The organism is Corynebacterium sp. HMSC077D03 (assembly GCF_001808545.1).
GTDB lineage: Bacteria > Actinomycetota > Actinomycetes > Mycobacteriales > Mycobacteriaceae > Corynebacterium > Corynebacterium simulans.
Window position 1 is genome coordinate 1 of sequence record NZ_KV793671.1, and the last position, 52,673, is coordinate 52,673.

The 52,673-nt window shown below is 59.9% G+C and carries 45 protein-coding genes and 1 pseudogene; 34 read left to right on the plus strand and 12 right to left on the minus strand.

Annotated features, from left to right (window positions below; translation table 11 throughout):
• Positions 1-51: 51 nt before the first annotated feature.
• Together HMPREF2888_RS02800 and HMPREF2888_RS02805 are read left to right on the plus strand one after the other, a co-directional pair.
• A complete protein-coding gene (locus tag HMPREF2888_RS02800; RefSeq protein ID WP_061923531.1) occupies positions 52-561 on the plus strand; it encodes a polyadenylate-specific 3'-exoribonuclease AS in 510 nt (169 codons plus the stop codon).
• Between the two features lie 44 nt (positions 562-605).
• Entirely contained in the window at positions 606-1,994 is a 1,389-nt protein-coding gene (locus tag HMPREF2888_RS02805) for a class II 3-deoxy-7-phosphoheptulonate synthase (RefSeq protein ID WP_061923528.1), read from the plus strand.
• A gap of 17 nt (positions 1,995-2,011) precedes the next feature.
• Here HMPREF2888_RS02805 and HMPREF2888_RS02810 read toward each other — a convergent pair whose 3' ends face one another.
• Entirely contained in the window at positions 2,012-3,376 is a 1,365-nt protein-coding gene (locus HMPREF2888_RS02810) for a protein kinase domain-containing protein (RefSeq protein ID WP_061923525.1), read from the minus strand.
• A 71-nt stretch (positions 3,377-3,447) separates the two neighbouring features.
• Between HMPREF2888_RS02810 and HMPREF2888_RS02815 the strand changes: the two genes are divergently transcribed.
• The gene (locus HMPREF2888_RS02815; RefSeq protein ID WP_235591065.1) at positions 3,448-3,828 is read left to right on the plus strand and encodes an Rv2175c family DNA-binding protein; all 381 of its coding nucleotides are present in this window, start codon (positions 3,448-3,450) and stop codon (positions 3,826-3,828) included.
• On the opposite strand, the gene HMPREF2888_RS02820 is transcribed toward HMPREF2888_RS02815, so the two are convergent.
• The 3 genes from HMPREF2888_RS02820 to HMPREF2888_RS02830 are packed head-to-tail and all read right to left on the minus strand — an operon-like array spanning position 3,825 to position 7,081.
• Positions 3,825-5,384 (minus strand): alpha-(1->6)-mannopyranosyltransferase A, encoded by a 1,560-nt coding sequence (locus HMPREF2888_RS02820; RefSeq protein WP_070518213.1) that lies wholly within the window; start codon positions 5,382-5,384, stop codon positions 3,825-3,827. The genes HMPREF2888_RS02815 and HMPREF2888_RS02820 overlap by 4 nt on opposite strands.
• A 5-nt stretch (positions 5,385-5,389) precedes the next feature.
• Entirely contained in the window at positions 5,390-6,481 is a 1,092-nt protein-coding gene (locus tag HMPREF2888_RS02825) for a polyprenyl synthetase family protein (protein WP_246815027.1), read from the minus strand.
• Between the two features lie 36 nt (positions 6,482-6,517).
• Positions 6,518-7,081, minus strand: a complete 564-nt coding sequence (locus HMPREF2888_RS02830; protein WP_062043934.1) for a GNAT family N-acetyltransferase — start codon at positions 7,079-7,081, stop codon at positions 6,518-6,520.
• A gap of 217 nt (positions 7,082-7,298) precedes the next feature.
• Here HMPREF2888_RS02830 and HMPREF2888_RS02835 point away from each other — a divergent pair, with 217 nt between their 5' ends.
• The 21 genes from HMPREF2888_RS02835 to HMPREF2888_RS02935 all read left to right on the plus strand — a co-directional run bounded on the left by HMPREF2888_RS02835 (position 7,299) and on the right by HMPREF2888_RS02935 (position 29,929).
• Positions 7,299-7,739, plus strand: coding sequence for an SAV_6107 family HEPN domain-containing protein (locus HMPREF2888_RS02835; protein WP_062043937.1), 441 nt, complete (start codon positions 7,299-7,301; stop codon positions 7,737-7,739).
• A gap of 216 nt (positions 7,740-7,955) precedes the next feature.
• The gene (locus tag HMPREF2888_RS02840) at positions 7,956-8,327 is read left to right on the plus strand and encodes a DUF3040 domain-containing protein (protein WP_062043940.1); all 372 of its coding nucleotides are present in this window, start codon (positions 7,956-7,958) and stop codon (positions 8,325-8,327) included.
• Between the two features lie 735 nt (positions 8,328-9,062).
• Positions 9,063-9,497, plus strand: coding sequence for a division/cell wall cluster transcriptional repressor MraZ (gene mraZ, locus HMPREF2888_RS02845; RefSeq protein WP_061923504.1), 435 nt, complete (start codon positions 9,063-9,065; stop codon positions 9,495-9,497).
• Between the two features lie 155 nt (positions 9,498-9,652).
• Positions 9,653-10,699 carry a 16S rRNA (cytosine(1402)-N(4))-methyltransferase RsmH gene (rsmH, locus tag HMPREF2888_RS02850; protein WP_061923501.1) on the plus strand — a complete coding sequence of 349 codons (1,047 nt, stop codon included), beginning with the start codon at positions 9,653-9,655 and terminating at the stop codon, positions 10,697-10,699.
• Positions 10,696-11,505, plus strand: a complete 810-nt coding sequence (locus tag HMPREF2888_RS12825; protein WP_235591058.1) for a cell division protein FtsL — start codon at positions 10,696-10,698, stop codon at positions 11,503-11,505. Before rsmH ends, HMPREF2888_RS12825 begins: the two co-directional genes overlap by 4 nt.
• Positions 11,506-11,971: 466 nt before the next feature.
• Positions 11,972-13,804 (plus strand): peptidoglycan D,D-transpeptidase FtsI family protein, encoded by a 1,833-nt coding sequence (locus HMPREF2888_RS02860; protein WP_061923698.1) that lies wholly within the window; start codon positions 11,972-11,974, stop codon positions 13,802-13,804.
• Positions 13,805-13,853: 49 nt separating this feature from the next.
• Positions 13,854-15,434: a UDP-N-acetylmuramoyl-L-alanyl-D-glutamate--2,6-diaminopimelate ligase gene (locus HMPREF2888_RS02865; protein WP_061923499.1), complete on the plus strand. Its 1,581-nt coding sequence runs from the start codon at positions 13,854-13,856 to the stop codon at positions 15,432-15,434.
• Entirely contained in the window at positions 15,431-16,960 is a 1,530-nt protein-coding gene (gene murF / locus HMPREF2888_RS02870) for a UDP-N-acetylmuramoyl-tripeptide--D-alanyl-D-alanine ligase (RefSeq protein WP_061923497.1), read from the plus strand. The genes HMPREF2888_RS02865 and murF overlap by 4 nt, the downstream gene beginning before the upstream one ends.
• Positions 16,961-16,989: 29 nt before the next feature.
• A complete protein-coding gene (mraY, locus tag HMPREF2888_RS02875) occupies positions 16,990-18,102 on the plus strand; it encodes a phospho-N-acetylmuramoyl-pentapeptide-transferase (RefSeq protein ID WP_061923494.1) in 1,113 nt (370 codons plus the stop codon).
• Positions 18,103-18,104: 2 nt separating this feature from the next.
• Positions 18,105-19,562 carry a UDP-N-acetylmuramoyl-L-alanine--D-glutamate ligase gene (gene murD, locus HMPREF2888_RS02880; RefSeq protein ID WP_061923491.1) on the plus strand — a complete coding sequence of 486 codons (1,458 nt, stop codon included), beginning with the start codon at positions 18,105-18,107 and terminating at the stop codon, positions 19,560-19,562.
• A gap of 21 nt (positions 19,563-19,583) precedes the next feature.
• Entirely contained in the window at positions 19,584-21,005 is a 1,422-nt protein-coding gene (locus HMPREF2888_RS02885; RefSeq protein ID WP_061923488.1) for an FtsW/RodA/SpoVE family cell cycle protein, read from the plus strand.
• Positions 21,006-21,034: 29 nt separating this feature from the next.
• Positions 21,035-22,117, plus strand: coding sequence for an undecaprenyldiphospho-muramoylpentapeptide beta-N-acetylglucosaminyltransferase (murG, locus tag HMPREF2888_RS02890; protein WP_061923485.1), 1,083 nt, complete (start codon positions 21,035-21,037; stop codon positions 22,115-22,117).
• A gap of 43 nt (positions 22,118-22,160) precedes the next feature.
• Positions 22,161-23,615 (plus strand): UDP-N-acetylmuramate--L-alanine ligase, encoded by a 1,455-nt coding sequence (murC, locus tag HMPREF2888_RS02895; RefSeq protein WP_061923482.1) that lies wholly within the window; start codon positions 22,161-22,163, stop codon positions 23,613-23,615.
• Positions 23,608-24,258: a cell division protein FtsQ/DivIB gene (locus HMPREF2888_RS02900; RefSeq protein ID WP_070518216.1), complete on the plus strand. Its 651-nt coding sequence runs from the start codon at positions 23,608-23,610 to the stop codon at positions 24,256-24,258. The genes murC and HMPREF2888_RS02900 overlap by 8 nt, the downstream gene beginning before the upstream one ends.
• A 249-nt stretch (positions 24,259-24,507) precedes the next feature.
• A complete protein-coding gene (ftsZ, locus tag HMPREF2888_RS02905; protein WP_061923474.1) occupies positions 24,508-25,860 on the plus strand; it encodes a cell division protein FtsZ in 1,353 nt (450 codons plus the stop codon).
• 31 nt (positions 25,861-25,891) lie between these two features.
• Positions 25,892-26,620: a peptidoglycan editing factor PgeF gene (gene pgeF / locus HMPREF2888_RS02910; protein ID WP_061923470.1), complete on the plus strand. Its 729-nt coding sequence runs from the start codon at positions 25,892-25,894 to the stop codon at positions 26,618-26,620.
• Complete coding sequence (locus HMPREF2888_RS02915; RefSeq protein WP_061923468.1) at positions 26,621-27,316, plus strand: YggS family pyridoxal phosphate-dependent enzyme; 696 nt, start codon at positions 26,621-26,623, stop codon at positions 27,314-27,316.
• 106 nt (positions 27,317-27,422) lie between these two features.
• Complete coding sequence (locus HMPREF2888_RS02920; RefSeq protein ID WP_061923465.1) at positions 27,423-27,860, plus strand: cell division protein SepF; 438 nt, start codon at positions 27,423-27,425, stop codon at positions 27,858-27,860.
• A gap of 126 nt (positions 27,861-27,986) precedes the next feature.
• On the plus strand, positions 27,987-28,277 hold the full coding sequence (locus HMPREF2888_RS02925; RefSeq protein WP_061923462.1) for a YggT family protein: 291 nt from the start codon (positions 27,987-27,989) through the stop codon (positions 28,275-28,277).
• A 235-nt stretch (positions 28,278-28,512) separates the two neighbouring features.
• Positions 28,513-29,670 carry a DivIVA domain-containing protein gene (locus HMPREF2888_RS02930; RefSeq protein ID WP_061923458.1) on the plus strand — a complete coding sequence of 386 codons (1,158 nt, stop codon included), beginning with the start codon at positions 28,513-28,515 and terminating at the stop codon, positions 29,668-29,670.
• 58 nt (positions 29,671-29,728) lie between these two features.
• On the plus strand, positions 29,729-29,929 hold the full coding sequence (locus HMPREF2888_RS02935) for a hypothetical protein (protein WP_061923455.1): 201 nt from the start codon (positions 29,729-29,731) through the stop codon (positions 29,927-29,929).
• A gap of 57 nt (positions 29,930-29,986) precedes the next feature.
• Here HMPREF2888_RS02935 and HMPREF2888_RS02940 read toward each other — a convergent pair whose 3' ends face one another.
• Complete coding sequence (locus HMPREF2888_RS02940) at positions 29,987-31,012, minus strand: HNH endonuclease signature motif containing protein (RefSeq protein ID WP_061923452.1); 1,026 nt, start codon at positions 31,010-31,012, stop codon at positions 29,987-29,989.
• Between the two features lie 344 nt (positions 31,013-31,356).
• On the opposite strand from HMPREF2888_RS02940, the gene ileS reads away from it, so the two are divergent.
• Complete coding sequence (gene ileS, locus HMPREF2888_RS02945; RefSeq protein WP_061923448.1) at positions 31,357-34,533, plus strand: isoleucine--tRNA ligase; 3,177 nt, start codon at positions 31,357-31,359, stop codon at positions 34,531-34,533.
• Between the two features lie 360 nt (positions 34,534-34,893).
• Here ileS and HMPREF2888_RS02950 read toward each other — a convergent pair whose 3' ends face one another.
• The gene (locus HMPREF2888_RS02950) at positions 34,894-36,078 is read right to left on the minus strand and encodes an MFS transporter (RefSeq protein ID WP_061923445.1); all 1,185 of its coding nucleotides are present in this window, start codon (positions 36,076-36,078) and stop codon (positions 34,894-34,896) included.
• A gap of 131 nt (positions 36,079-36,209) precedes the next feature.
• Positions 36,210-36,851 carry a GntR family transcriptional regulator gene (locus HMPREF2888_RS02955; RefSeq protein WP_061923442.1) on the minus strand — a complete coding sequence of 214 codons (642 nt, stop codon included), beginning with the start codon at positions 36,849-36,851 and terminating at the stop codon, positions 36,210-36,212.
• Between the two features lie 168 nt (positions 36,852-37,019).
• On the opposite strand from HMPREF2888_RS02955, the gene HMPREF2888_RS02960 reads away from it, so the two are divergent.
• Positions 37,020-38,447 (plus strand): DNA polymerase IV, encoded by a 1,428-nt coding sequence (locus HMPREF2888_RS02960; RefSeq protein WP_061923695.1) that lies wholly within the window; start codon positions 37,020-37,022, stop codon positions 38,445-38,447.
• 2 nt (positions 38,448-38,449) lie between these two features.
• Here HMPREF2888_RS02960 and HMPREF2888_RS02965 read toward each other — a convergent pair whose 3' ends face one another.
• Positions 38,450-39,367 carry an asparaginase gene (locus tag HMPREF2888_RS02965; protein WP_061923439.1) on the minus strand — a complete coding sequence of 306 codons (918 nt, stop codon included), beginning with the start codon at positions 39,365-39,367 and terminating at the stop codon, positions 38,450-38,452.
• Between the two features lie 168 nt (positions 39,368-39,535).
• On the opposite strand from HMPREF2888_RS02965, the gene HMPREF2888_RS02970 reads away from it, so the two are divergent.
• Complete coding sequence (locus HMPREF2888_RS02970) at positions 39,536-40,180, plus strand: WKL family lipoprotein (RefSeq protein WP_070456004.1); 645 nt, start codon at positions 39,536-39,538, stop codon at positions 40,178-40,180.
• 40 nt (positions 40,181-40,220) lie between these two features.
• Here HMPREF2888_RS02970 and HMPREF2888_RS02975 read toward each other — a convergent pair whose 3' ends face one another.
• Complete coding sequence (locus tag HMPREF2888_RS02975; protein WP_061923433.1) at positions 40,221-41,180, minus strand: hypothetical protein; 960 nt, start codon at positions 41,178-41,180, stop codon at positions 40,221-40,223.
• Between the two features lie 33 nt (positions 41,181-41,213).
• Here HMPREF2888_RS02975 and lspA point away from each other — a divergent pair, with 33 nt between their 5' ends.
• From lspA to HMPREF2888_RS02995, 4 genes are all read left to right on the plus strand, one after another.
• Positions 41,214-41,741, plus strand: coding sequence for a signal peptidase II (gene lspA / locus HMPREF2888_RS02980; protein WP_061923430.1), 528 nt, complete (start codon positions 41,214-41,216; stop codon positions 41,739-41,741).
• Positions 41,725-42,648 (plus strand): RluA family pseudouridine synthase, encoded by a 924-nt coding sequence (locus HMPREF2888_RS02985; RefSeq protein ID WP_062038263.1) that lies wholly within the window; start codon positions 41,725-41,727, stop codon positions 42,646-42,648. The genes lspA and HMPREF2888_RS02985 overlap by 17 nt, the downstream gene beginning before the upstream one ends.
• 56 nt (positions 42,649-42,704) lie before the next feature.
• Positions 42,705-43,220 (plus strand): hypothetical protein, encoded by a 516-nt coding sequence (locus HMPREF2888_RS02990; protein WP_246815028.1) that lies wholly within the window; start codon positions 42,705-42,707, stop codon positions 43,218-43,220.
• Positions 43,221-43,294: 74 nt separating this feature from the next.
• A complete protein-coding gene (locus HMPREF2888_RS02995; protein WP_070433288.1) occupies positions 43,295-43,558 on the plus strand; it encodes a permease in 264 nt (87 codons plus the stop codon).
• On the opposite strand, the gene rarD is transcribed toward HMPREF2888_RS02995, so the two are convergent.
• Entirely contained in the window at positions 43,555-44,421 is an 867-nt protein-coding gene (rarD, locus tag HMPREF2888_RS03000; protein ID WP_062038271.1) for an EamA family transporter RarD, read from the minus strand. The two genes, HMPREF2888_RS02995 and rarD, sit on opposite strands and share 4 nt — an antisense overlap.
• 100 nt (positions 44,422-44,521) lie before the next feature.
• Between rarD and dnaE the strand changes: the two genes are divergently transcribed.
• Both dnaE and HMPREF2888_RS03010 read left to right on the plus strand, forming a co-directional pair.
• Entirely contained in the window at positions 44,522-48,094 is a 3,573-nt protein-coding gene (gene dnaE / locus HMPREF2888_RS03005; RefSeq protein ID WP_061923413.1) for a DNA polymerase III subunit alpha, read from the plus strand.
• 130 nt (positions 48,095-48,224) lie between these two features.
• A pseudogene (locus HMPREF2888_RS03010) lies at positions 48,225-49,261 on the plus strand (cobalamin-independent methionine synthase II family protein).
• An 86-nt stretch (positions 49,262-49,347) separates the two neighbouring features.
• Here the strand turns inward: HMPREF2888_RS03010 and HMPREF2888_RS03015 are convergent.
• Complete coding sequence (locus tag HMPREF2888_RS03015; RefSeq protein ID WP_061923410.1) at positions 49,348-49,848, minus strand: hypothetical protein; 501 nt, start codon at positions 49,846-49,848, stop codon at positions 49,348-49,350.
• A 101-nt stretch (positions 49,849-49,949) separates the two neighbouring features.
• Positions 49,950-51,869 (minus strand): choice-of-anchor I family protein, encoded by a 1,920-nt coding sequence (locus HMPREF2888_RS03020; protein WP_061923407.1) that lies wholly within the window; start codon positions 51,867-51,869, stop codon positions 49,950-49,952.
• 219 nt (positions 51,870-52,088) lie between these two features.
• Between HMPREF2888_RS03020 and HMPREF2888_RS03025 the strand changes: the two genes are divergently transcribed.
• On the plus strand, positions 52,089-52,673 hold a 585-nt coding region (locus HMPREF2888_RS03025; RefSeq protein ID WP_141744811.1), incomplete at its 3' end, for a pyridoxal-phosphate dependent enzyme.

The window sequence follows — 52,673 nt, forward strand, 5'->3', positions numbered from 1 at the left end:
TGGGGTGGAACTGCTAACAACGTAATGGGAAGCCAAGTAAGATTAGGCCCCGTGCGCTACTTCTATGACACCGAGTTTATTGAGAATGGAAAGACCATCGAGCTGGTCTCCATTGGCATCGTCGGCGAAGATGGCAGCGAATTTTATGCGGTATCTACCGACTTCAACCCCGCGCATGCCAACGCGTGGGTGCGCGAGAACGTTCTCGATAAGCTGCCTTCCCCGAGCGATCCCGTCTGGAAGTCGCGCGATCGCATTCGCGAGGAGCTCATAGAGTTTCTCACCAAGCATTCCACTCCGGTCGAGCTCTGGGCTTGGGTGGGTGCCTATGACCACGTGGTTTTGGCCCAGTTGTGGGGCGATATGGCGGGCTTGCCCAAGCGCATCCCGCGCTATACCCGCGAGCTCAAGCAGTACTGGGAATTCGCCGGCTGCCCAAAGTTGCCGCCGGTGCCGCAGGGCAATCACGACGCGCTTGTCGACGCCCGTCATAACCTAGCCAAGTTTCGCGCCTGCATGGAGGCACTACCGCTGACAAGGGCCAACCAAGTAACTATCTAGTCCCAAACTATCCTGCGGCAGGGGGCTAATGGTTAAATAGCCATGTGAGTTGGACAGTAGATATCCCTAAAGAAGCACTTCCGGATCTTCCGCCTTTGCCTGCCGGCATCGAGGAGCGATTCCGGGATGCCATCGCACGCAATGCCAAGCAGCAGCCGAGCTGGGATCGCGCGCAGGCAGATAACGTGCGCAAGATTCTGGAATCCGTGCCGCCCATTGTCGTGGCACCGGAGATTGAGGAGCTTAAGCGCAAGCTTGCCGACGTCGCGCTCGGCAAGGCATTCCTGCTGCAAGGCGGGGACTGCGCTGAGACCTTTGAATCCAATACCGAGCCGCACATCCGCGGCAACGTGAAAACCTTGCTGCAGATGGCAGTGGTGCTCACCTATGGCGCTTCGACCCCAGTTGTGAAGTTGGGTCGCATCGCCGGTCAGTACGCGAAGCCGCGTTCGGCGGACATGGACTCAAAAGGTTTGCTCAACTACCGCGGCGACATCGTCAACGGTGTTGAGCCCACCGAAGAGGCCCGGCGTCACGACCCAGCCCGCATGATTCGGGCCTACGCTAATTCTTCGGCTGCCATGAACCTGGTGCGTTCGTTGACTTCGTCTGGCACCGCCGACCTGTACCGCCTGCACGAGTGGAACCGCGAATTCGTGGCAAACTCCTCGGCTGGTGCGCGCTACCAGGCGCTGGCCGATGAAATCGAAAACGGCCTGGCTTTCATGAACGCCTGCGGAGTTTCTGACGAGACCCTACGTTCTGCTGAGATCTACTGCTCCCACGAGGCCCTGTTGAAGGACTACGAGCGTTCCATGCTGCGCCTTGGCGTGGACACCAACGGCGAGACCAAGCTTTATGATCTTTCCGCCCACCAACTGTGGATTGGTGAGCGTACCCGCGGCCTCGAGGACTTCCACGTCAACTTCGCCGCGCTCATCGGTAACCCCGTGGGCATCAAGCTTGGCCCTGGAGTTACCCCGGAGCAGGCGGTGGAGTACGCAGAAAAGCTCGACCCGAACCGCGAACCAGGACGCCTGACCATGATCACCCGCATGGGCCACGACAAGGTGCGTACCGTCTTGCCAGCAGTGGTCAAGGCAGTAGAAGACTCCGGCCACAAGGTGGTCTGGCAGTGCGATCCAATGCATGGCAACACCTTCACGGCGTCGAATGGTTACAAGACCCGTCACTTCGACAAGATCGTCGACGAGGTCCAAGGCTTCTTCGAGGTCCACCGCGAGCTGGGCACCCACCCAGGCGGCGTGCACCTTGAGTTCACCGGCGAGGACGTCACCGAGTGCTTGGGCGGCGCTGAGGACATCACCGACCTAGACCTGCCGGGTCGTTACGAGTCCGCAGTGGACCCGCGTCTCAACACCCAGCAGTCCCTGGAGTTGTCCTTCCTCATAGCGGAGATGCTGCGCAACTAGCGGGCAAAGACCGCTACTTAGGCTAGGAACTGCGGCAAGAAGCCGTAGTTGCCTGAGCCAAACCACCAGCCGCCGATCGCCACGGCGACGGTAGCTAGTGCCACGAGCGCCAGGAAAAGCAGCAGTGAGAAGACACTGCGGTTAGTTTCCCGGCGCTCTTCTGGTTCCTCCTCCGCGATGCGGGAGAGCTGATTGTGTTGTTGCGGGGCAGGAGCCGGCGCCCGCTGCGGCATCGGAGCCGGGGGAGTTTGCGGAGTCGGGGGCACCTGCCCGGCGTAGGGATCGATGCGTGTCTGCGATGGATAGGCCGCCGGCCGCGGGGCGGCTGGCGTATCGGCGCGCGTTTCGAAGCTAAGAGGCGCGCGCTGCGGCTGCTGCGGAACGTATTCGGTTACCGGTTCTTCTTCGGCAGGCCGCGGCTGGGGCGCCGGGCTTTCCAACGCCGTGGTGGCATCGAAGACGTGGGTAGCACCTGTGCCGGAGAAATCCGTGGGCTGCTCGGCAGTGCGGGCGGCGGCAGCGTTGCGGGGGACAGGGACAGTGAAGTCGGGGAGTGCGAGCTCCCGCGTGATGTCGTCAAGCGCGTCCAAGAACTCGCCTGCGTCGGCAAAGCGCTCGGCCTTCTCTCGCGCCGTGGCGGTGGCGACGAGGGCGTCGAAAAGCTTCGGCACTCCCGCAATGCGGGACGAAGGTGCCGGCACGTCTGCCTGCAGGCGTGCCTGCGCGTGCTCCAATGGGGTAGCGCCACGGAAAGGAACGCTGCCTGTTAGAAGCTCGAAGAGGACGATGCCGGCGGAATAAACATCGGAGGCCGCCGTAATCGGCTCACCGGTGACCTGCTCTGGTGAAAGATACGACACCGTACCGATGATCTGGCTCGAGCCCCGCTCCGCTGCGGCCGACCGCACTAGACCAAAATCCCCCAACTTCACGCGGCTCTGTGCGGTAATCAGCACGTTGTCTGGCTTGATATCGCGATGGACTAAACCCGCGCGATGGACTTCATCCAAGCCCATGAGCATCGGGCGCATGACCGCCGCCGCGGCGTGTGCCGGCATGGGGCCGCGCTCGGCGAGCAGCTCGCGCAAGGTGCCGCCGGTGATAAGTTCCATGATGAGAAAAATCGGCACGCCATCGGAAGAGAAGTCATGCACTCCCACGAGGTTTGGATGCTGCAGCTGTGCCATCGCGCGGGCCTCGCGCTCGAAACGCTTCACAAAGGCCGGATCGTCTTGATAGTGCTCATGCATTACCTTCGCCGCCACCGCACGGCCTAAGCGCATGTCGACGCAGCGATAAACCGTGGACATGCCGCCCCGCGCGATCGGCCGATCGACGCGATAGCGGTCCTCGAGAATGTCGCCTACTTCCAGCCTTGTCATGTAATCCAGTATGGCTGATAGACGCAGCGATGTGGTATCCGGCTAAGGTTGTGTCTGTGACTAATCCACAGATGAATTCCGAACAGGCCAAGAACGAAGAAATCGCTGCCCTCCTGGAAGGCGAGGAGCTGTTGACGCTGCAAGAGGTGGCGGACAAGCTCGACCTGCAGATTACCCGCGTGTTTGATCTGCTGGGCGCCCGCAAGTTCATCGCGTGGCGCAACGCAGAAGGTACCCGCTTGGTGCCGGCTGCCTTCTTTAATCAGAAGGGCGTTATCTCCAAGTATGTTTCAGGCGTTATCACCGTGCTTAGCGACGGCGGTTTTAGTGACCAGGAGATCTTCATCCATCTTTTCACCGAAGATGAAACTCTCCCGGGCCGCCCGATCGACGCCTTGCACGGCCACCTGGCACGCGAAGTTATCCGCCGCGCGCAGGCTTCTGCTTTCTAGGCAGTAGCTTTTTCTGCAGACTCTGCTTTTATGGGTTCCTGGGCTGCGTTCCTACGCAGCCCATCGCCGATCTTGGGGCTGACGCCAGCGAAGATCCACTGCGTTAAAGCCCACGCGGCAACGACCATGGCGATATCCCACCACCAGTTATAGAGCTGGTGGTTGCCATCGCCGGAGAAAGCGACGCCGATAAACAGCGAAACGCCGGTGGTTATCTTCAGCAGCAACAGCGGTGGGCGGAAGGTGCCCATCAGCGTCAGCACCGAGGCGTAGTACCAAGGCAGCGTCACCGAATTGAAGAGGAACGCCACCTGGTAGGCGCCCGCAGTGCCGGCGATGGCACGGCGCACGCTGCCGCGGCCCAGCCACCACATGGCCACCAAGCCGATGAGCATCAAAACCATCGAAATGGTGCGCAGTACGTTCAGCACGCCGTTGTAGGTGGTATCCGGGCTGAAGATCTGAATCAACGGAATCATGACATCGGCGGCAAAGGTAGGGCCAGCTAGGGGATTGACCACCTTAGAGTTGCCGCTGATCTGCGAAAGCCAGCCCCAGGAGCTGCCCGAAGCCCAGGTAATCGCAGCCACTGCAAGGCCTACCTCAGCCAAAGCCACGATGCCGGAGAGCACAAAAGCACCAAGCTGGCGCCCGCGCGAGGCCGAGCCCGGCGCATAGTGCAGCACCATCATCCACACCACGAAGGGAGCTGCGAAGATAGCTGTGGCTTTAAGCGCCACCGCGACGCCAATGAGCAGCAAGCCAATGTGGAAGCGTTTCTTCACTGCAGCCAGCAGGCCGAGTGATACCAAAGCCACCATAACGGACTCGTTGTGCATGCCCGCTACCAAGTGCAAAACCACCACTGGGTTGGCCACGCCAAGCCACAGCGCTAGGGCAGGATCGCCGCCAAGGGCACGGGTGAGATGCACAATCGCCCACGCGATGACCGCAAAGCCAAGCAGGGAAATCGCCTTGTAGATGATGATACCGGCGGCCACATTGTCCCCGACTACGCGCGTGACTGCCTCGGCCATCCACAAGTGCAGCGGGCCATATGGGGTAGTGGTGTTGCGCCAGTCATGGGAGACCTCCAGCAGGAACGGGCCTGGATTGACCGCCGCGCCTTCCGTATAAGGATCGAAGCCATCGCGCACCATGGCGCCCTGCATCAGATAGGAATAGACATCGCGGGAGGCCAGGGGAGCGGCGAAGAGCAAAGGCGCAATCCAAGCGCTCAACATGATGCGGATAGAGCGTAGGCCACCTTTGTGCTGAGGGTTCTTCAGCTGCGGATTAATAACCTGGCGGCCTGCCAAAATCCAGGCCGCAACCAGACCAAACAAGCCGACCCAGTAGAGCACCATGCCCACGTTGCGGCCGTGGCCATAAGCCAAGAAGCCGACGTTTAGCGCTTCGAGGAAACCGCCGCGATTGCGCGTGGCGCCGCCCGAAAACGAGGCAAAGGCCAAGATGATGCTGGCGATGATTCCCACCGGCAGCGCATTGGGCAGGCGCACGGTATAAGTCTTGTGACCTTTCTCAGGTGCGGTCATAGTGCCTACATTCGACGGGCAGTGGACTTAATAGCCAGTGCCTCGAGGGTCTCAGTGACTGCAGGATCAACATGGGCCTTGCGCAAGTGGCCCAAGCCGGACTCGGTTAGGGCCGAAATCTGCTCCTCCAGCATTTGCGGGGCGCCGGAGTCAGCGATGATTTGAGCCATCTGCGCGATTTCGGCTGGGTCTTCCGTGTTGCCAATGAGCGAGCGCAGCACCTTCGCGGATGCTGGGTCCTTTTCATCAGCGCGCTGCAAAGCCAGCGAGAGCAGCACGGTGCGCTTGCCTTCGCGCAGGTCATCACCGGCGGGCTTGCCGGTGATTTCTGGGTCACCAAAGACGCCCAGCTGATCATCGCGGAGCTGGAAGGCAATGCCGATGTCGCGGCCGTAGCCACGGAAAGCGCTGATAAGCGCGGCGTCAGCACCTGCCACCGCGGCGCCCAAATGCAGAGGACGCTCGATGGTGTAGGCGGCCGTCTTATAACGGTTCACAGAATTGGCCAAAGTGGGGTCCTCAGAGCCCGCTGCCTCTAGCGAGATATCGAGCAGCTGGCCGCCGATGACTTCGGTGCGCATGCCCGCCCATGGGCCGCGCGCACGCTGCAAAGCCGCGCTGCTTAGACCTGAACCTTGCAGCATGTCTTCGGCCCAAGCTAGTGCGAGGTCACCGACGAGGATGGCAACCGACTGACCAAAGAAGTCTGCGTCACCGTGGAAGTCTTGTGCGCGATGCTGCGCTGCGACGGCGCGATGCACCGTGGGGTTGCCGCGGCGGGTATCAGAGGAATCGATGATGTCATCATGGATAAGCGCGCAGGCCTGAATGAATTCCAGCGACGATGCGGCGGTGGCCATGGCCTGCGGATCTTCCTCGCCGTCCAAGCCACGTGCGCCCAAGAAACCCGCCCACGCGTAGGTGGGGCGGATACGCTTGCCGCCGTCGAGGACAAAGTTTTCCAGGTAAGACGTGGCGCCAACGACGGGGCCGCCGATTTCGGCGACCTCGGGGCGGCGCTGGTCTAAAAACTCTAGGAGCTTTTCGCGGGCGGTATCCGGGAACTGCTCTAGGGAAGGAATGCTGTTGTCTTTCACTCCCCACACGTTACCTGTTGAACCGGACATTCCCTGTTACGTGGTGGAAAGCGGCAGGCGTGCCGCGAGAATTGCAAAGGCACGGGAATCAGCGGGGTATTCCAACTCGCGCAGCACATCGAAGAATCCCACCTTACGGTAGAGCCGAAATGCCGCGTTGGCCTCGTCGGGGACCTCCGGCGTCGACAGTAAAAGGTAACTGGCAGGAGCGTTCCACGCCAGCTCCTTTATTAGCGCCAATCCCAGCCCATGCCCTTGCAGGTTCGGCGCGACATGAATCTCGGCGAGCTCAAAGTAGTTGTGAAGAATCTCCAGCTGCTCCTGAGTGGCTCCGCCGGCCTCGGCGAATCCCCTCCGTAGCTGCCGGTCCCACCAGGTGTCGGGCGAACCGATGAAGCCATAAGCGACGCCGCCTATTCCATACTCATCTTCCGCGATTACCGCCGTAAATCCCGGCCGCATGACGTCGTCTTTCCACGCCTTGATGCGGTTTGCACGCATGGCGGGGCTATAGCCCATCGCGGCGATGTAAATATCGACCAATGGGGGCGCCAGCATGGCGAACTCTTGCGGGCTCAAGCGACGAATACGAAAACTCACGTCTTTAATATCAGCAGATCTTGGCAGAGTTCGACAAGGAATTCCGGCAAAAGTTCCTGCCCTGCTTGGCGATGCCCCGAAGAGGGGAGGGCATGTTCGAAAATATTTGGCTGTAGTGGGAAAACCATTGCCTTATTCGAACATTTGAACTAATCTGGAAGTAGATGTCCAGCGCACGCTCTAGATTTATGGTTAACAACAGCAAAGGAGGAGCATCATGGCACAGGTTATTTCTGCAACAGCACAGTTCAAGGGGTCGCGCGCTGCCGCAGGCGCGTTCAAGCGCGACCGTTTTCTAACGCAAGCCGGAGACCTTCTGTCGCAGGCCCGCGCCATGGCTGCCGCTGAGCGTTGGGACCAAGCCCTCGAGTTTGCATACCAGACAGGTCTGCGCACTGCCGGTGCGCGTATTGCAGATTCCGCAGTGTCAAAGCGGCGCCGGTTGCCCTCGAGTGCGTGGGAGCAGCTGGCCATGGTGGGCGCTTCCGAAAAGGATTGGGCGGAGCGTTTCCGTGGATATTCCCGCCTTCGTTCTCGTGTAGCCTCCGGGCTGGATGATGCGCCGGATGAAGAAGTCGTTGTAAGGCTAATGGCCTTGGCTGCGGAATTTTTGGCAGAGGTTGAAGAGGGGATTGTCTTCGGTTCTCTTGCTGCCTAGCCGCGTGGTGTCGGGGTCAGTTATTTGCTCCGGGTGTGACGTTGCCCAATAGCGGTGGGGGCAGACTGTGCTTGCGGGAACTTACTGATTACTCTGGGCGTTAGATAGTTAGTAGTTCACGCATCAGGGTGTAACCCAAAACCTGCGCGGTGGCGCGTAGGTGCACCGCAGCGTGGATTTTTGGCCCGATGCCCATTGAGATCAATTGGAGGAAAAGTGTCGCTTTCCGAGCACGAGCAGCAGGCACTGCGTGAAATTGAACGATCCTTGATGCAGGATGATCCCAAGTTTGGTTCCTCCGTTACGGGTGACTCTGGCTTCGGTAGCGGCGGCGCCATTACCTTGCGCGGGGTTGCCCTCATCGTTGTTGGCCTTTTGCTGATGGTTGGCGGCGTAGCTTTGGCGCAGCAGTCACTGTGGTTTGTGGCCTTGTCTGTGCTGGGCTTCCTCGTGATGTTCGGTGCTGGCGTGTGGATGCTGCGCGGCCGTAAAGAGGCCGTTAGCTATAGCGCGCCGCGCCGCCCGGCTGGCAACCGTCAAGGCGTGAGCTCCCGCCTTGAGGAGAACTTCCGCCGCCGTTTCGAATAAGCTGCCAGCTTCTTTGGTGCTAGGGTCCGCATCCTTCTGGATGCGGGCTTTTAGTTTTCTCTGAGCTCTATCTCCCACTTCGCCCCACATCCCCCACTTCGCCCCACATTCCCCACTTTGCCCCACCGCGGGGAGGGGGTGTGGCCTTTTGTGTGTGTTGGGCGGTGCGTATCCCGGCGGCGTGCGAGGCGGCTGTGGGGTGTTCAAGAGGATTACCAGCCCTGGAAAACCAGACTTCCTGTTCGTGGTTTAGTTCGCTATGGGGTGATTGAAAACCGTCCTTGAACTCTGGGTTTCCGGCCCTGGGTATTTGTCGAAACGGATATAAAGACGGGCCGCCAAACGTCGATACCCGGGCCAGCAGCTGCAATTGGGGTAGCCGTAAACGCGCATCGCGGGCTGAGCGGGGACTGCGCTAATCGCAATATGCGGGGTTCAAGGTAGCGGTGGGACGCAATATGTTGGTGTGATTGGTGGGGTAATTGGGGTGTTTGTAGGGCGTTGTCAAGGGGGTGGCTGGGGAATTCTTCCCACCATCAAAACGGTCTTCTACCTTGGCTGATTTGTCGGAAAACTTTTAAACACGCAGTCGAGGGTGACAGAAGTGGGGGAAAGTGGGGTAGAGTGGGGCACAGTGTAGAACCGAGGGCCTGTGGATGTGTGTTGAACATCTGCCGGCGCGAGGGGCTGCACAGAGGAATCCGGAGTTTCGAGTAACAGGAAGGTGGACCCGGGATGTTTCTCGGTACCTACACTCCCAAGCTCGATGACAAAGGGCGGCTAACGCTTCCAGCGAAGTTCCGTGAAGAGCTGGCGGGTGGCCTCATGGTCACCAAAGGTCAGGACCATTCCTTAGCGGTGTACCCGCGTGAGGAGTTTGCGGCGCGAGCGCGAAAAGCGGCGGCGGTATCTCGTACGAACCCAGATGCGCGTGCGTTTATCCGTAACTTGGCAGCAAGTGCGGACGAGCAAAGGCCAGATGGGCACGGGCGAATCACGCTTTCAGCAGCCCACCGCGAGTACGCAAGCCTCAAGAAGGAGTGCGTGGTTGTCGGTTCGGTGGACTTCCTTGAAATCTGGGACGCAGCCGCGTGGGCTGAGTACCAGGCGCAAACTGAAGATGCTTACTCGGCGGCAGACGCCGATGACGTACTCGCTGGCTTGCTTTAGACATGCAGCTAGCGATGAGTGCGTGTACGGACTCTGCCCGAGGTGGATGCTCTGGTGTACTTCCCCGATATCAGAAACCTGCCTCGGACAGGGCCCTATACGCACTCTTTTGCACTGTAAGACAATTTTTCATAAGTGGGGGGTGACTAGCAGCGATGACGGCTCAGGACAATAACTCGGCAGTAAATTACGACGTAGCGGATAATCACGGCCACGTGCCGGTTATGCGTGAGCGCATGGCACAGCTGCTAGAACCTGCTGTTGCGGGCGATAACGCAGTGCTTATCGACGGCACCTTGGGGGCCGGCGGGCACACCGAGTACTTCTTGAACAAGTTCCCCAACGTCCGCGTAATTGGTGTCGACCGCGATGGCGCCTCCTTGGCGGCAGCCACCGAACGCCTTGCGCCCTTCGGAGATCGCTTCGTCGGCGTGAATGCCCGCTTTGATGATGTGTGTGCGGAAATCGAGCGCGCAGAGGGCGCGATTTTCGACGTCGCGCGTGAGCACGGAATCGCCGGAGCGCTCTTCGATTTGGGCGTTTCCTCGATGCAGCTTGACCAGGTCGAGCGCGGTTTTGCTTATAAGACCGACGCGCCTTTGGATATGCGCATGGACCCTTCGCATGGGATTACCGCTGCGGACATCCTCAATACTTATAGCCACGGCGATTTGGCGCGTATCTTGAAGACCTACGGCGACGAACGCTTCGCCGGAAAGATTGCCTCCGCCGTCCTCAAGGAGCGCGAGAAGGAGCCCTTTAGCAACTCTGAGCGCCTCGTTGAACTGCTTTATGCCACCATCCCGGCTGCCACCCGCCGCACTGGCGGGCACCCTGCAAAGCGCACTTTCCAGGCGCTGCGCGTGGAGGTTAACCGCGAGTTGGAGGCAATCGAGCAGGTTATTCCTGTCATCACTGACGCGCTCACCGTGGGCGGGCGTGCGGTGTTCATGAGCTATCAGTCGTTGGAAGATCGCATCGTCAAACAGGCTTTTGCCGAGCTGACGAAGTCGAAAACTCCCGCCGGTTTGCCGATGGACCTGCCGGGTACCGCTCCGAAGTTCAAGACCGTCACCCGCGGTGCGGAAAAGGCGAGCGCCGAAGAGATCGAGGAAAACTCCCGCGCTGCTTCGGTTCGCGTCCGCGCTATCGAGCGTCTTGAGGGTGAGCCTTCGCTGCACCCACCGGGAGGCACGTCATGAGTCTCAACGAACGCATCCCTGAACGTAACTACTCCGCACAGACTTTTCAGAACCCAGCACTAGGAAGGACCCGCACCATGGGGGCGAGCCGCGACTTTACTACCGGAACTGATACCGGAGCCGCCACGACTCTTCTCGAGCCAGGCCGCCGTGCGGTCCCACAGCGTACTCCGCGCCGCGTCCCGCATCGCACACAAGTGCCGACGCGCCGCGGCAACCGCTTGGGTTCGAAGCAAGTCGTGTCTTTCCGTGGCCGCCGGCTTCCGCAGCAAACCACCAAGAAGAACTCGCTGTTTACCCGGCTATCTTTCATCGCAATCGGCTTGCTGATTTTCGGCGTGGTCGTCTCCATGTGGCTGTCCGGTATCTCCACCGCGCAGACCTTCGTGGTCAAGGATCTCACTGCCCAGGAGTCTGAGCTGGATAACCAGCTTGAGACTTTGAACCGCGACCTCGAAAACGTGCGTTCGGCATCCGACGTAGCGCGCCGTGCCAACGAGGCCAAGATGGGCGTTCCGACGCAGCCGGGCATCGTTGAGGTTGACCCAGAAGGTAACCCGCAAGAGAAGCGCCCAGCGGATCCGGCAACCGAAGCAATCGTTGACGTCAACGGCGCACCGGTTCGACCGGGACAGGCTTCCAGTGACCCGGATGCAACCAAGGATGTTTCCGGTAGCTTGAACGAGGTGCCGCAAGGCCGCCAACGCACGGACCGACAGCCAGGTGAAGAGAACGCCTCATCGCCGGCACCAGGCGCGCAGGTGGAATTGCCAAACATTCCGGCGCAAGCGCCGTATGCCAACTAGCTGTGAATGTGGTTTCTTCGGATGTGCTCGCGCGTGCCTGCGCGAGCACATCGCATTTATAGGGCAAAATCTTGATCCAAGACTGTCTGCAGCGCGATGAGCTGTAAAAAGATAATCGGCAAAAGGAAAAGGTGACTTTGTGACTCGACCCAATTCAGGTGACCGCTATGGCGGTTCCCGGAGGGACCAGGGGCGCGCCGGCAGGGGCACCCCTGCGGATCGCAATAACCAAAGCCGCCTGGGACGCAACGAAGGCTACCGTCAGGGCCGTCCCACTAACCGCACCCATCGAGGAGCCAACACTGGCTCTGCCATGCCGCGTGCCAATGCGCTGCGTCCGAGTGAGCGCGTCACTGCCGCCAGCCGTGATAAGCAAACCCGCGGTCCTGCGGCACCCGGCCGCTTCAAGTTCTTGCCGCAGAAGGAAATCCTTAGCAAGCGCGTTAAAACCGTCGTTTCTGCGCTGATGGTCGTCCTCGTTATCCTGGGCGGGCGCCTAGCCTGGGTACAGCTCGTGTGGGGCCCGGATCTTGCCGCGAAGGCGGTGGCACAGCGTTCCCGTGTCTACATCGACTCCGCCCGCCGCGGTGAGATTGTTGACCGCAACGGCCAGCGCCTTGCCTACACCATGAAGTCCCGCTCGCTGACCGTTTCCCCGACCCGCTTGCGCGAAGAGCTACGGGAGCAGGAAGAGATTGAGGCAACTGGCGAGGATTCTTTCGACAGCATGGACGAAGCCTCCCGCAACAAGTTCCTAGATGACAAGGTCGAGTCCCGCCTGAAGGAGATGGCTGAGGGCATCCCAGACAAGATCAAGGCCGCGGGCCTTAGCACTGGCGACGTCAATTCCAAGCACATTCTCGATAAGCTCCACGCTGATACGCAGTATGAGGTCTTGGTCCGCAACGTCGATCCTGACGTCGCCGTAAAGATCGCCGAGGAGTACCACGGCTTGGCTGCCGACGAGCAGCAGATCCGCCAGTACCCCAACGGCGCAATTGCCGAAAACGTCATCGGTAAGGTTTCCATGGACGGCCAAGGCCAGTTCGGTTTCGAGGCCTCCGGCGATTCCACACTGACCGGTATCGACGGCAGCTCCACCGAGGACGTTTCCACCAGTGGCCAAGCCATCCCGGGCACCCTGCGCGATCAGGTTCCAGCTACAGACGGCAAGAACGTCACCTTGACCCTCGACCTAGACCTGCAGACCTATGTCCAGCAAAAGCTCGAAAAGGCCCGCGTGAACTCCAAGGCGAAGAACGCCCAAGCAGTCGTTCTCGACGTTGCTACCGGCGAGGTTCTTGCCATGGCTAACACAGGCACCATCGACCCAAACAAGGACATCGAAAAGCAGCTCAAAGAAGACAAGGCCTTCGACAACCGGAGCGTGTCCCACCCTTATGAGCCAGGTTCCGTTGCCAAGGTGATCACCGCCGCTGCCGCATTGCAGGAAGGCGTCACCACTCCGGACGAGGTCCACCAAGTCCCGGGCTCCATCGACATGTCCGGTGTGACCGTCAACGATGCGTGGCAGCACGGCGTCGAGCCGTACACCACTACGGGTATCTTCGGTAAGTCTTCCAACGTCGGTACCCTGATGCTCGCCCAGAAGCTGGGCCAGGAACGCTACGCCAAGTATCTCGAGGCCTTCGGCCTTGGCGAGACCACCGGCATTGAACTGCCAAATGAATCCGCAGGCCTCGTACCGGCTCAGGAACAGTGGTCCGGCGGCACCTTCGCCAACCTGCCCATCGGCCAGGGCCAGTCCTGGACCACCCTGCAATTGGCCAGCGTCTACCAAGCGCTTGCCAACGGCGGCGAGCGCATCGAACCGCGCATTATTTCCTCTATCACCGGCCCAGACGGCGAGAAGGAAAAACTCGACGAGCCGCGCAAGACCCGCGTGGTTAGCGAGGAAACCGCGAAGACCACCGTCGATATGTTCCGCGCCGTGTTCCAGAAGGATCCAAATGGCGTCCAGAACGGCACCGCGGGTGGCAATAACATCGAGGGCTATCAGCTTTCCGGTAAGACGGGCACCGCCCAGAAGGTCGATGAGAAGACCGGCGCCTACTCCAACTCCGCGTACTGGATCACTTTCGCGGGCATCGCGCCTGCCGACGACCCTCGTTTCGTCGTCGCCATCATGCTCGACGAACCGCAGTCGGGCGTCAACGACAACGGTTCCGGCGGCCAGTCTGCTGCGCCGGTGTTCAAGGACATCGCTAGCTGGCTGCTCAACCGCGACAACATTCCACCGTCCAAGCCCGCGCCGGAGCTGACCCTGCGCGCTCAATAAAAACTTCAACGAATACCACACCTTCGCACTACAAAAAGGGGAGAAAGCAATGAGCGTAGACCTAGAAAGCCTCGCTACTATCGGCGGCGGGCGCGTTATCGGTGACGAGACCGTCACTGTTTCCTCCTGCAGTCTCGACTCCAAGGCGATTGCTGCGGGCGGCCTCTTTGCAGCGTTGCCCGGAACCCGCGTGCATGGCGCCCAGTTCGCCGGCGGCACCGAAGCAGCGGCGATCCTCACCGACGAAGCCGGCCTGCAGCACTTGCAGGAAGCAGGGGAGCGCCGCCCGATCATCGTGGTCGAAGACATCCGCGCCGTGCTGGGGCTCATCGCCGCAGAAATCTATGAGCACCCGACGAAGTCGCTGACCGTCATTGCGGTCACCGGCACCTCCGGCAAGACGACCACCAGCTACCTGCTTGAGGCGGGCTTGCTCCACGCTGGCTACAAGGTCGGTCTCATCGGCACCACCGGCACTCGTATCAACCGCACGCCGGTTCCCACCAAGTTGACTACCCCGGAAGCACCGACGCTGCAGGAGCTGTTCGCACGCATGCTCGCGGAGGGGGTTACCCACGTGGTCATGGAGGTTTCCTCCCACGCTCTCGAGCTGGGCCGCGTGCGGGGCACACACTTCAAGGTCGGCGGTTTCAGCAACCTCAGCCAAGATCACCTTGACTTCCACCCGACGATGGAGGATTACTTCGGGGCCAAGGCCGCGCTTTTCGACGGCCCGCAATCCGCCGCCTCCGCCGTTATCTGCGTCGACGATGAGTGGGGCAAGCGCATGCTGGAGCGCGCCGCCGGTAAGCCGCGCACCGTGGTTGCCACCACCGCAGCAGAGCAGGCACAGCAACTGGCCGACGCCGTCGATGCAACTCTGGTCACCGCGACCCAGACCGGCACCGAGGTCACTGGCGAGCAGCATGTGGATATGAACTTCGCAGGCCAGCAGCATTCCTTCGAGCTGCCGATGCCAGGAAGATTTAATATTGCCAACGCCGCCCTGGCCACGGGCATGGCGGCCGCCGTTGGCGTTGACGTCGAGCAGTTCCTGGCCGGCATCGAGCGCGTGGCCGTTCCAGGCCGCATGGAGCGTATCGACCGCGGCCAGGAATTCGTCGCCGTGGTTGACTATGCCCATAAGCCGGCCGCAGTCGCCGCCGTTCTCGATACCCTGCGTGGCCAGCTCGAGGGAACCGATGGGCGCCTCGCGGTGGTCGTCGGCGCCGGAGGCGACCGCGACTCCTCCAAGCGCCCACTGATGGGTGCTGCCGCCGCAGAGCGCGCAGACCTTGTTGTGGTCACCGACGATAATCCGCGCAGCGAGGATCCAGCCACCATCCGCGCGGCCGTCATTGAGGGCGCGCGCGAGGCATCCTCGACCACCGATATCCGCGAGGTCGGCTCCCGTGCCGCCGCCATCGACGAAGCAGTCCGCTGGGCCGCACCTGGCGACGCCGTCATCGTCGTAGGCAAGGGCCACGAGGTCGGCCAAATCATCGGCGATGAGACTGTTCACTTCGACGACCGCGAAGAGCTCGCACGCGCTCTCGACGAAAAGCTAGCCGGCAACGCGCCACAGGAAAATGCGCGGTACGGTGACACTGTGGAAAAGGAACAAGCATGATTGCATTGACCCTTCAAGAAATCGCTGACATCACTGGCGGTCGCCTCGATTGCGTGGAAGATCCTTCCGTGCAGGTGACTGGATTCGTCGAATTCGATTCCCGCAAAGTCACCCCGGGCGGGCTTTTTCTCGCACTGCCGGGTGCTCGTGTAGACGGCCACGATTTTGCAGAAAAAGCAGTCGCATCAGGGGCAGTTGCTGTGCTGGCGGCACGTCCTGTTGGCGTGTCGGCTATTGTCGTTGAGCCGAAGGGCAAGGTCGAAGGCGACGGCGCCAACGCTGACATTTATGCCAACGATGAAGACGGCTCAGCCGCCGCAGTCATCGAGGCTTTGTCCGCACTGGCACGCGCGGTCACGCAGCGCCTAGCTACCGATTCCGCCCTCAACATCGTGGGCGTGACAGGCTCGGCCGGCAAGACCTCCACCAAGGATCTCATCGCCACTATCTTCCGCGCAGCGGGGGAGACCGTCGCGCCTCCGGGCTCTTTTAACAACGAGGTCGGCCTGCCCTATACCGCTCTGCGTTGCGACGAGCACACCGAATACTTGGTGGCTGAGATGTCCGCCCGCGGTATCGGCCACATTCGCCACCTCACTAACATCACCGCACCCAAGGTCGGTGTGGTCTTGAACGTCGGCTCCGCCCATTTGGGTGAGTTCGGCTCCCGCGAGAACATTGCCCAAGCCAAAGGCGAACTCGTCGAGGCCCTACCGAGCGCGAAAGACGGCGGCGTCGCAGTGCTCAACGCGGACGATCCTTTCGTCGCCGGCATGGCGCCGCGCACGGATGCGAAGGTGGTCTACTACTCGGCCGTGGATAAGCAAGGCTCTAATGTGCAGTACTACGCTACGCAGGTCCAGCTTGACGATGTCGCTCGTGCCTCGTTCATGATGCATACCCCAGACGCGCATCCGCTGCCGGTGAAACTGCAGGTTTTCGGCGCGCATCAGGTCTCCAACGCCTTGGCTGCCGCTGCAGCTGCCATCGAGCTGGGACTAAGCGCCGAGCTGGTAGCCAACGCTCTGTCTGGCCACCGCATTGCGTCGGAGCACCGCATGGACGTGCGCAACCGTCGCGATGGTGTCACACTCATCGATGACTCCTACAACGCAAACCCAGACTCCATGCGTGCGGCCATCGCCGCGCTGGCTTATACCGCGGCGGCGCGTCCCGACGCCCGTTCCATCGCCGTGCTCGGCGAGATGGGCGAGCTCGGCGAGGACGCACTCGACTCGCACCGCCAGTTGGGCAGTGAGCTGGCGAAGTACCACGTAGACCATCTGGTGGCCGTGGGCACTAGCGTCAACACGCGGGCGATGGCGGAAGCGGCACAAGCAAAGGGTATAAATACTAGTATCTGTGCCGATGTTGATGAGGCCGCAAAAATTGTTGACGGCCTTCTGCGTACCGCGCCAGTAGGCGTGGACGATTGGCCAAATAGGGACGCCAAAGATGTCGTCCTCGTCAAAGCTTCGAATGCCCAACGCCTGTGGCTCGTTGCAGAAAAGCTCAACCAGAGCTAGCTCACGAATATTAGAAGGAACCCAAGCAAGTGACACAGATCATCATCGCTGGTGTGGTCAGCTTTCTCGTAGCGATTTTCATCACCCCGCTGCTCATCCGTTATTTCTCGGATGTTGGCAAGGGTCAGGAGATCCGTGAGGACGGCCCGAAGTCGCACCTGCGCAAGCGCGGCACCCCGACCATGGGCGGCCTGGCCATTCTGGCAGGTATCACGGTGGGCTACCTGACGGTGGGAATCTACGGGCAGGTGACCGGCCACGGTGGCTTTACCTTCTCCGGAATCTTGGTGTTGGGCTTGACTCTGGGCCTCGGCGGCTTGGGTTTTGCCGATGACTTCATCAAGCTTTTCAAGCAGCGCAACTTGGGCCTAAACAAGACCGCCAAGTTGGTGGGGCAGCTCGCCCTCGCATTGGCTTTTGGCCTGCTCTGCCTGCAGCGCCCGGATGACACTGGCCTGACACCTGGTACCACGAAGCTGTCCTTCGTTCGAGATATTGAGACTTTCGACTTCGCGGTTGGCCCGACCATCGTGGGAACCATCGTGTTCTTGATCTTCATGTACATCTTGATCGCGGCGTGGTCGAACGCCGTGAACCTTACCGATGGTCTGGATGGTCTCGCAGCCGGCACCACCGCGATTGTCATGGGTGCGTATACCATCATGACCTTCTGGCAGTTCCGCAACTCTTGTGCCACCGAGTTCACAGCCGGCTGCTACCAGGTCCGCGACCCGCTGGATCTCGCGGTTCTCACCGCCGCTGGCCTAGGCGGCTGTCTGGGCTTCCTGTGGTGGAACGCGGCACCGGCGAAGATCTTCATGGGCGATACCGGCTCCCTCGCACTCGGTGGCCTCGTCGCAGGCATTTCCGTGACCAGCCGCACCGAGCTGCTGATGATCATCATCGGTGCGCTCTTTGTCATCGAGACCGTCTCCGTTGTTATCCAGATCGTGGTCTTCCGCACCAGCGGTAAGCGTTTCTTCCGTATGGCTCCAATCCACCACCACTTCGAAAACGGTGGCTGGGCAGAGACCGCAGTGGTCGTGCGCTTCTGGTTGATTGCCGCCATGGCGGCTATGGCCGGCGTTGCTATCTTCTACGGCGACTGGCTCGCTGATTCCGGTATCGGGCTGGTGGGCTAGTCATGTCGTCCGCTGCCTTCGATTTTGCTGCCTCCAATTCCGAGGTCTCGCCCGCGGCTCTGCCTGATTCCTTGCGCGGGCGCATCTTGGTCGCCGGCGCGGGCGTGTCCGGCCGCGGCTGTGCGAGCGTACTGCTGCGCCTCGGCGCCGACGTCGTGGTGGCTGATGGCAACGCGGATTCCCGCGCACGCCTGGAGGCCGACCTTTCTGTCACCACAATCGACGCCGCCACTGCCAACCCCGCCGATTACTCCCTCGTTGTTACCTCTCCGGGCTGGGCGCCGTCCTCGCCGCTTTTGCTCGCCGCAGCTGCGGCCGGGGTAGAGGTCATCGGGGATGTCGAGCTGGCCTATCGTCTTGATGCCGCCAGCGTCTTCGGCGCACCGCGCACCTGGCTTGCCGTCACGGGCACCAATGGCAAGACCACAACCACCGGCATGCTGGCCGCAATCATGGCCGCCGATGAGCAGCGCTCCGGAAAGCGCTCCCAAGCCGTCGGAAACATCGGCACCTCGCCATTCGACGCCCTAGCCGCCAGCCCACGCGTGGACGTCCTCGTCGCTGAGCTTTCCTCCTTCCAGCTGCATTGGTCCTCCCAGCTGCGCGCGGAGGTCGGAGTACTTCTCAACCTTGCCGACGACCACCTCGATTGGCACGGTTCCTTCGGTGCCTACGCTGAGGCCAAGGCAAAGGTGCTTGCCGGCGCCCACGCGGTCATCGGCCGCGACGACTCCCAGGTCCGCGAATACGCCGATGCCGCCGCAGAACGCGGCGCGCTTTCTCCAGACACCCACGCTTTTACCCACACCATTCCGAATGATGGGGAAGTAGGCGTCATCGACGGTCAGCTCGTTATTAACAACGTGGCAGGCGTTAGCGCCACCGTCATCGACGATGTCACCGCCCTTCAGCCCTCTGGTATGGCGGGCATTCTCGACGCCGCAGCAGCCGCCTGCGCTGCTTTGCTCGCCGGTGCCGAGCCGGCCTCAATCACCGAAGGCCTCGAAAGCTACACCGTCGCCGGTCACCGCGGCGAGCTAGTGCACCGCCATAACGGCATCGCTTTCATCGACAACTCCAAAGCCACCAATCCCCACGCAGCCGAAGCCGCGATGCGCGGGTTGGACAATGTGGTGTGGGTCGCTGGCGGCCAGCTCAAAGGCGCCGACGTCAGCGATCTTCTCGACGCCCACGCGGAAAGGCTAAAAGCAGCGGTTGTAATGGGCGTCGACAAGCAAGTGCTCTACGACGCCCTCCAGCAGCGTGGAGTTGCCACCACCGTCATCGAATCCACCGATCCCCTAAGGGCAATGGAGGAGGCGGTTACCGTCGCCGTGCAACACGCCGAACCCGGCGATACCGTCCTTTTGGCGCCGGCTGGGGCATCGTTGGATATGTACCAAGGCATGGCACAGCGCGGTGACTTCTTCGCCGCAGCCGCCCAGCGCATCGCACGTTAACCACGCAATTCAGGAGACTCCATGACCGCAACTAGGCCGCAACAACCAGCGTCGAAGACGCTCGGCCAACGCGTGGGCGAAATCCGCCAACACTACCGCGCGCAACCGGGGCTGGATTACCAGCTGCTGCGGATTATCATCTTTTCGCTGATTGGCATTGGCGTGCTCATGGCGTTCTCCGCATCCATGGCGATCTCCTTCACAGAAAACTCCAACGTGTGGACAGATGCCATCCGCCAGTGCCTGCTCGTGGCAGGCGGCCTGATTTTGTTCTGGATTGCGCTGCGGGTTTCTCCTTATACGCTGCGTAAGTTCGTGCCGTGGCTGCTGCTTTTGTCCATCATCTTGCTCATCGCAGTGTTGATTCCTGGCGTGGGTACCGGTCGTGAGACGGTGGGTTCGCAGTCCTGGATTCCGCTGGGCCCTGTGGCTTTCCAGCCTTCTGAGTTCGCACGTGTCACCGTAGCGATGTACGGCGCTTCGGCGCTGGCGGGCAAGCCGCACCGTTCGATGCGTCTTTCTGACCCATTCATGATGTACTCGCTCATCGCGTCTGTGATGTTCGTGCTCATCGTGTTGCAGGGCGATATCGGCATGGCGGCGTCGTTTGCCTTGGTGGTTATCTTCACCTTGCTTTTTGCGGGCGTGAATTGGCGCGTCGCTGCCACCATCATTGGCCTCGGCGCGTTGGGCTTAACCGCAGTCTTTCTGGGCGGCGGCTTCCGTACGCACCGTTTCCACACCTACTTTGATGCTTTCCGCGGCAACATCGAGGACACGCAGGGCACCGGTTTCCAGGCTTACCAGGGCTTCCTTTCGCTTGCCGACGGCGGGTTCTGGGGCGTTGGCCTCGGCCAATCCCGTGCGAAGTGGTTCTACCTGCCGGAGGCGAAGAATGACTTCGTCTTCGCCATCATCGGCGAGGAACTCGGGCTGTGGGGCGGCTTGCTGGTTATCGGCTTGTTTGCCGCACTGGGTTACATCGGGCTGCGTACGGCAAAGAATGCGCAGGATTCTTTCCAGGCGCTGCTGGCCGCCACATTGACGGTCGGCGTTGTTATCCAGGCGTTCATTAACATCGGCTATGTGGTGGGTCTTCTTCCTGTGACGGGCATTCAGCTGCCGATGATTTCCGCAGGCGGCTCCGCAGCGCTTATCACCATCGGTTCGATGGGCGTGCTGTGTAACGTCGCGCGCCATGAGCCGCTGCAGATTTCTGCGATGCAGAACTTCGGCCGTCCGCTGTTCGACCGTCTGTTTTTCATCCCCGAGCCGCAGCTTTTCGACGCCGCCCCGAAGCGTAAGGGAGGCCGCCATGCCTCGCAGCCGCAGAAGAATCGGGGCGGGCGTCGGCCAGCGGAGCGCGAGGAGCGCTTTGGCCGAACGGTGACGAGCCGTGGGCCTAGTGATTACCGCCTGCCGCGGCGCGGCGAGAAGCGGTAGGCCTGGGTGGCGCTGGTAGCCTGTAGGTCATGAATTCCACCCCCATTTCTGTCGTCCTTGCAGGTGGCGGCACCGCAGGCCATATCGAACCAGCGCTCGCAGTGGGTGAAGCGCTCCGGCAGCGTCACGGCGCGAAGTTAACCGCGTTGGGCACCGAGAAGGGACTGGAGCGCGATATCGTTCCCGCCCGCGGGGTGGATCTGCGCATGGTGACCCCTGTTCCGGTTCCGCGCAAGGTGAATGTCGATCTGTTTAAGCTTCCTTTGAACGTTGCAAAGTCGGTAATGCAAACCCGCAAGGTTTTAAAAGACGTTGAGGCTGACGTGGTCTTTGGTACGGGCGGATACGTTTCCGCTTCGGCCTACCTTGCTGCAAAGACTCTAGGCATGCCTTTTTATGTGCTAGAAACCAACGCGCTTTCGGGCATTGCAAATAAGCTTGGAGTGCGTTTGGGCGGAATCGGCTTCAACGCGCACCCGAACTCCGGCATGCCTGGCGAGGTCGTGGGTATCCCAGTGCGCCCAGGAATGGGTCAAGACCCTGACGGTTCTGTGGCTGCGGAGGCCCGTAAGCGCTGGGGGCTGCGCGAGGATATGCCCACCATCGTCATTACCGGTGGCTCGCAGGGCGCAGCCAGCATCAATAAGGCAGTGGCGGGCGCGTTGCCGGAGCTGACCAAGAAGTACCAGGTCCTGCATGCCTACGGCAAGAAGAATGAGGCGCCGGCGCCTGCTCCGAATTACACGCCTCTGCCGTACATCGACGATATGGCCGGCGCCCTTGCCGTAGCTGACTTGATGATTTGCCGCTCAGGCGCGATGACGGTCGCTGAGGTAACCGCTGCCGGCGTTCCTGCCATTTACGTGCCACTGCCAATCGGCAATGGTGAGCAGGCACTGAACTCCCGCGAGCTAGTAGAAGCCGGTGCTGCCGTGCAGATCGCCGACGCCGAACTCAACCCCCAGCGCTTGGTCTCCGAGGTCCGCGGCATTATGGAAGATGACGCTCGCTTAAAGGAAATGCGCGCGGCCGCGGCGACGAACTCTGCTGGCGACGTTGCCAACACCATTGCTGACCGAATCGCAACCACCATCGAGCAAGCGCGCGCCTAAAACCCTCGCGCAAGATCTTTGAAGCTGAAGGAATTTAAAGAAGATGACTGACTCTTATGACCTCACTCGCGTCCACATGGTGGGCATCGGCGGCTCTGGCATGTCTGGCCTGGCGCGCATCCTCGCTTCGCGCGGTGGCGTCGTTACCGGTTCCGACGTTAAGGAGTCCACGCCGGTGGAAATCCTGCGCACGATGGGCGTAAAGATTGCGGTAGGCCACGCGGCAGAAAATGTCGAGCTGGCGGGGGAGAAGCCGACTGTCGTGGTCACTTCCTTCGCAGCCATCCCGCAGGATAACCCGGAGTTGGTCGGCGCCCGCGAGGCCGGTATTCCGGTGATTCGCCGCTCTGACCTTCTCGCCGAGCTGATGGAGGGCCACCAGCAGGTGCTCCTCGCCGGTACGCATGGCAAGACTTCCACCACCTCGATGACTGTTTCTGCAATGCAGCAGGCAGGTCTTGATCCTTCCTTTGCCATTGGCGGCCAGCTCAACCGCGCGGGCACCAACGCCCATGGCGGAACTGGCAACGCCTTTGTTGCCGAGGCCGATGAATCCGATGCTTCCTTGCTGCGCTATAGCCCTGAAGTCGCGGTGATTACCAACATCGAGCCGGACCACCTGGATTTCTTCCACAATGCTGAGGCCTATTACCAAGTCTTCGACGACTTCGCCGATCGTATCGTGCCCGGCGGACATCTCGTCGTCTGCTTGGAGGATGAGCATGCAGCGCAGGCCGGTAAACGCGCCCTTGACCGCGGAATCAACGTTCTTGGCTACGGCAGCGCTCAAGCAGCCGCACAGTATCCGGAGATTCCCTTGGCCGCTGAGGTAGTAGAAGAGCAGGTCTCTGTCATTGGCATGCAAGTCCGTGCACGCGTCACGCTGCCCGGCGGAAAGTCGAAAGAGCTCTCCTATGAGCTGCAGATTCCGGGGCATCACATGGTGCTTAACTCTTTGGCCTCGCTTATCGCGGGCGGCTTGGCCGGCGGCGACCTGGACGATCTCGCGGTGGGCCTTAGTGATTTCACCGGTGTGCGCCGTCGCTTTGAGTATCGCGGCACCGAGCACGAGGTGCGCGTCTTCGATGACTATGCCCACCACCCAACCGAGGTCACCGCAGTCCTCGGTGCTGCCCGCCAAAAGGTAGAGGCAGAAGGCAAGGGGGCGCGCGTTATCGCATGCTTCCAGCCGCACCTGTACTCCCGCACGATGGAATTCGACAAGGAGTTCGCTGCAGCACTCGCGCTTGCCGACGCCGCCGTTGTCCTTGACATCTACGGCGCTCGGGAGCAACCGGTGGAGGGCATTACCTCCCGCATCATCACCGACAAAATGCCGGAAGAGATGAAGGTCATTTTCGAACCGGATTTCTCGGAGGCGGCTCAAGATGTTGTGTCCCTGGTGCGCCCTGGCGATGTCGTACTCACCATCGGCGCGGGTTCAGTCACGATGCTGGCCGCGGAGATCCTCGATGAGCTGAAGGCGCTTAATGACTAAGAAGACAATTGCGGTTTCTGTCACGGGGCTCGTGGCGGTCGTTGTGCTGGCGGCAGTTGCCGTGTGGATGTTTCCTGTGTTCAAGGTTTCTTCCTTCGAGGTACAAGGCATAAGCCACGTCGATGCAGCGCAGGTGGAAGAAGCCAGTGGCGTCGCTAAAGGCGAGAACCTAGTGCGGGTGGATGCCCGTGCAGCGGCGTCGGGAGTCGCACGCTTGCCGTGGGTAAAGTCCGCAACCGTATCGCGCGCATTTCCGTCCACCTTGAGCGTGGAGGTTACAGAACACGAGGCGGTGGCTTTCCGTGATAAGAACAAGCTTATCGACGCCGAGGGTGAAGAATTCGCCGAGGACACCCCTCCGGAGGGCGCAGTGGAAATTACCGGCAGCGCCGAGCCCGGCTCGGAGGAGATGAGTGATGCCGTGGGGGTAGTCGCCGCTTTGCCACAGCCGTTGCGTGCACAGGTGAAGTCTCTCGAGGCTAAAAACGCTTATTCGATGATCTTCCACCTGAAGGATGACCGCAGCGTCTTCTGGGGCGCCTCGGAGGATAACGCCAATAAGGCTTTGGCTTTCGAGACGGTTTTGAAGATGGAAGGCGGGCAGTGGAATATTTCAAACCCCGAATTGGTAACCACGAAATAGCCGTCTGAATTTAACGCCCTGCGCAGAGCCCATCTTGGTCATACAGGTGGGGTGCGTGGGGCGTTTGTGATTTGAAAACCCGCACGTCAGCAACCCTAAACTACAACTTGAGGGTACCGACACGCGGCAAAATGTACGTGAAAAACTACGGCACTTCCATAAAGATGGAAATAACCGCGCGTGAGAAAAAGTCGCGTGCAATAAAAATCCTCGTTTACGCACCAACAGTGAAAGGTGAGCACCCCTCACATGATCTCAACTAGCAATAACCTCGCGGAAATCAAGGTCGTCGGTGTCGGCGGCGGCGGCGTTAACGCCGTGAACCGCATGATCGAAGAAGGCCTGAAGGGCGTTCAGTTCGTCGCGATTAACACTGACTCCCAGGCGCTGATTTTCTCGGATGCTGACACCAAGCTCGATATCGGCCGCGAAGCCACCCGCGGTCTCGGCGCGGGCGCTAACCCGGAGGTTGGCAAGACCTCCGCAGAAGACCACAAGACTGAGATTGAGGATGCCCTGGAAGGCTCGGACATGGTCTTCGTCACCGCCGGCGAGGGTGGCGGCACTGGTACCGGCGCCGCTCCGGTCGTTGCTTCCATCGCGAAAAAGATGGGGGCGCTGACCGTCGGCGTTGTTACCCGTCCATTCAAGTTCGAGGGCGCACGCCGTACCCGCCAGGCAATGTCTGGCATCGAGGAGCTGCGCGACGTCTGCGACACGCTCATTGTTATTCCGAACGACCGCCTGATGCAGCTGGGCGGCGAGGAGCTGTCCATCGTCGAGGCATTCCGCGCAGCCGATGAGGTCCTCCACAACGGTGTCCAGGGTATTACGAACCTGATTACCATCCCGGGCATGATTAACGTCGACTTTGCCGACGTCCGCTCCGTCATGGCCGATGCCGGCTCCGCTCTCATGGGCATCGGCTCTGCACGCGGTGACAACCGTGCGCTCAATGCCGCTGAGCAGGCAATCAACTCCCCGCTGCTCGAGTCCACCATGGAAGGCGCAAAGGGCGTTCTGCTCTCCATCGCCGGCGGCTCTGATCTTGGTCTGCATGAGGTTAACGCCGCTGCATCCATGGTCGAGGAGCGCGCTGACGAAGACGCCAATATCATCTTCGGTACCATCATCGATGACAACCTGGGCGACGAAGTCCGCGTCACCATCATCGCCACCGGCTTTGATGCACAGGCCAACATGACCACCGCAGCTCAGCCGGCACCGTCCCAGCCGCAGCAGCAGCGTCCGGGCTCCCTTTTCGATAACCGCCAGGAAGCTTCGGCACAGCAGTCGGTGCAGCAGTCGGCACAACAGCAGCCAATGCACCAGCAGCAACCGCTGCAGCCGGAGCCAGTACAGCAGCAGCCGGTACAGCAGCAACCGCGCTACGAGGAACCTGCGCAGCCGCGTTACGAGGAGCAGCCGGCTGAGACCTACCGTCCACGCCATTCCTCCAACGGTCTGTTCACCAGCTCCGATCGCTTTGCTCGTGAAGATCGCCGTGACGACTACCGCCTGTCCCGCCCGGCAGATCGTCGTGACGACCGTCGCCACGATGACGGCGATGATGATCTCGACGTGCCGTCCTTCATGCGCTAAAGCAGCAAAATACTGCGCTAACCTGGAGTGCATGCCAGTAAACGAGGAAGCACCTAAACGCCCCGTTCGCATGGTCTTTACGACTCGTGCGGGCGGGGTTTCGTCATCGCCTTACGACTCTTTCAACCTAGGCGACCACGTCGGCGATGACCCGGCAAACGTCGCCCATAACCGCGCCCGTCTCGCCAGGGTTCTCGGGCTCGATGAGATTGTGTGGATGGAACAGCTCCACACCAACACCGTTACGCGCGTCGACCGTAGCCATGTTGGCACCCCGGTGGCGGCGACCGATGCAATCGTCACTACCGAAAAGCGCTTAGGACTCGGGGTTTTGGTTGCTGATTGCACCCCCGTATTGCTCAGCGACATCTCCGCCGGCGTTATCGCCGCTGCCCATGCTGGTCGGCTCGGTGCCCGCAACGGGATCATTCGCAACACGGTTACTACGATGTGCGAGCTGGGCGCGAGCCCCTCCAATATTCAAGTTCTTCTCGGCCCCGCCGCATCGGGACTGAACTATGAGGTGCCTGAGGCTATGGCAAACGACGTCGAGAAGCATTTGCCCGGGGCGAAGACCCGCACAAAGAAGGGCACCTGGGGCGTCGACGTGCGCAAGGGCCTTGTCCGTCAGCTGATGGGGATGGGAATTACCAACATTGAAGCGGACCCTCGCTGCACCATCGAAGACAGCGACTTCTTTTCTTACCGCCGCGAAGGCACTACCGGACGCCAAGCCGGTGTTATTTGGTTGGAGGCATAAATGACACGCAAGCAGCAATTACAGGAAAACCTCGAGCGCACCCGCGCTGATATCGCAGAAATCGCCAAGAATGCCGGCCGTCCTGCGCCCGAACTGCTGCCGGTGACCAAGTTCCACCCGGCTGCCGACGTCGCGCTACTCGCCGAGCTTGGTATCACTGACGTCGCCGAGAACCGCGAACAAGAAGCCCGTGCCAAGGCGGCGGAGTTGCCGCAGATGTGTTTCCATATGATTGGCCAGATTCAGACGAAGAAGGCCAATCACGTCGCGCGGTGGGCACAAAGCGTGCATTCGTTGGATACGGAAAAGCTTGCGCGTGCGTTGGACCGGGGCGTCGGCAATGCTCTGCAAGCGGGCGAGCGCGAAGGAAAACTGCCGGTGTTCATCCAGCTCTCCCACGACGGAGATACTGCGCGCGGGGGAGTAGCCTATGCGGATGTCGATGAGCTTGTGGGCCTCGTGGAGGATCTCGACAACCTCGAACTGCGCGGTTTCATGGTCGTTCCGCCCCTAGATGCGGACCCCGTCGAAGTTTTTGCCCGAGTTCGCAAGCTCTGTGACGAGGTGAGCGGCCGCCTTGGACGGAAGCTTTTGATGTCGGCGGGAATGAGCGCAGATATGGCTGTGGCGATTGCCGCGGGAAGCGATATCGTGCGTGTCGGAACCGGCATCATGGGACCCCGCCCATTAGGTTAAGTGGCAACGCAAAAGCGCATTTCACGGGTGCAATTCACTGCTTTCACATGAGTAACATTCGCACCAAATAACATGCTCAACAATTAGGGTCAGAGGGAGACCAGAAATGTCATTGATTGATAGGACGAAAGAGTTCTTCGGACTGGGTCCGGTGGACATCGAAGCGGACGACGCATACTACGCAGACGAGCGCAGCTATGAGTCCAACGGCTCTGCTGCTTACGCGCCGCGCTCTTTCGAGCCGGCAGCGCAGGAGGAGTTCGTTCCGACTATCGTCGCGCTTTCCCTCGTTTCCTTCAACGATGCCGCCAAGGTCGGCGCACCGTTCCGTGATGGCGACGCCGTTGTCTTTGAGCTGACCGATGCGGACAAGGCGTCGGCAAAGCGTTTCATTGACTTTGCTGCTGGCCTGTGCTTCGGTCTCGAGGGTCGCATGCTCAACCTGACCAAGGGTATGGACACCGACCGTCGCGTTTTCGCCATCGTGCCGAAGGATGCAGGCATCTCCACTCTGGAGCTTGAGCGCGCAGCGCACCTGCGTTAAGCAGAAGCTTTTAAAGTAGCGCCGTCTTATCTTTCCTCTAAGTGTTGGTGGGGGAAGGGTAGGGCGGCGTTCGCCATTAGCGAGCCGAGTGCCGAACACGGGGGTAATTCATATAGGCTCGAGCGGGTGAGCATTATCGGATATAGTTTGTTGCTGCTTCTACGCATCTTCTCGTGGATTTTGGCCCTGCGAATCATCATCGAGATGATTCAGTCTTTCTCGCGCCAATTTAACCCACCGCGGTGGTTCATGGTGGTGGCAGAGCCGCTGTTTGTAGTTACTGACCCGCCAGTAAAGGAACTCCGCCGCGTGGTCCCGCCGCTGCGTCTGGGCGGTGTGGCACTGGACATGTCCATCCTTGTTTTGTTCCTGATTTTGATGCTCTTGCAACTGATTGTTGTTGGAGTGTTCTTGTAGTGCGGGTGTATTAAAACCTCCCGTTAACGTTGAGACTGCGTGCAACGTTAGATAATGTGGGCTTTTGGATATAGTCTTTACTGATATTCCGTAAAATTAAACGCACAAGTTCTTTGTTAGCGCGTCCTGTGTAGACACCTGAGTTCAGAATTTAGGTACTCTCGGGATACGTTTACATCTCCCAAAAACTCCGGACCCACCGGAGTTGCACCGACTCGAAGGGGAAGAGAAGTCAATGCCACTGTCACCAGCTGATGTTCACAACGTCGCTTTTAGCAAGCCGCCAATTGGCAAGCGTGGCTACAACGAGGATGAGGTCGACCAGTTCCTGGACCTCGTCGAGGACACCCTTGCCCAGCTGCAGGACGAGAATGATGACCTGCAGTCTCAGGTAGAGCAGCTGCAGTCCAAGGGCGGCGCTGGTGCTGTAGCGGGTGCCGCTGCAGGGTCCGCAGCTACTACGGGTGCAGACGAAGGTACCCTCCGTAAGGAGATCGAGTCCAAGCTGCGCGCTGAGTACGAGACCAAGCTTGCTGATTCCAAGAATGAAGTTGCCAAGGCTAAGGAAGAAGCAAAGCGTGCGCAGGAACAGGCAAAGAACGCTGAGTCCGCTAAGGCTTCGGCTGCTGCTTCCTCGAACAACGATGCTGAGCTGAAGGCTGCACGGGAGGACGCTGCAAAGGCAAAGCAAGAGCTCGAGGCAGCTCGGGCAGAGGCTACTCAGGCTAAGAAGGACCTCGAGGCTTCCAAGAAGGAGAACGAGGACCTGAAGAAGAACGCTGGCTCTGCAAAGACCGCAGCGGCTTCTGGTCTGGCTGGTGCAGGTGTTGGCGCTGCCGCAACCAAGGCTGCCGACGGCCTGGCTACCCCAGAGACCCACATGCAGGCAGCTCGCGTTCTGGGCTTGGCGCAGGAGATGGCAGACCGCCTGACCTCCGAGGCAAAGGCAGAGTCCGAGTCCATGCTCTCCGAGGCACGCACTGCCGCCGAGAAGCAGCTGACCGATGCTGATTCCCGCTCCAAGGCACAGCTCGTAGACGCTCAGCAGAAGTTCGACGCACAGCTCGCAGACGCTGATACTCTCTCCAAGAAGCTGGTTTCCGAGGCTGAGGCTAAGGCAAAGCAGACCGAGTCCGAGGCTAACTCCCGCGCTGAGGCACAGATTCGCCAGGCAGAGGAGAAGGCTGCTGCCCTGCAGGCTGACGCTGAGAAGAAGCACACCGAGGTCATGAATACCGTCAAGCAGCAGCAGACGGCTCTTGAGGCTCGTATCGCTGAGCTGCGCACCTTCGAGCGCGAGTACCGCACCCGTCTGAAGACCCTGCTGGAGTCCCAGCTGGAGGAGCTTGAGACTCGCGGCACCGCTGCTCCTAACGGCGAGGCTGGCAAGTAAAAGCTATTTATAAAGCGCCCTTCCGAGTATCCGGGAGGGCGCTTTTCTGGAGGTTTAAATGCTTGTTGCAGCACTCGTCTTGGCGTTCGTGGCTTTCCTAGCTCTCGTCAACTTCATTCTGACTGCAGCTGATTGGTCGCTGTATCTTCTCTTCGCTTCTGCCGGCCTAGGCATGGTGCTGTTCGTGATAGACGGTCTACGCAAGCGCAAACCTGATCTTGCGCAGGACGAGGAGGCAGGGGAGTACCCTGCCTCCTAGATTGTGGCGCATTGCCCTGACATTGCATTGCATATAGTCGTGGTTGTTGCCTTTTTGCTAGCCGCGCTGCCAGCGCACCTTTCCATCGACCCTGGCTAACCTACCGCGTAACGGCGGGGCGTTAGGGTCGTCCTCGTTCACGCCGTTGTGGTAATGACACAAAGTCGCAAGATTTGCCATGTTCGTTGGGCCTCCCTGCGACCAGGCGTTTAAGTGATGCACCTGACTAGTATCTGCCGGGTGATTACAACCTGGCCAAGCACAGGTGGGATTTTCCGCTCCCGCCATCAGTCTTTGCTTGTGGTTGGCAAAGCGCTTCGTGCGATAGAGATTCACTGGCCCCTCATGTGGATGCACGAGTGTGGCGAAGTCAAGGCACGAGTCCAGTGCTCTTCTCACGAATTCCGCGCCGGACATGACGGCGCCGTTTGTCATTTGCAGGCTTATCTCCTCGCCGTCGCCCTGCAAGATCTTTGCCAGCGCGGGCAGTTGTACGATGACGTTGGTATGTACCCGCGGCCTTTCTCCGGTTGCGCTAGACACCCTTGTTGAGTCCTTAGCAGCGGGGAAGAAGAGGTTCTCCAAAGACTCCAGGGGAGAAGCAGGGTCGATAGCCGCATGCATATCCGCGATTAAAGTCGATGGGCCGGTGATCGCTAAAGTCCATGGCTTATCCTTGCGGCGATAAAGCTTTACTCCTTGCTCTGGCTCGCGCTCGCTATTGAGCGCCTTCAGCTTTTTCTTCGCTAGCTGCTCCATCGCGAGGGTATCGGCCTTGGTATTGCACAGTTCCTCGCGCATCTGCCACGCCGCACGTTGGGTCTTCGCGCGCATTGCGTAGCGTTCGATAACTTCGATTGTGGGCAGGGAATGGCCAAGCCTTTGCGCCGCGGCCACGGAATCGCGTTGCTGGCGGGTGAAAGCGGTGCGGCCAAAGTAGACGTCGTAAAGCGCGAGCAATTGCTGTGCCGTTTTATCCGGCGCGCCAGCCGAAATCAAAGCCTTTTCAGACAGCCCTGCGCACCCAGCCACGATGTCCATGCCTGGGCGTATTGCCGCTAAGAATGTCTGAAGTGAAGTCATAAACCCACCCTAAAAAGCCCTATCGACAAGGCACAAGGGGCAATTTTCAACCTGTGGATAACTTTGTCTCAACCGACTCATTGATATCCATTTGCACCACTCGGGAACCTCAGCCTGTGAAAAGTTGACGCCGTGGGTATAATTTCCTCACGTATGCAATGATCCGGCCATCACCGGGGAGCATCTCGGAAGAACCTAAGCCACAGAGCTTAAAAGTAGAACCGAGCGGGTGGGACCGAAATCTCCTTCACCGAAATGAAGCGGGCGCATTTTCGCGCCAAGCAGGGTGGTACCGCGAGCCGCAAGGCGCGTCCCTGCACCAGCACTCGAGTGAAGGAAGATTAATGAGCGAAAACGTAGGCGGTGTCTACCCCAAGGTAGACATGACCGGTGGTTCCACCCGTTTCCCCGACATGGAGGAAATCGTCCAGAAGTTCTGGAAGGAAGACGATACCTTCAAAGCCAGCTTGGACCAGACCAAGGATTGTCCTGAGTACATCTTCTATGATGGCCCTCCCTTCGCGAATGGCCTGCCACACTACGGTCACCTCCTGACCGGCTACGTCAAGGACATCGTCCCTCGTTACCGCACGATGGCAGGCAATTATGTGCCACGTATCTTCGGTTGGGATACCCACGGCTTGCCGGCTGAGTTGGAGGCGGAAAAGCAGCTGGGCATCACGGACAAGGCTCAGATTCAGGACATGGGTCTAGCCAAGTTCAATGAGTACTGCGAGAAGTCCGTTATGCAGTATGCAGATGAGTGGGAAGACTACGTCAACCGCCAGGCACGCTGGGTTGATTTCGAGAATGGCTACAAGACGCTCGATATCAACTACATGGAATCTGTTATGTGGGCTTTCAAGGAGCTCTACGATAAGGGCCTTATCTACCAAGGATTCCGCGTGCTGCCTTATTCCTGGGCGGAGCATACTTCGCTGTCTAACCAGGAAACTCGCCTGGATGATTCTTATAAGATGCGCCAAGACCCGACGCTGACGGTGACTTTCCCGGTTACTGGTGCGAAGGCTGATTCGGCGGCTGCGGAGACGCTTTCCGCACATCCTGCGCTTGCCGACGCCTCCTTCCTCGCCTGGACCACGACACCTTGGACTTTGCCGTCGAATGCTGCATTGGCGGTCCACCCTGAGGTTAACTATGTCCTGTTCAAAGCTACGGATGGCGACTTCGCGGGCCACACGTTCATCATGGCCGAGGCTTTGACGGCGACGTTGGCCAAGGAACTCGGCGAGGTAGAAGTCCTCGAAACTTTCCAGGGCAATCAGTTGGAAGGCTTTACCTACGAGCCGATCTTCGGATTCTTCCCAGAGCTGGAGAACGCCTACCAGGTCATCCTTGCAGATTACGTCACCACTGAAGACGGCACCGGCGTGGTTCACCAGGCTCCAGCCTTTGGTGAGGACGATATGTTGACCTGCCAGAAGTACGGCATCGAACTTGCCATCCCAGTAGATGAGGACGGCGAATTTACCTCGCAGGTTCCGCCGTATGAGGGCCAGTTGGTCTTCGATGCGAACAAGGACATCATCAAGGATCTTAAAGCTGCTGGCCGCGTGGTTCGCCACGTGACGATTGAGCACTCCTACCCGCACTCTTGGCGTTCGGGCGAGCCTCTTATTTACAAGGCAATGCCGGCGTGGTTTGTGAAGGTGACCGAGTTCCGTGACCGCATGGTGGAGCTAAACCACAACGAAATCGAGTGGTTGCCGGAGCATATCCGCGATGGCCAGTTCGGTAAGTGGCTGGAAGGCGCACGAGATTGGAACATCTCTCGTACTCGCTACTGGGGTGCACCGATTCCGGCGTGGGTTTCCGATAACCCGGAGTACCCGCGCGTTGATGTCTACGGTTCTTTGGATGAGCTGGAGGCAGACTTCGGCGTGCGTCCTACCTCCTTGCACCGCCCATACATCGATGAGCTGACCCGCCCGAACCCGGATGACCCGACGGGCAAGTCCATGATGGTTCGTGTGCCGGACGTGCTGGATTGCTGGTTCGAGTCTGGTTCGATGCCGTTTGCGCAAAAGCACTACCCGTTTGAGAACAAAGAGTGGTTCGAGACGCATTCGCCGTCTGACTTCATCGTGGAGTACTCGGGCCAGACGCGTGGTTGGTTCTACGTGATGCACGTACTGTCTACGGCGCTGTTTGACCGTCCGGCGTATAACAAGGTCGTCGCTCACGGCATCGTCTTGGGCAATGATGGTCTGAAGATGTCGAAGTCTAAGGGCAACTACCCGAACGTCAACGAGGTCTTTGACCGCGATGGCTCGGATGCGATGCGCTGGTTCTTGATGTCCAGCCCGATTCTGCGCGGCGGCAATCTGATCGTCACGGAGCAGGGCATCCGCGAGGGCGTGCGCCAGGCCATCTTGCCGATCTGGAATGCGTATACCTTCCTGCAGCTCTACGCGAGCCGCGAGGCGAAGTTTGATGTCACTTCGGGCAATGTTCTTGACCGCTACATCCTGGCTAAGACCCATGACTTGGTGGAGCATACCGATGCGGCGTTGGCGAATACTGACATCGCTGCGGCGACGGAGGAGGTGCGTCACTTCGCGGACGTGCTGACCAACTGGTACGTGCGTCGCTCGCGTGACCGCTTCTGGTCGGGAGAGGAAGAGCACGCAGAGGCCTTTAACACCCTCTACACCGTGCTGGAGACTGTCACCCGCGTGGTGGCTCCGCTGCTGCCACACGTGGCTGAGGTCATCTACCGCGGCCTGACCGGCGAGCGCTCCGTGCACTTGGCTAGCTACCCGAAGGCTGAGGATTACCCGGCTGATGCGGAGCTGGTTTCCGCGATGGATGCAGTGCGCGCGGTAGCTTCCGCAGCCTCGAGCGTGCGTAAGTCCAACAAGCTACGTAACCGCCTGCCGCTGCCGAAGCTGACCGTGGCCATGGCTGATTCCGCGCAGCTCGCTGACTTTGCGGACATCATCCGCGATGAGGTCAACGTGAAGGATGTCATTCTGACCGACGACGTCGATTCCGTGGGCACCTTCGAGGTTGTCTGTAATGCAAAGATCGCGGGTCCGCGCTTGGGCAAGGACGTCCAGCGCGCAATCAAGAACCTGAAGGCGGGTAATTACGAGCGCCGTGGTGACGAGGTTGTCGTTGACGGCGATATCGTTCTGGGCGCTGATGAGTACACCGAGCGTCTGCAGGCGGCGAACCCGGCATCGACGGCGCGTATCGACGGCATCGATGGCCTCGTGGTCTTGGACACCGAGGTGACCGAGGAGCTCGAGGCAGAAGGCTGGGCCGCCGACGTCATCCGCGGCCTGCAGGATGCCCGTAAAGCCGAGGACTTTGAAGTCTATGACCGCATCAGCGTTGTCCTGTCCGTTCCGGCCGAGAAGGAAGAATGGGCACAGCGTCACGCGGAGCACATTGCGGCTGAGGTTCTGGCCACCGAGTTCAATGTGGTTACCGAGCCTCTCGAAGGCCACAAGGTGGTCAAGGACGTCACCGCGACCGTCGCGCGCACGAACGTATAGACACCTGGATGTCAGAGCTTAAGTGAATAATGCCCGGAAGGAGGTAGTCTCTCCTTCCGGGCACGTTTCTTTTTGGCCAGTTACCTGGGTATTTTTCTGTGTAGATTTGCAGGTATGCGAATCGAACACATGGCCATGTACGTACAGGGCTAAAGACCTATTTTCTGAGTTTCGAAGACGGTGCCCGTTTCGAAATCATGGCGCGACCAGGCCATGAAAAGCGGCTAGCTTCGGCTGGGTGGAATCATTTGGCATTGTCTGTGGGCAGCCGCGAGAAGGTAAATCGTCTCGCGGCGCATGGGTACTATGAATTCGCCTTTCTTGATGCGGAGGTGACTATTTAGGCCACAGTGCGCAAAGTCAGCGCTGTGCGCCGGGCAGGTGCGCACGCCAGGCAATAGTGACGTTGATTAGACACAAAATGGCCAAAATGCTGCCGATGATGAAAAGCTTCGTAAATCCGATGTAGGCCGATAGCGCGCTAAACGCCATAGGGATGAAGAAGCCGGTATAGGAGATGGAGTAGTACACGGCGGTGAGGCCTGCCAGCTCCTCTTCACCGGCGATCCGCTGGACCTCGGAGAGTCCTGCGACAAGGGCGAGGCCGTAGCCAGCGCCCATCGTGGCGGCAGCGGCGATGCCCAAAGGCAGCGACAACGTCTGCGCTGCGAAGGCCGCGACGAAAGCCCCGAGCGTAATAACCGCCATGGCGATCGCGGATGCTCGGGCGGACTTATGGGTATCGATGAGGCGTCCGAGCATTTGCACGCCAACGCCGCAGCCTAAAGTAATGACGGTCATGAGGCCGGAGAACGCAATGGGCGTTTGCCCCGCAGACGTGGCGAGCAACTGCGGGAGCAAGGCATAGGCGGCACCGGCACATCCGAATACCCACGGGGCAACGGGAACGACCACGCGCAGGAAGCGCTTGTGAGCGGCGGCCGGGATATGCAGCATTTCGAGCATCTCGCGAACCTTCAGCTCCAAGATGGTGGTCTTTACCGTACCGTGGCGTGGCTCACGAGTTTCCGGAGTATACGTCAGCCAAACCGCAGTCGCGAGAGTCAGCAGAATGTGCAGGATATAAGCTAAGTGCGTGGGCCAAGGGCCCCATTGCGCCAGTACCGAGGCGATTCCGGCGCCTACCAAGAATCCGATGGTAAGGCACAGCGAAGCTTTTCTTGCACCGGCCGCGGGGTCCCCTCCAGCCCGGGAGACAAGCTCGGTAATCCACGTGGAACCCACCGCCATAACAAGGCCCAGCGCCATGCCACACAGCACGCGACCTAGCGCGATGATAAGCGGCTCATGCGGAGCGATGGACAGCAGGAAAGATCCCAGCAGCGACAAAGGCGCGGCCGGCAGGAGAGTAGGCTTGCGGCCGATGAGGTCGGATAGCGGGCCTCCCACAAGCAACGCGGGGACGATTCCTAAGACATAAGCCGCGAGCAAACCGTTGACGGTCACCTGCGAAAAGTGCGAAGTCTCGCGGTACATCACCAACAATGGGGTGAACTCGTTGCCGCCCCACGCGACCGCCACCATTGAACCGGCGACGGGAAACCACGAATGAGGCCTAAACGAAGGCAACACCTCCGGCGCCGGCGATGCGCTAGGCGCGGACTCAGTCGCGGGCACAGGGGAAAGCGACGATGTGGATGTTGAGGTTTGAGTGCTCACAGTTGATTCCTAGAAGTAGTCAGGTGGTCTTCGAGTTCGGTGAGGTAGGTGGAGTAGTTGCCGTGGCGGAGGGCTTCGGCAAGCAGGCGGTGCTGGGCGACGAAGCCACGCGCTCGCTCCACATTGCGGCCAATTGCCGTGGCTGTGAAGCGCTGCTGACGCTCGCGCAGCGTGTGACCGAGATGGGCAAGCAGGCTATTGCCGCCGTTGTCCATGATGGTTTGGTGGAAACGCGCATCGAGGTGGGCGTATGTGCGCAGGTCACCGGCGTTGAGCGCGGCGTCTTGTTCCGCGATGGTCGCATCGAGGCGATCAGCAATGACGGCGCGCTCTGCGGCGGGGAGGGCGCAGATATGGCGGGCGGAGTGGGCGTCGACAAGCAGGCGCGCCTCGTAGACCTCGCGAATCTCGCGCGGGCTGATCGGGACCACCAGCGCGCCGCGTTTGGGATAGAGCTTCAAAAAGCCCTCAACTTCCAAGCGGAGGAAGGCCTCGCGCATGGGAGTCCTGCTCATCCCGAGCTCTGAGGCGATGACTGCCTCGGAGAGCATCTCGGATTCGGCAATGTCACCTTCGATGATTGCACGCTTGACCCATTCATAGGCGCGCTCGGCGGCTGGTGTGCTTGCATTTGACATGCATTCATCTTGCATACAAGCCACGGGCGTTGTCTAAAAAATCGTGCTATTCGTGAGGCGGTGATCACCTTCGTGCTTTATGAGATCTGCGAGACTTTTCGCGTGTTTTCCATGCTAGAAAGCTGGGCAGTGCATGACATTTAGGACGCATGTTCTAAAATGGGGCGCATGCAACGCTGGGTTTTACACATCGACATGGACGCTTTTTTCGCGTCCGTCGAGCAGCTGACCCGGCCCACTTTGCGTGGGCGCCCGGTGTTGGTCGCGGGCGTCGGCGGGCGCGGCGTCGTGGCGGGCGCATCCTATGAGGCCCGCGCGTTCGGCGCCCACTCAGCTATGCCCACTTTCCGCGCCCAGCAGCTGGTTGGTCTGCGCGGAGTGGTGGTGCAGCCGCGGCACGTGGTGTACTCGGCGGCGTCGAAAAGAGTGTTTAAGATTCTCGCGGAACACGTGGGAGTTATAGAGCAGCTTTCCGTTGATGAGGCCTTTATGGAGCCTGAAGCTTTGATCGGCGCGAGCCCAGAAGAAGTAAAAGAATGGGCAGATAACCTGCGGGAGCTGATTCGTGCGGAGACTGGCCTGCCGAGTTCGATTGGGGCGGGTTCGGGTAAGCAATTTGCCAAGATTGGTTCTGGGGAGGCGAAGCCGGACGGCACGTTTGTGATTCCAGCAGAAAAACAGTTGGAGATTCTCCACCCCATGCCGGTGGGAAAGCTGTGGGGCGTAGGGCCTGTAACGAGGACGAAGCTCGCGGCTATCGGTGTGGAGACCATCGGGCAGCTGGCGGCGATGTCGCAAAAAGAAGTGGAGATTTCTTTAGGCGCGACGATTGGTGTGGGTTTGTGGAAGCTCGCTCAAGGCATCGACGACAGGGCGGTGGCCCCGCGCGCAGTGGCCAAGCAGATTTCCACGGAGCATACCTATCCTAAGGATTTGCTCACGGTAGCGGAGGTAGACGCTGCGATTGTGAGGGCGGCGGAGGGCGCGCATCGGCGCTTGCTTCGCGACGGCCGCGGTGCCCGCACCGTCTCCGTCAAACTGCGGATGGCAGATTTCCACATCGAATCGCGCTCGGCCACGCTTCCTTATGCCACGGATGATGTGGAAACCTTAAAAGCAACGGCATTCAAGCTCGCGCGCTATCCCGATGAGCTTGGCCCGATTCGTTTGGTGGGCGTGAGCTATTCGGGCTTGGAGGCCGCGCGCCAAGACGTACTCTTTCCTGAGCTGGACCGCGTGGTGGTGCGCCCGCCGAGTAAAGCGGACGATGACTACGAGGCCGGAGTTTCGGACAACGCACTTGATGAGGGGCGCGTGGAAGTAAGCATCGAGGACGAACCCGATAGCACGTGGCGGGCAACGCAAGACGTTTATCATCCCGATTATGGCCACGGCTGGATTCAGGGCGCCGGTCACGGTGTGGTCAGCGTGCGGTTTGAAACGCGTGCGACAGGCCCCGGCCGCACCAAATCCTTTGCTGCTGATGATCCGGATCTAATGCCCGGGGACCCACTTGATTCTTTGGCATGGCCGGAGTGGTTTGTGCAGGACGCTGATCCGGATGCTGAACCAGGCACTGAGTCAGGCGCTGTGTAAAGCTAGCGCGAGTATTGTTTCGGCGCTGCTTTGGCGGCGAAAACTTCGGAGACGGGAGTGCCGGTGGCGAGGGCGGCGGCGAGAAGGATTCGCGCTTGACCGGGGCGGAAAGCGCCAGCACTAACCGCGCCTTTATCGGCAAGCGTTGCACCACCACCGGAGCCGCCGTAGGCGAGGGAAGTAGTGCCGTAGGGCACGCGGGTGCTGATGGCAACGGGAAGGCCTGCTTCGAGTGCGCGCGCTACGCCTTCGCCCATACCTTCGCCCATGTTTCCGGAACCGAGCGCCTCGATGACGAGGCCCGAAAAGTGGGGAATGGCGGCGTCGACAAGCGTGGCGTCAGCGCCGGGGTACGCGGCAAGGATGGCAACCGGGTGTGGTGCGAGTGGGGCAAGCGGTAGGGGAAAGAGATTGGATTCGCCAACGGGCATCGATTCAAAGCCGTTGAGATGAAAGGTGTGGTTCTTGCGTGCCCCGCGCGCCGGGATGGTCATGCCTCCGAACTGGATATAAACACCGGGGGTTCCTTGCTCGATGAGGTGCAGGCTGTCGTGGAGGTTGCGCGGACCGTCGCCTCCGGGATGATCGAAAGACCGCTGCGCGCCTGTGAGAACAACGGGCTTTGTGCCCGGATCAAAAATGGAAAGCGCCATGGCGGTTTCTTCCATGGAATCCGTGCCATGGGTGATGAGGATGCCGTCGATGTCGGTGCGGGTGAGTTGCACGTGGACGGTGCCGAGCAGCTCATCGAGATCCGCCAAGGTGATGGAGCTGGAGTCGAGTTGGCGGAATTCGATGACTTCAATGTCTGCCGAAAGGCTACGGGCCAGTTCCTGGCCGGTGACTGTTGGAATGAGCGAGCCGTCCGCGGCCGCGGTGCAGGCGATGGTGCCGCCGGTGGCGATAAGCGCGATAGTCATGGACTCCACCCTAGCGATTAGCGGCGGGGTATTAGTAGCGAAAAAGATGGTGTTGGTGGGCGCGGGGCGCACGGAAATGGAAGTGGCGTGGGTAATGTGGTGTGAAGAAAAGCGACAATTATCGTGCGCTAAGATGCGAAGTCGCGCCACCCAACGTGAGGAGAAAAAGTGAAGTTCACCAAGCTCGGGGCCGCTCTCATGGCCGTTAGTGCTGCTACCGCTTTGGCTGCCTGCTCTTCTTCCGATGAAGCTGACAAGGCTAAACCATCATCTGCTGAGAAGTCCTCGAGTGCAGAGGAGACCTCAATTGCCTCCACTGAGATTCCGGATGCAGCTGCCCTCAACGCCATCCTGACCAAGGCCACCGACCCGAACGTGCCGGTCGAGGAAAAGACCAAGACCGTGCAAGGCTCCGAGGAGGCGCCAGAGCTTTTCGACGTCATGGCAGCCTCCCAGGCAGAGTCCGGCGCAGTTTTTGAGGTCGTCGACCCAGTGCTGCCGGGCTACAGCCCAGAATCCGCGCTGGCTACCGTTAACTTCTCTACCCCGGATGGCCAGGGCCAGACCGCAGACCAGGTTGAGTTTGTCTTCGAAAACGGCGACTGGAAGCTGTCGAAGAACTGGGCCTGCATCTTGGTTTCCAACATCGTGCCGCCAGAGCAAGTCCCGCCGATGTGCGCGGATACCGCAGGCGGCGCTGCAGGTGCGCCGGCAGAAAACGCTCCGGCCGAGCAGCCAACAGAGGGCGCTCCGGCAGAACAACCCGCCGAGCAGCCGGCAGAAGGTGCGCCAGCCGAGCAGCCGGCGCAGTAACAAGCGCTAGAAAAGAAGAGCTAAAACTCGAAGCCGGGAACTACTTAGCTGGGGAGAACTTCAGATCTGTGGTGGTGGACTGCACCACGCGCAGGTCGGAGGAGTCGGCGCCGTAGGTGATTTTGGTGTCGATGGCCACCTCGCCGTCGGTTGGCAGCGGCTGCGATAGGTCCACGGTCAGCTGGCCAGAGGAATCGGTTGTGGAGTCCATGACCTTGAGCTCTTTATCAGCCAGCTCCGTGCCCGCGGCTTGCCCTTCGAAAGACAGCGCGCCCAGGGATGGGCGCTGCTTTACAGAAACACTGAGCTTGACGACGTCGCCGTCCTGCTCATCCAGCGTATAAGTTGCGGTTTGCAGCAAAGTGGACTCGCCGGCCACGCGGGATTCCACTGACCACTTTGCGCCCTTGCCGATTTCCTCGTCCGGGAAGACTACAGGTAGGGAAGTCAGCTTCATGATGGCCTGTTCAGTAATGCCGCGGGCCTCGTCGGTGCCGTCTTGCGGCGCGGCCAAGCGCAGCGAAGACATCTGGCCCGAGTCCTCGGCACGCCAGCCAAACTGGAATCCCTCGCCGGAGGAAGCATCAGCATCCCCGGAGTATTCCGGCGTGCCGCTGGTGGCAAAAACGTTGCGGGTAGCAGGCAGCTGGCCCTCGACGTTCTCGGTAGCCTCATCGACGCTGGCCTCTAGCGGCAGCGTCGTGGTGGCCGCCTTAATCTTGGAGGCATTGAAGTCCTTGGCAGCTGTTGACTTCATCAGGTCCTGGCTAAAGCCCTCGGTTACGGAATAGGTGACTTTCTGCTCGGCATCGATGTCGTGGTAGGAAAGCACCCGCTTTTCTCCGCTGCCTGCGGATTCGACGGTGATACGCGGGGCGTCGATTGGCAGGCCCACCGGCTGCTCAACGGTTGGCGCAGGCTTTTCATAGGAGCAGGCGCTAAGCGGTGAGGCGGCGAGCGCGAGGACAGAAACGGTGGCTAAAGCTTTAACACGGAACACAGCATTCCAAATTACCGGAAGCGGGTGTTTAGAATGACTTGGGTGAGTCAAAAAAGAAGGAGTTTCGTTGGGCTGATGGCCGCGGTAGTTACCGCGGTGGCCGTCATTGACCAAGCAGTAAAGCAAATAATGCTGTCCATCCTCACTGAGGGGGAGCCGATGAATATTATCGGCGGATGGTTCCGCTTCTACCTTCTGTTTAACCCCGGCGCGGCCTTTTCTATGGGCGGCGAGGGCAGTACTTGGCTGTTTACCACCATTCAGCTGGCATTCGTTGTGGGCGTGGCTATCGCGGCGCCGCGGATGAAGGACAAATGGCAGGCCGTGAGCTTAGCCATGATCGCCGGCGGCGCGCTGGGTAACCTCATCGACCGACTCTTCCGCGAGCCGGGCTTTTGGTTTGGTCATGTAGTGGATTACATCTCCGTGGGACGGTTCGCAGTATTTAATCTGGCGGATGCCTCGATTACCTGCGGCGTAGTGGTATTCATTGTGGCGATGTTGCTGGAAGATACAAAGAAGCAAGCAGAAAAGGCAGGTGGCGATGCGCGAGAGTCGTAGACTTCCGATTCCAGAAGGCCTCGAGGGCATGCGTGCCGACGCCGCCTTGGCCAAGCTCATCGGTATCTCCCGGGCAAAGGCTGCGGATTTGTGCATGGCTGGCGACGTCGAGATGGACGGTGCTGCGGTAGCCAAGTCCGACCGCTTGGAGGCAGGCGGCTGGATTGACGTCATGATGCCCGCGCCGGAGGAGCCGCTGATTCCGAAGGAAGAACTCGTCGAGGGCATGGATGTGCTCTATGCCGATGACGATGTCATCTGCGTGCACAAGCCGGTGGGCGTGGCAGCGCATCCGACGCTGGGCTGGGAAGGCCCCACGGTCATCGGCGGTTTGCGCGCGGCGGGCTACCAGCTTGCCGACGCGGGGCCTACCGAACGCAAGGGCATCGTCCACCGCCTTGACGTCGGCACCTCGGGCGTGATGGTGGTGGCCGCAAGTGAGCGCGCCTATTCGCAGCTGAAGGCAGCGTTTAAAGAACGCACCGTGACCAAGACCTATCACGCGGTGGTCCAGGGCCTCCCGGACCCGATTGTGGGAACCATCGATGCGCCGATTGGCCGCCATCCCTCCTCCGGCTGGAAGTTTGCGGTGGTAGACGATGGCAAGCACGCCGTGACCCACTACAAGCTACTTGAAGCCTTTCGCGAGGCCAGCCTGCTCGAGGTACACCTAGAAACTGGGCGCACCCACCAGATTCGCGTGCACATGGCGGCAACGGGGCATCCCTGCGTGGGCGATCCCATGTATGGCTGCGATCCGAACCTGGCCAAGCGCCTGCGGCTGGTTAGGCAGTGGCTGCATGCGGTGACGTTGGGCTTTGCCCACCCGGGAACGGGCAAGTACTTCGAGGTGTCGGCGCCGTATCCGGATGATCTGCGCTTTGCGCTGGAGGAACTACGCGGATGAGGCATCCACCGGAGATTTATCGGCGGCGTCGGATAGCAGCGGGCGTTATGGCAGTAATGTTTGTTCTATTCATCCTGCTGTGCTTTGGGCTTTTCGGTACCAAGTCGACGGTGGCTCTGCAGGGGGATCAGCTAGGCCCCGATAATGAGTCGCGGGAGGAATACATAGCGCGGGCGGCAGATGCGCTTGCTGCTGCCGATGAACCGTCATATGCGTTGGTCAGCTTTGACGAGTCATTGAACTCGCAGCAGGTCGCCGCTCTGGCGCAGCCGGCCCCGCGCATGAGCGCCATCATCTTAGGGATGGCGGCACCTTTGGCAGTGCCGGAGCCTACTGCAGGAGCAGACCGCGCTGGCGTTATCGATACGGAGATAAAGCGCCTGCGCGATTCCTATGCGGGAGTAGGCCAAGCGAATGTGCCGTCGAAGGTGGATGCGGTCATCGTCTGGGCTGATGGCGATAGCCTGCGCGAGATTGCCGGTAACGAGTTGGTTGCTGCAGTAGAACCCGCGCCTGCCGACGCCGCCTGGGGCAGCTTTGGCGTCCGGCCCCTAAATTCCTTGCAGTACTAGTGCATGCTCAAGCACGGGCTCTCGCGAAAGGGCTCGCAAAAGAACCGGAAGAAGGAACACAGAAGAGGATAAAGATGCGCATTTTTGCCGATACCAGCGCCTGGATGCCGAACTACCGCTTTGCCTATATTGCCGTGTGGGTGGGGCTGGTGTTCTGTCTTATTGGGCTGGTGTTTCTGTTTTTTACTTCCGGTGAGCCGCTTTCGATTGGCATCTGTGCCTTCGTGGCCGTCTATTGCTTGTTTATGATTTTTCAGATGCCGCGCTGGGCGCTTGATGCGCGGGAAGAAAAAGAAAGGCGCCGCCGAGCAAAGGCAGCGCGGAAAGAGATGCGTTAGCGGGCGCGGCGTCGGGAAGCGCGGCGCGTGCGGACCAGATCCGCGAGGTAGATGATAACCGCCACCCAGATGATGCCAAAGCCAATCCAGCGGGCGGTGGACATGTGCTCGTGATTGACAAACAGTGCCCAGAGCATCTGCATGATAGGGGTCATGTACTGCAGCATGCCCACTGTGGCCAGCGGTAGCTGTTTGGCGCCCTTGGCAAAGCACAGCAGCGGCAAAGCGGTGATCAGGCCGGAGGCAATCAGAAGCACAATGTGGCTGGGGCCTTCGCTGGCAAATGTGGATTGGCCTTGGAAGGTTAGCCAGACCAGATAGCCGATTGCCACCGGCAGCATCGCGATGGTCTCCGCCGCCACCGAACCAGTAGAGGAGACGTGGATGCGCTTTTTCATAAGGCCGTAGATGCCAAAGCTAAACGCCAAAGCCAGGGAGATATACGGTGCCTGGCCGGTCATAAACGTCAGCCAGATAACGGCGATGAAGGCCACTCCAACCGATGCCGCCTGCGCCTTGTTGAGCGTTTCCTTCAAGAAGATGATGCCGAGCGCCACCGAAACAAGCGGGTTGATGAAGTAGCCCAGCGCGGCGTCGGCAACATGCCCGGAGTTAATCGCAATGACGTAAGTGCCCCAGTTGACCGTAATGGCCACACCACACGCGAGCATCCATCCCCACGTGCGTGCGCTAAACGCCCGTAACTCGCGCCAACCGCCGGTGAGGAAAAGGAAACCGGTAACCAGCACGGCAGTCCACACGATGCGGTGCGCCAGAATCTCCAGCGGGCTCGCTGGCAGCAAAAGCGGGAAGAAAGCGGGGAAGAAGCCCCACATGAGATAGGCAGCAATGGTGTAAATCATCGGGAAATAATGTACTCGTTGGCAGCCGAAACTGCGAAGAATTCTTGTCAGTATTTTCGGCGCGGCGTCGGGGTTTGACGCGCCCGCTAAACTAACCCGCATGGCGAAAAACTCCTCCTTTGTTCACCTTCACAATCACACCGAGTTCTCGATGTTGGACGGCATGGCCAAGGTGGACATGCTCGCCGATGAGGTGGTGCGCCAGGAGATGCCGGCCGTGGGCATGACCGACCACGGCAATATGTATGGCTCTAACGCTTTCTATAAGAGGATGACCAGCGCGGGTGTGAAACCCATCATCGGCATTGAGGCCTACATGGCGCCGGAGTCCCGCTTTAACAAAAAGCGCGTGCTGTGGGGCACTCCTGATCAAAAGCGCGACGACGTCTCCGCATCGGGTGCTTACCTGCACCAAACCATGCTGGCGGAAAACGCGACGGGCCTGAAAAACCTGTTCAAGCTTTCCTCGCTGGCTTCTTATGAGGGCCAATTGGGTAAGTGGCCGCGTATGGATGCCGAGCTCATCGCAGAGCATGCAGAAGGCATCATCGCCACCACCGGCTGCCCGTCTGGCGACGTCCAGACTCGCCTGCGCTTAGGGCAGTTCGACGAGGCGCTGGAGGCTGCGGCGATGTGGCAGGACATCTATGGCAAGGACAACTTCTTCTTGGAGCTCATGGACCACGGGCTCGACATCGAGAAGCGCACGCGTGACGGCCTGTTGGAAATCGGCCGCAAACTGGACTTGCCGCCGCTTGTTACCAATGACTGCCACTACGTGCTGGAAAGCCAGGCGCCCTCGCATGAGGCAATGCTGTGTGTGCAGACCGGCAAGACCTTCATGGACCCGGATCGCTTCAAGTTTGACGGCACCGGTTACTACATCAAATCCGCAGCGCAGATGCGTGAGATCTGGGATGACATGATTCCAGACGGCTGCGATAACACCCTGTGGATCGCCGAACGCGTACAGGACTACGGCGAGATTTGGGAGGAGCATACCCACGACCGCATGCCGATTGCGGACGTGCCGGAAGGTCACACGCCAACTTCCTGGCTGACCCACGAGGTGATGGAGGGCCTGCAGGATCGCTTCCCGGGCAAGGAGGTGCCGGAGGAGTACGTGAAGCGCGCTGAGTATGAAATCAGCGTCATCGATATGAAGGGTTATCCTTCCTACTTCCTCATCGTGGCCGAGCTCATCAAGCATGCGCGATCCGTGGGCATTCGCGTGGGGCCGGGGCGTGGTTCCGCGGCAGGTGCGCTGGTGGCTTACGCGCTTACCATCACGAATATTGACCCAATTGAGCACGACCTCCTCTTCGAGCGATTCCTCAACCCGGAGCGTCCATCCGCACCGGATATTGATATCGACTTCGACGACCGCCGCCGTGGCGAGATGATTCAGTACGCCGCCGATCGTTGGGGCGAGGACAAGGTCGCGCAGGTGATTACCTTCGGCACCGTGAAGACCAAGCAGGCCATCAAGGACTCCGCGAAAGTGCACTTTGGCCAGCCAGGCTTCCAGATGGCTGACCGCATCAACGGCGCGCTGCCGCCTGCCATCATGGCGAAGGACATTCCGCTATCGGGCATCATGGACCCGGAGCACGAGCGCTACTCAGAGGCCACCGAGGTCCGGCAGATGATTGAGACGGACCCGGACGTCAAGAAGATTTATGAGACCGCGCGTGGTCTCGAGGGCGTCGTCCGCCAGGCCGGTGTGCACGCTTGTGCGGTGATTATGGCGTCCGTGCGCCTGATGGACCACATTCCGATGTGGCAAAGGCCTGCCGACGGCGCGTATATTACCGGCTGGGATTACCCGGCATGCGAGGCCATTGGCCTGCTGAAGATGGACTTCCTGGGACTGCGAAACCTCACAGTCATCGGCGATTGCCTAGAAAACATCAAGAAAAACCGCGGCGAGGAAATCCAACTGGAGGAAATCCACGCCGACGACCCTAACGTGTCAAAGGTATACGAGCTGCTTTCCCGCGGCGAGACCCTGGGCGTGTTCCAGCTGGACTCCGGCGGCATGCAGGAGCTGCTTAAGCGCATGAAACCGACGGGCTTTAAAGACATCGTCGCGTCGCTGGCGCTATACCGCCCGGGCCCGATGGGCGTTAACGCACACTGGGACTATGCGGACCGCAAGAACGGCCGCAAGGAAATCACGCCGATTCACCCCGAGCTGGAGGAGCCGCTGCGTGAGATCCTCGATGAGACCTATGGTCTTATCGTCTACCAGGAGCAGATCATGCGTATCTCCCAGAAGGTAGCCAATTACACCGCTGGTGAGGCAGATGGCTTCCGCAAGGCCATGGGTAAGAAGAAGCCGGAAGTCCTAGCCCAGCAGTACGACAAGTTCTGGGGCGGCATGCAGGAAAACGGCTACTCCAAGGACGCCATGGATGCGCTGTGGGGCACGATTGAGCCCTTCGCTTCCTACGCGTTTAACAAGTCCCACGCCGCAGGCTACGGCCTGGTTTCCTTCTGGACCGCGTATCTCAAGGCCTACTACGCGCCGGAGTACATGGCAGCACTGCTGACCTCGGTGGGCGATAAGAAAGATAAGTCCGCTATCTATCTTTCCGATTGCCGCCACCTTGGCATCAAGGTGCTTTCGCCCGACGTCAACGAGTCTGTGGAGAACTTCCAGGCGGTCGGTGAGGATATTCGCTTCGGCATGGGCGCTATCCGTAACGTCGGCTCGGAAGTGGTGGAGTCCATCGTCAAGACCCGCAAGGAAAAGGGCGCATTTACCTCTTTTTCGGATTACCTCGACAAGATTGAGCTGACCGCTTGCACCAAGCGCGTGACGGAATCGCTCATCAAGGCCGGCGCCTTCGATTCCATGGAGCACCCGCGCAAGGGCTTGATGCTCATCCACGAGGATGCAGTCGATGCCGTGCAGACCACGAAGAAGGCAGCGGACAAGGGGCAGTTCGACCTTTTTGCTGGCTTCGGCGGCGATGAGCAATCTGAAGTGGCTTCTGCCTTCGCCATTGATATCCCGGACGACAACTGGGAGCGCAAGCATGAGCTCGCCTTGGAGCGCGAGATGCTGGGTCTTTACGTCTCCGGCCATCCGCTGGACGGTTTCGAGGAAGCACTTGAGTCGCAGACGGATACGCCACTGCCGAAGATTCTCTCCGGCGAGGTTCACAACGGCCAGGAGCTGGTTATCGGCGGCATCATCTCGGGCGTTGACAGGCGCTTTTCCAAGCGTGATGGCTCTCCGTGGGCGATCGTGAATATGGAAGACCACAACGGCGCGCAGGTGGATATTCTGGTCTTCAACCAGGTCTATTCGCTGGTGGCACCGCAGATTGCGGAAGACAACATCATTTTGGCCAAAGTACAGGTCAAGATTCGTGACGAGCGTATGTCCCTGTTCTGCTCCGATATCCGGGTGCCGGATTTGGGGCCAGGTGGGGGAGCGGGCCTGCCGCTGCGCCTTACCATGCGCACGGATCAGTGCACGATGGAAAACATCGCCAAGCTCAAGCAGGTGCTGGTCAACAACAAGGGCGAGTCGGATGTGTACTTAACGCTTGTCGACGGCGCGGAGTCCACCATGATGGTCCTTGGCGAACACCTGCGCGTGGAGCGTTCGGGCAACCTGATGGGTGACTTGAAGGCCACGATGGGTGCCGGAATTCTGGGCTAGACGGCCGCGTGACTTTAATGGGTGAACTTAGCAGGTGAATCTAAAGCGCCAAAAGCCTTAACGCGCGTGGAGCCTTCGGTTAATCTAGACAGCACAGTCTAGAAGTGAAAAATCGGAGGTACACGCACTTATGGTCAACAAGATTCGCACTACCCACGTGGGTTCGCTGCCGCGTACGGAGGAACTGCTGGAGGCTAACCTTCAGCGTTCTGCCGGAGAAATTAGCGACGAAGCCTTTCACGAGATCCTGGAGCGCTCGGTAGACGACGTCGTAAAGCGCCAGGTAAGATTCGCCTTTCTTCGATGAAGGATCGCCGTGACCGAGCGCTTTTCGCGGAGGCCTATAACGACCCTGACTCGGGCATTTTTACCGGTCGCAAGAAGGTGGCGAACCCAGAGTTCACCGGTCCCGTGACCTACATTGGCCATGACCAGGTGGATGCGGATGTTTCTTTGCTGAAGCAGGCGATGAGCAAGGCAGGGGCCAGCAACGGCTTCGTGGCGGCATTGTCGCCGGGCTCGGCGGCGCGCCTTCCCAACAAGTTCTATGAGGAAGACATCGACCTGGTCCGCGCCTGCGGTGAGGCCCTGAAAGCGGAGTACAAGGCCATCACCGATGCTGGTCTGACTGTTCAGTTCGATGCCCCTGACCTGGCAGAGGCCTGGGATAGCGTGGTGCCGGAGCCGTCAGTGGCTGACTTCCAGGCTTTCCTGCATGAGCGCATCGCGGTGCTCAACGAGTCCATCAAGGACATCCCGCGCGAGCAGACCCGCTTGCACATCTGCTGGGGATCGTGGCATGGACCGCATGTCACCGACATCCCGTTCGGTGACATCATCGAAGAGATTCTGCAGGCCAAGGTCGGTGGTTTCTCCTTCGAGGGCGCTTCGCCGCGCCATGCCCACGAGTGGCGCGTGTGGCAGGACCACAAGCTGCCGGAGGGAACCGTCATCTACCCGGGCGTGGTTTCGCATTCCACCAATGCGGTGGAGCACCCGCAGCTCGTGGCCGATCGCATCATCAAGTTTGCCGAGCTGGTAGGCCCGGAAAACGTCGTGGCCTCGACTGACTGCGGCCTGGGTGGGCGTCTGCACTATCAGATTGCGTGGGCAAAGCTACAAGCGCTTGTCGATGGCGCCGAGCTCGCCACCCGCGAACTGTTCTAGTCCTTCTGAATAGGTCTTCCACATACGAAAAGCGGCACGCGCCCTACCCCGCGAAAGTGAGGAGCGCGTGCCGCTTCTTTAAGGTTTTAGAACTTGACGCCTGCGTTGCGCAGCATCTGCTTGACCGGCTCGAGGATGGCCGGGTTAGCCTTAGCAACCATTGCGAGGACCTGGACAACCGTAGCGACGCCGGTCAGGGCGATGGAGACCCAAGCGAAGACTTCCTTGGTCTCCTCAGATGGGCGAGCGGACTGTGCCCACTCCGGCATCTTTGACCAATTTTCCTCTTCCTTGGCCTTAGCGGCGGCGTCCTTTTCTGCAGCAACGCATGGCGGGGTTGCCGGCATGCCGGAGGAACCGTAGCCGCTGAGGATTCCCTTGAGCAGCTCCTGTGGGCCCATGAAAGAAGAACCCGCGGTGCCGGCCTCAACAGCATCCTTGTGGTCCTGAACAGCCTTATCTACCTGGGCCTGGCATTCAGCGGATAGTTCTGGCGTGGGAGCAGCTGGAGCGGCGTTTGCGGCGACAGGGGTGATGAGAGCGAGACCGGTGGCGCAAGCTGCGACCATGGTGGTGGAAAGACGCATGAGAATTAGTTCTCCTTGGAGTGTGGCGCGGGAGCCAGTGAAGGCAATTAATAACTCATCTACCGTAGCAAGCTCGCGCGAATCAAGAGCCTAAAATTTTACTAGAAGAATTTTTCCAGTTCAGAGCGCAGATGTCCAGGCAGGAAGCCGAGAACCTGGTCACGTAGGCCCGGCGTGAAGGCCACGCCCACCACCGCTGCGATTAAAGCGAAGATGCTCAGCGCCGCGCCCACGGAGGAGCCATGCACGGAGCTTCCGGTCGAGCTCAGGGAAGAACCTTGCGACGAAGCCCCGGAAGAGGCGCGCGCGGGATCGTCTGCCGAGGTGAGGTCTTCGATGTCGTAGGTGGTGGTCGTGCCGGAGACCTCATTGCCGACGATAAGCATGTAACGCCCGGTTGGGGAGTCCTTCTTGTCCACGAACGCAAAGCCCTCAGGGCCTAGGTCGCCGGCCTGGGAAAATTCATCGGTGCTGAAGTCACGGTTGTTGACGTAGGTGGTGAACTTAGCATTTGTGGGGTCGGTGACGTCGTAGACAAAGATGCCGCCGAGGCGCTCGGCGCCGATGAATGCGTAGGTCCTGTCGTCAACCTTGCCAACAGCAAGTGCCTCTGGTTCCGGGCCCTTATTGTCAGAGCGATCATCAAACTCCGCAGACTCATTGTCGGCGTTGTGGTTTAAGACGCCTTCGGCATGCAGTTTGGCGCTGATTTTCTCGAACTCGGAGCCAGAATCGAATACAACATTGCCGGCGGCGTCGTAGATAGAAAAGGAACGGCTGCCAAAGCTATAGACCGTATCGAAGCATTCTTTGTCCGCATTCCAGCCGGAAGCCGTGGTGACCTTCAGGTTGCCGGCGACTTTCTTGCTGGCAAGCTCGTCGAGGTTGGCGTCGCCAAGCGCGCCCTCACATACCTTTCCTGCCTCAATGAGGTCCTTCAGCTTGGCCTCCTCGGAGTAGACACCCGTGCCGCCATCTTTCTCATCGATGCCCCACTCGCGGGCGTCGCCCTCGTTTGCGGTGGCGAAATAGGTTTGACCGTTGGTTTGGAAAGCGCCGATAGAATCCGGCATCGACAAGCCCTTAACCCCCAGGGTGCGCAGCTCAGCGGCGTCATCTTTGTTGGAGGTATCGAGGGCTACTTGGGAGTGGTCAGCGATGTGGGCAGGCAGAATTTTTTCCACGCTTGCTGATTCGATATCAACGACCGCAATGGCATTTGCTTCCTGCAGGCTCACGTAGGCCTTGCCCTCGGCGGAGGTGATGTACTCCGGCTCGAAGTCGATGGAAGGCTTAGCATCGTGTGCCTCCGGGCCAAACACGCGCACGCCTGCGGGAAGCGGGGTGTTATCAAAAGCTCGGAAATCAGCGATGCGAGCATCTGCCTGCGTCGGCGCTGCGACATCCTGCGGCAGCGCGATGACGGAGATGGAACCCTCCGGATCGCTTAGGTAGTCATCGCCAGCTGCGTTGAGCTCGTTAGAAGGCTCGCCCTCATTGGCAAGCAGAGCGTAAGCGCCATCAGCAGTGATGTGTACGTTATCCGGCAGTGCTCCGACGGTGATACGCCCCAACTCCTCGCCCGAGTTGACGTCAAAGAAGAGAGCCTCGCCCTGCTCGGTCTTGTCTTGTTGCTGAACAGCTGCGACGGCAAGGCCATCAGGGCGGACGGCGACGGAGTTGATTTCCTTGTCGCCGCCAGCGGAGACGGTAGAAACCTTGCGCGGGTGCGCGGCGTCGGAAGCATCCAGGATATCGACCTCACCCGATACCGCGTTGATGGTCAGGATGCGCTGGGAAGCGGCGTGGAAGGCCACGATTTCCGCGGCCGATTCGCCATGCACCCCGGACTCGTAGGTGCCCAGCGGGGTGAGTTTGATTCCGGCGTCGGCGGCAGATTCTTCTACCGGTTTCGCCACGATGGCGCCATGCGCGGGGCTAACCAGCGAAAAACTGGTCACAAGGGCCGCACACATTGCGGTGGCGCGCCGGCGGAGAGAAAAACGGGGAGCTTGAGACATAAGTTGTGAATTCCTTGAAGAAAGTAGGAAGAGAGTAGGAAAGAGAGATAATTCGTGCGAGAAAACGCAGCGAAAACCATCGAATACCTTCGCTGGAGAAAGTTATCCGCATGCTAACTTCAGCTAACTCTCCAGATAGTTCTGAGTGAACTTCCCATAAACCGGTCGATTATTAGATAATCGCATCCCGCGGGGTAGCGGACACGCTAAACTTGGCGCATGACTGAAACTTCCGCTGCTTATTCACCGATCCATGCCTCCGATATTCAGATGGCACAGGCGAGAATTAGCTCGGAAATTTCTCCCACACCCCTGCACTATTGCCCGCGCCTTTCCCAAGAAATAGGCGCTGAAGTTTATCTCAAGCGCGAAGACCTGCAAGACGTGCGCTCTTATAAAATCCGCGGCGCGCTGTATGGCATCTCAAACCTTTCGGCGGAGCAGCGCCGTCTCGGCATCGTGACAGCTTCGGCCGGAAACCATGCGCAAGGCGTAGCTTATGCTTGCCGTTCGATGGGCATTCGAGGAAAAATCTTCGTCCCAGAACCTACTCCGAAGCAAAAACGCGACCGCATTAAGGTACATGGGGCAGACATGGTGGAGCTGGTGGTCACCGGTTCCACGTTCGATGAGGCCGCCGCAGCCGCGCATGCCGACGCCGCCGAGCACGGCGCCATTTTCATCGAGCCCTTCGACGCGCGTGACACCGTTACGGGGCAAGGCACCGTCGCTGCCGAGGTGCTTGCGCAACTGTCAGCACAGGGCAAGTCCCTGGATACCATGGTGGTTCCCGTCGGCGGGGGG

Excerpts from the sequence above, each read along its gene's own strand:
- HMPREF2888_RS02810 (WP_061923525.1), bottom strand. The coding sequence starts at position 3,376 with ATGACAAGGCTGGAAGTAGGCGACATTCTCGAGGACCGCTATCGCGTC.
- HMPREF2888_RS02815 (WP_235591065.1), top strand. The coding sequence starts at position 3,448 with ATGAATTCCGAACAGGCCAAGAACGAAGAAATCGCTGCCCTCCTGGAA.
- HMPREF2888_RS02820 (WP_070518213.1), bottom strand. The coding sequence starts at position 5,384 with ATGACCGCACCTGAGAAAGGTCACAAGACTTATACCGTGCGCCTGCCC.
- HMPREF2888_RS02835 (WP_062043937.1), top strand. The coding sequence starts at position 7,299 with ATGGCACAGGTTATTTCTGCAACAGCACAGTTCAAGGGGTCGCGCGCT.
- mraZ (WP_061923504.1), top strand. The coding sequence starts at position 9,063 with ATGTTTCTCGGTACCTACACTCCCAAGCTCGATGACAAAGGGCGGCTA.
- rsmH (WP_061923501.1), top strand. The coding sequence starts at position 9,653 with ATGACGGCTCAGGACAATAACTCGGCAGTAAATTACGACGTAGCGGAT.
- HMPREF2888_RS12825 (WP_235591058.1), top strand. The coding sequence starts at position 10,696 with ATGAGTCTCAACGAACGCATCCCTGAACGTAACTACTCCGCACAGACT.
- HMPREF2888_RS02860 (WP_061923698.1), top strand. The coding sequence starts at position 11,972 with ATGGTCGTCCTCGTTATCCTGGGCGGGCGCCTAGCCTGGGTACAGCTC.
- HMPREF2888_RS02865 (WP_061923499.1), top strand. The coding sequence starts at position 13,854 with ATGAGCGTAGACCTAGAAAGCCTCGCTACTATCGGCGGCGGGCGCGTT.
- murF (WP_061923497.1), top strand. The coding sequence starts at position 15,431 with ATGATTGCATTGACCCTTCAAGAAATCGCTGACATCACTGGCGGTCGC.
- murD (WP_061923491.1), top strand. The coding sequence starts at position 18,105 with ATGTCGTCCGCTGCCTTCGATTTTGCTGCCTCCAATTCCGAGGTCTCG.
- HMPREF2888_RS02885 (WP_061923488.1), top strand. The coding sequence starts at position 19,584 with ATGACCGCAACTAGGCCGCAACAACCAGCGTCGAAGACGCTCGGCCAA.
- murG (WP_061923485.1), top strand. The coding sequence starts at position 21,035 with ATGAATTCCACCCCCATTTCTGTCGTCCTTGCAGGTGGCGGCACCGCA.
- murC (WP_061923482.1), top strand. The coding sequence starts at position 22,161 with ATGACTGACTCTTATGACCTCACTCGCGTCCACATGGTGGGCATCGGC.
- HMPREF2888_RS02900 (WP_070518216.1), top strand. The coding sequence starts at position 23,608 with ATGACTAAGAAGACAATTGCGGTTTCTGTCACGGGGCTCGTGGCGGTC.
- ftsZ (WP_061923474.1), top strand. The coding sequence starts at position 24,508 with ATGATCTCAACTAGCAATAACCTCGCGGAAATCAAGGTCGTCGGTGTC.
- pgeF (WP_061923470.1), top strand. The coding sequence starts at position 25,892 with ATGCCAGTAAACGAGGAAGCACCTAAACGCCCCGTTCGCATGGTCTTT.
- HMPREF2888_RS02915 (WP_061923468.1), top strand. The coding sequence starts at position 26,621 with ATGACACGCAAGCAGCAATTACAGGAAAACCTCGAGCGCACCCGCGCT.
- HMPREF2888_RS02920 (WP_061923465.1), top strand. The coding sequence starts at position 27,423 with ATGTCATTGATTGATAGGACGAAAGAGTTCTTCGGACTGGGTCCGGTG.
- HMPREF2888_RS02930 (WP_061923458.1), top strand. The coding sequence starts at position 28,513 with ATGCCACTGTCACCAGCTGATGTTCACAACGTCGCTTTTAGCAAGCCG.
- HMPREF2888_RS02935 (WP_061923455.1), top strand. The coding sequence starts at position 29,729 with ATGCTTGTTGCAGCACTCGTCTTGGCGTTCGTGGCTTTCCTAGCTCTC.
- HMPREF2888_RS02940 (WP_061923452.1), bottom strand. The coding sequence starts at position 31,012 with ATGACTTCACTTCAGACATTCTTAGCGGCAATACGCCCAGGCATGGAC.
- ileS (WP_061923448.1), top strand. The coding sequence starts at position 31,357 with ATGAGCGAAAACGTAGGCGGTGTCTACCCCAAGGTAGACATGACCGGT.
- HMPREF2888_RS02950 (WP_061923445.1), bottom strand. The coding sequence starts at position 36,078 with ATGGTGGCGGTCGCGTGGGGCGGCAACGAGTTCACCCCATTGTTGGTG.
- HMPREF2888_RS02955 (WP_061923442.1), bottom strand. The coding sequence starts at position 36,851 with ATGTCAAATGCAAGCACACCAGCCGCCGAGCGCGCCTATGAATGGGTC.
- HMPREF2888_RS02960 (WP_061923695.1), top strand. The coding sequence starts at position 37,020 with ATGCAACGCTGGGTTTTACACATCGACATGGACGCTTTTTTCGCGTCC.
- HMPREF2888_RS02965 (WP_061923439.1), bottom strand. The coding sequence starts at position 39,367 with ATGACTATCGCGCTTATCGCCACCGGCGGCACCATCGCCTGCACCGCG.
- lspA (WP_061923430.1), top strand. The coding sequence starts at position 41,214 with ATGACTTGGGTGAGTCAAAAAAGAAGGAGTTTCGTTGGGCTGATGGCC.
- HMPREF2888_RS02985 (WP_062038263.1), top strand. The coding sequence starts at position 41,725 with ATGCGCGAGAGTCGTAGACTTCCGATTCCAGAAGGCCTCGAGGGCATG.
- HMPREF2888_RS02990 (WP_246815028.1), top strand. The coding sequence starts at position 42,705 with ATGTTTGTTCTATTCATCCTGCTGTGCTTTGGGCTTTTCGGTACCAAG.
- HMPREF2888_RS02995 (WP_070433288.1), top strand. The coding sequence starts at position 43,295 with ATGCGCATTTTTGCCGATACCAGCGCCTGGATGCCGAACTACCGCTTT.
- rarD (WP_062038271.1), bottom strand. The coding sequence starts at position 44,421 with ATGATTTACACCATTGCTGCCTATCTCATGTGGGGCTTCTTCCCCGCT.
- dnaE (WP_061923413.1), top strand. The coding sequence starts at position 44,522 with ATGGCGAAAAACTCCTCCTTTGTTCACCTTCACAATCACACCGAGTTC.
- HMPREF2888_RS03015 (WP_061923410.1), bottom strand. The coding sequence starts at position 49,848 with ATGCGTCTTTCCACCACCATGGTCGCAGCTTGCGCCACCGGTCTCGCT.
- HMPREF2888_RS03020 (WP_061923407.1), bottom strand. The coding sequence starts at position 51,869 with ATGTCTCAAGCTCCCCGTTTTTCTCTCCGCCGGCGCGCCACCGCAATG.